Source organism: Falsiroseomonas sp. CW058 (assembly GCF_050563535.1).
Taxonomy (GTDB): domain Bacteria; phylum Pseudomonadota; class Alphaproteobacteria; order Acetobacterales; family Acetobacteraceae; genus Falsiroseomonas.
This window is the reverse complement of record NZ_JBNXUO010000034.1, coordinates 1-48,620: the sequence shown is the minus strand read 5'-3', so window position 1 is coordinate 48,620 and position 48,620 is coordinate 1. Positions and strand designations below refer to the sequence as shown.

44 protein-coding genes and 1 pseudogene are annotated in these 48,620 nt (G+C 75.0%); 18 read left to right on the top strand and 27 right to left on the bottom strand.

The window, feature by feature from the left end:
• Positions 1 to 187 precede the first annotated feature (187 nt).
• From ACK8OX_RS21280 to ACK8OX_RS21270, 3 genes and pseudogenes are all read right to left on the bottom strand, one after another.
• A pseudogene (locus ACK8OX_RS21280) lies at positions 188 to 1,126 on the bottom strand (AAA family ATPase); the annotation flags it as partial.
• A 108-nt stretch (positions 1,127 to 1,234) separates the two neighbouring features.
• Complete coding sequence (locus tag ACK8OX_RS21275; RefSeq protein WP_430666259.1) at positions 1,235 to 1,849, bottom strand: DsbA family protein; 615 nt, start codon at positions 1,847 to 1,849, stop codon at positions 1,235 to 1,237.
• 48 nt (positions 1,850 to 1,897) lie between these two features.
• A complete protein-coding gene (locus ACK8OX_RS21270) occupies positions 1,898 to 2,359 on the bottom strand; it encodes a DUF721 domain-containing protein (protein WP_430666258.1) in 462 nt (153 codons plus the stop codon).
• Positions 2,360 to 2,363: 4 nt separating this feature from the next.
• Here ACK8OX_RS21270 and ACK8OX_RS21265 point away from each other — a divergent pair, with 4 nt between their 5' ends.
• Positions 2,364 to 3,404 carry an A/G-specific adenine glycosylase gene (locus ACK8OX_RS21265; RefSeq protein ID WP_430666257.1) on the top strand — a complete coding sequence of 347 codons (1,041 nt, stop codon included), beginning with the start codon at positions 2,364 to 2,366 and terminating at the stop codon, positions 3,402 to 3,404.
• A gap of 69 nt (positions 3,405 to 3,473) precedes the next feature.
• Positions 3,474 to 4,292: a M48 family metallopeptidase gene (locus ACK8OX_RS21260; RefSeq protein ID WP_430666256.1), complete on the top strand. Its 819-nt coding sequence runs from the start codon at positions 3,474 to 3,476 to the stop codon at positions 4,290 to 4,292.
• A gap of 57 nt (positions 4,293 to 4,349) precedes the next feature.
• Here the strand turns inward: ACK8OX_RS21260 and ACK8OX_RS21255 are convergent, their stop codons facing one another.
• Together ACK8OX_RS21255 and ACK8OX_RS21250 are read right to left on the bottom strand one after the other, a co-directional pair.
• The gene (locus ACK8OX_RS21255) at positions 4,350 to 5,438 is read right to left on the bottom strand and encodes a site-specific DNA-methyltransferase (RefSeq protein WP_430666255.1); all 1,089 of its coding nucleotides are present in this window, start codon (positions 5,436 to 5,438) and stop codon (positions 4,350 to 4,352) included.
• 63 nt (positions 5,439 to 5,501) lie between these two features.
• Positions 5,502 to 6,125 (bottom strand): ribonuclease HII, encoded by a 624-nt coding sequence (locus ACK8OX_RS21250; protein ID WP_430666254.1) that lies wholly within the window; start codon positions 6,123 to 6,125, stop codon positions 5,502 to 5,504.
• 87 nt (positions 6,126 to 6,212) lie between these two features.
• Between ACK8OX_RS21250 and ACK8OX_RS21245 the strand changes: the two genes are divergently transcribed.
• Complete coding sequence (locus ACK8OX_RS21245; protein WP_430666253.1) at positions 6,213 to 6,740, top strand: cupin domain-containing protein; 528 nt, start codon at positions 6,213 to 6,215, stop codon at positions 6,738 to 6,740.
• Between the two features lie 99 nt (positions 6,741 to 6,839).
• On the opposite strand, the gene ACK8OX_RS21240 is transcribed toward ACK8OX_RS21245, so the two are convergent.
• From ACK8OX_RS21240 to ACK8OX_RS21225, 4 genes are read right to left on the bottom strand one after another with little or no spacing between them, the layout of a single operon-like run.
• Positions 6,840 to 7,202, bottom strand: a complete 363-nt coding sequence (locus ACK8OX_RS21240; RefSeq protein WP_430666252.1) for a hypothetical protein — start codon at positions 7,200 to 7,202, stop codon at positions 6,840 to 6,842.
• 45 nt (positions 7,203 to 7,247) lie between these two features.
• On the bottom strand, positions 7,248 to 8,033 hold the full coding sequence (locus ACK8OX_RS21235; RefSeq protein ID WP_430666251.1) for a class I SAM-dependent methyltransferase: 786 nt from the start codon (positions 8,031 to 8,033) through the stop codon (positions 7,248 to 7,250).
• Complete coding sequence (locus tag ACK8OX_RS21230) at positions 8,030 to 8,605, bottom strand: TIGR04282 family arsenosugar biosynthesis glycosyltransferase (protein WP_430666250.1); 576 nt, start codon at positions 8,603 to 8,605, stop codon at positions 8,030 to 8,032. Before ACK8OX_RS21230 ends, ACK8OX_RS21235 begins: the two co-directional genes overlap by 4 nt.
• Positions 8,602 to 9,285, bottom strand: a complete 684-nt coding sequence (locus ACK8OX_RS21225) for a TIGR04283 family arsenosugar biosynthesis glycosyltransferase (protein WP_430666249.1) — start codon at positions 9,283 to 9,285, stop codon at positions 8,602 to 8,604. Before ACK8OX_RS21225 ends, ACK8OX_RS21230 begins: the two co-directional genes overlap by 4 nt.
• A gap of 113 nt (positions 9,286 to 9,398) precedes the next feature.
• On the opposite strand from ACK8OX_RS21225, the gene ACK8OX_RS21220 reads away from it, so the two are divergent.
• Positions 9,399 to 10,484, top strand: coding sequence for a PA0069 family radical SAM protein (locus tag ACK8OX_RS21220; protein ID WP_430666248.1), 1,086 nt, complete (start codon positions 9,399 to 9,401; stop codon positions 10,482 to 10,484).
• A gap of 14 nt (positions 10,485 to 10,498) precedes the next feature.
• On the opposite strand, the gene ACK8OX_RS21215 is transcribed toward ACK8OX_RS21220, so the two are convergent.
• On the bottom strand, positions 10,499 to 11,698 hold the full coding sequence (locus ACK8OX_RS21215) for a phosphotransferase family protein (RefSeq protein ID WP_430666247.1): 1,200 nt from the start codon (positions 11,696 to 11,698) through the stop codon (positions 10,499 to 10,501).
• 245 nt (positions 11,699 to 11,943) lie between these two features.
• Here ACK8OX_RS21215 and ACK8OX_RS21210 point away from each other — a divergent pair, with 245 nt between their 5' ends.
• A complete protein-coding gene (locus ACK8OX_RS21210; protein ID WP_430666246.1) occupies positions 11,944 to 17,373 on the top strand; it encodes a glycosyltransferase family 2 protein in 5,430 nt (1,809 codons plus the stop codon).
• Between the two features lie 44 nt (positions 17,374 to 17,417).
• On the opposite strand, the gene ACK8OX_RS21205 is transcribed toward ACK8OX_RS21210, so the two are convergent.
• From ACK8OX_RS21205 to ACK8OX_RS21190, 4 genes are all read right to left on the bottom strand, one after another.
• Complete coding sequence (locus tag ACK8OX_RS21205; protein ID WP_430666245.1) at positions 17,418 to 19,922, bottom strand: glycosyltransferase; 2,505 nt, start codon at positions 19,920 to 19,922, stop codon at positions 17,418 to 17,420.
• Between the two features lie 24 nt (positions 19,923 to 19,946).
• The gene (locus ACK8OX_RS21200) at positions 19,947 to 21,896 is read right to left on the bottom strand and encodes a DUF6212 domain-containing protein (protein ID WP_430666244.1); all 1,950 of its coding nucleotides are present in this window, start codon (positions 21,894 to 21,896) and stop codon (positions 19,947 to 19,949) included.
• Between the two features lie 265 nt (positions 21,897 to 22,161).
• Complete coding sequence (gene aqpZ, locus ACK8OX_RS21195; RefSeq protein ID WP_430666243.1) at positions 22,162 to 22,944, bottom strand: aquaporin Z; 783 nt, start codon at positions 22,942 to 22,944, stop codon at positions 22,162 to 22,164.
• 150 nt (positions 22,945 to 23,094) lie between these two features.
• A complete protein-coding gene (locus ACK8OX_RS21190) occupies positions 23,095 to 23,280 on the bottom strand; it encodes a DUF4169 family protein (protein WP_430666242.1) in 186 nt (61 codons plus the stop codon).
• Positions 23,281 to 23,406: 126 nt separating this feature from the next.
• Here ACK8OX_RS21190 and ACK8OX_RS21185 point away from each other — a divergent pair, with 126 nt between their 5' ends.
• Both ACK8OX_RS21185 and ACK8OX_RS21180 read left to right on the top strand, forming a co-directional pair.
• On the top strand, positions 23,407 to 24,069 hold the full coding sequence (locus tag ACK8OX_RS21185; protein ID WP_430666241.1) for a dienelactone hydrolase family protein: 663 nt from the start codon (positions 23,407 to 23,409) through the stop codon (positions 24,067 to 24,069).
• Between the two features lie 27 nt (positions 24,070 to 24,096).
• Positions 24,097 to 24,339 carry a hypothetical protein gene (locus ACK8OX_RS21180; protein WP_430666240.1) on the top strand — a complete coding sequence of 81 codons (243 nt, stop codon included), beginning with the start codon at positions 24,097 to 24,099 and terminating at the stop codon, positions 24,337 to 24,339.
• A gap of 18 nt (positions 24,340 to 24,357) precedes the next feature.
• On the opposite strand, the gene ACK8OX_RS21175 is transcribed toward ACK8OX_RS21180, so the two are convergent.
• From ACK8OX_RS21175 to petA, 4 genes are all read right to left on the bottom strand, one after another.
• Complete coding sequence (locus ACK8OX_RS21175) at positions 24,358 to 25,242, bottom strand: S-methyl-5'-thioadenosine phosphorylase (RefSeq protein ID WP_430666239.1); 885 nt, start codon at positions 25,240 to 25,242, stop codon at positions 24,358 to 24,360.
• A 131-nt stretch (positions 25,243 to 25,373) separates the two neighbouring features.
• Positions 25,374 to 26,162, bottom strand: coding sequence for a cytochrome c1 (locus ACK8OX_RS21170; RefSeq protein ID WP_430666238.1), 789 nt, complete (start codon positions 26,160 to 26,162; stop codon positions 25,374 to 25,376).
• Positions 26,162 to 27,433 carry a cytochrome b gene (locus ACK8OX_RS21165; protein ID WP_430666237.1) on the bottom strand — a complete coding sequence of 424 codons (1,272 nt, stop codon included), beginning with the start codon at positions 27,431 to 27,433 and terminating at the stop codon, positions 26,162 to 26,164. Before ACK8OX_RS21165 ends, ACK8OX_RS21170 begins: the two co-directional genes overlap by 1 nt.
• A gap of 68 nt (positions 27,434 to 27,501) precedes the next feature.
• Positions 27,502 to 28,068: a ubiquinol-cytochrome c reductase iron-sulfur subunit gene (gene petA, locus ACK8OX_RS21160; RefSeq protein WP_430666236.1), complete on the bottom strand. Its 567-nt coding sequence runs from the start codon at positions 28,066 to 28,068 to the stop codon at positions 27,502 to 27,504.
• A gap of 295 nt (positions 28,069 to 28,363) precedes the next feature.
• Here petA and hemF point away from each other — a divergent pair, with 295 nt between their 5' ends.
• The 3 genes from hemF (at position 28,364) to ACK8OX_RS21145 (ending at position 32,061) form a co-directional block, all read left to right on the top strand.
• Entirely contained in the window at positions 28,364 to 29,254 is an 891-nt protein-coding gene (gene hemF, locus ACK8OX_RS21155) for an oxygen-dependent coproporphyrinogen oxidase (RefSeq protein ID WP_430666235.1), read from the top strand.
• Positions 29,255 to 29,350: 96 nt separating this feature from the next.
• Positions 29,351 to 29,803, top strand: coding sequence for a (2Fe-2S)-binding protein (locus ACK8OX_RS21150; protein WP_430666234.1), 453 nt, complete (start codon positions 29,351 to 29,353; stop codon positions 29,801 to 29,803).
• An 11-nt stretch (positions 29,804 to 29,814) separates the two neighbouring features.
• On the top strand, positions 29,815 to 32,061 hold the full coding sequence (locus ACK8OX_RS21145) for a molybdopterin cofactor-binding domain-containing protein (protein ID WP_430666233.1): 2,247 nt from the start codon (positions 29,815 to 29,817) through the stop codon (positions 32,059 to 32,061).
• A gap of 18 nt (positions 32,062 to 32,079) precedes the next feature.
• Here the strand turns inward: ACK8OX_RS21145 and ACK8OX_RS21140 are convergent, their stop codons facing one another.
• Complete coding sequence (locus ACK8OX_RS21140; RefSeq protein WP_430666232.1) at positions 32,080 to 33,015, bottom strand: hypothetical protein; 936 nt, start codon at positions 33,013 to 33,015, stop codon at positions 32,080 to 32,082.
• Positions 33,016 to 33,160: 145 nt separating this feature from the next.
• On the opposite strand from ACK8OX_RS21140, the gene ACK8OX_RS21135 reads away from it, so the two are divergent.
• On the top strand, positions 33,161 to 34,150 hold the full coding sequence (locus tag ACK8OX_RS21135; RefSeq protein ID WP_430666231.1) for a Bug family tripartite tricarboxylate transporter substrate binding protein: 990 nt from the start codon (positions 33,161 to 33,163) through the stop codon (positions 34,148 to 34,150).
• A gap of 40 nt (positions 34,151 to 34,190) precedes the next feature.
• On the opposite strand, the gene ACK8OX_RS21130 is transcribed toward ACK8OX_RS21135, so the two are convergent.
• Together ACK8OX_RS21130 and ACK8OX_RS21125 are read right to left on the bottom strand one after the other, a co-directional pair.
• The gene (locus tag ACK8OX_RS21130) at positions 34,191 to 34,427 is read right to left on the bottom strand and encodes a hypothetical protein (protein ID WP_430666230.1); all 237 of its coding nucleotides are present in this window, start codon (positions 34,425 to 34,427) and stop codon (positions 34,191 to 34,193) included.
• Positions 34,428 to 34,429: 2 nt separating this feature from the next.
• Positions 34,430 to 34,630: a hypothetical protein gene (locus tag ACK8OX_RS21125; protein ID WP_430666229.1), complete on the bottom strand. Its 201-nt coding sequence runs from the start codon at positions 34,628 to 34,630 to the stop codon at positions 34,430 to 34,432.
• A gap of 101 nt (positions 34,631 to 34,731) precedes the next feature.
• On the opposite strand from ACK8OX_RS21125, the gene ACK8OX_RS21120 reads away from it, so the two are divergent.
• A complete protein-coding gene (locus ACK8OX_RS21120; protein WP_430666228.1) occupies positions 34,732 to 35,382 on the top strand; it encodes a tyrosine-protein phosphatase in 651 nt (216 codons plus the stop codon).
• 47 nt (positions 35,383 to 35,429) lie between these two features.
• On the opposite strand, the gene ACK8OX_RS21115 is transcribed toward ACK8OX_RS21120, so the two are convergent.
• The 6 genes from ACK8OX_RS21115 to ACK8OX_RS21090 all read right to left on the bottom strand — a co-directional run bounded on the left by ACK8OX_RS21115 (position 35,430) and on the right by ACK8OX_RS21090 (position 40,725).
• Positions 35,430 to 36,110 carry a CatB-related O-acetyltransferase gene (locus ACK8OX_RS21115; RefSeq protein ID WP_430666227.1) on the bottom strand — a complete coding sequence of 227 codons (681 nt, stop codon included), beginning with the start codon at positions 36,108 to 36,110 and terminating at the stop codon, positions 35,430 to 35,432.
• Positions 36,107 to 37,861, bottom strand: coding sequence for an ABC transporter ATP-binding protein (locus ACK8OX_RS21110; protein WP_430666226.1), 1,755 nt, complete (start codon positions 37,859 to 37,861; stop codon positions 36,107 to 36,109). Before ACK8OX_RS21110 ends, ACK8OX_RS21115 begins: the two co-directional genes overlap by 4 nt.
• Positions 37,862 to 37,870: 9 nt before the next feature.
• On the bottom strand, positions 37,871 to 39,082 hold the full coding sequence (locus ACK8OX_RS21105; RefSeq protein WP_430666225.1) for a CCA tRNA nucleotidyltransferase: 1,212 nt from the start codon (positions 39,080 to 39,082) through the stop codon (positions 37,871 to 37,873).
• Positions 39,079 to 39,363: a hypothetical protein gene (locus ACK8OX_RS21100; RefSeq protein ID WP_430666224.1), complete on the bottom strand. Its 285-nt coding sequence runs from the start codon at positions 39,361 to 39,363 to the stop codon at positions 39,079 to 39,081. The genes ACK8OX_RS21105 and ACK8OX_RS21100 overlap by 4 nt, the downstream gene beginning before the upstream one ends.
• A 45-nt stretch (positions 39,364 to 39,408) precedes the next feature.
• Positions 39,409 to 40,026: a CoA pyrophosphatase gene (locus ACK8OX_RS21095; protein ID WP_430666223.1), complete on the bottom strand. Its 618-nt coding sequence runs from the start codon at positions 40,024 to 40,026 to the stop codon at positions 39,409 to 39,411.
• Between the two features lie 63 nt (positions 40,027 to 40,089).
• Positions 40,090 to 40,725, bottom strand: a complete 636-nt coding sequence (locus ACK8OX_RS21090) for a DUF1285 domain-containing protein (protein WP_430666222.1) — start codon at positions 40,723 to 40,725, stop codon at positions 40,090 to 40,092.
• A 133-nt stretch (positions 40,726 to 40,858) separates the two neighbouring features.
• Between ACK8OX_RS21090 and ACK8OX_RS21085 the strand changes: the two genes are divergently transcribed.
• From ACK8OX_RS21085 to ACK8OX_RS21060, 6 genes are all read left to right on the top strand, one after another.
• Positions 40,859 to 41,863, top strand: coding sequence for an AAA family ATPase (locus tag ACK8OX_RS21085; RefSeq protein WP_430666221.1), 1,005 nt, complete (start codon positions 40,859 to 40,861; stop codon positions 41,861 to 41,863).
• The gene (locus ACK8OX_RS21080; RefSeq protein WP_430666220.1) at positions 41,856 to 42,716 is read left to right on the top strand and encodes a DUF58 domain-containing protein; all 861 of its coding nucleotides are present in this window, start codon (positions 41,856 to 41,858) and stop codon (positions 42,714 to 42,716) included. The genes ACK8OX_RS21085 and ACK8OX_RS21080 overlap by 8 nt, the downstream gene beginning before the upstream one ends.
• Positions 42,717 to 42,738: 22 nt before the next feature.
• Complete coding sequence (locus tag ACK8OX_RS21075) at positions 42,739 to 45,471, top strand: DUF4159 domain-containing protein (RefSeq protein WP_430666219.1); 2,733 nt, start codon at positions 42,739 to 42,741, stop codon at positions 45,469 to 45,471.
• Positions 45,471 to 47,609, top strand: coding sequence for a hypothetical protein (locus ACK8OX_RS21070; RefSeq protein WP_430666218.1), 2,139 nt, complete (start codon positions 45,471 to 45,473; stop codon positions 47,607 to 47,609). The genes ACK8OX_RS21075 and ACK8OX_RS21070 overlap by 1 nt, the downstream gene beginning before the upstream one ends.
• Before the next feature lie 2 nt (positions 47,610 to 47,611).
• The gene (locus tag ACK8OX_RS21065; protein WP_430666217.1) at positions 47,612 to 47,968 is read left to right on the top strand and encodes a hypothetical protein; all 357 of its coding nucleotides are present in this window, start codon (positions 47,612 to 47,614) and stop codon (positions 47,966 to 47,968) included.
• A 209-nt stretch (positions 47,969 to 48,177) separates the two neighbouring features.
• The coding region (locus tag ACK8OX_RS21060) for an ankyrin repeat domain-containing protein (protein ID WP_430666216.1) at positions 48,178 to 48,620 on the top strand (443 nt) is incomplete at its 3' end.

The window sequence follows — 48,620 nt, the reverse complement described above, 5'->3', positions numbered from 1 at the left end:
CCGACGCCTATTGCCGCGACGCCGCTGTCGCGGTGGAGACGGCGCGCCGCTTCCTCACGCAGGGCAGGGCGGCGTCGGCCTCCGCGAGCGCCGCGGCCTCGGCGGCGAGGCGCGCTTCCGCGGCCTCGGCATCCGCCGCCATCCGCCCGGCATGGTCGAGGTCCCGCACCAGCGCGGCGCGGCGCGCCTCGGCGGCGTCCAGCGCCTCCCGCGCGCGGCTTTCCTCGGCGCCGAGCGTCTCGGCCTCGACGCGGCGGCGTTCCAGCGCGGTGCGGGCCGAGGCCTCGGCCTCGCGCGGGGCGGGCAGGTCGTGCTCGGCCGCGAACAGGCGCTTCGCGGCGCCTTCCGCCTCGAACTCGGCATCGCCGGTGGCGCGGCGGGCCAGCGCGAAGGCGTCCTTCGCCGCCGCCAGCGCGGCCTGCGCACGGGCGCGGAGGATGGCCAGCCACTCCACCTCCGCGCCCCGCACCAGGCCGGAGATGTTGCGGTAGCGCGCGGCCTGGCGGGCCTGGCGCTGCAGGCCCTGCCGGCCCTCCTCCATCTGGCCGATCAGGTCCTCGGCGCGGGCCAGGTTGTTCTCGGCCTGGCGCAGCTTCAGCTCGGCTTCGTGCCGGCGGGCGCGCAGGCCCGCGATGCCGGCGGCCTCCTCCAGCACGGCGCGGCGGTCCTCGGGCCGTGCCTGGATCAGCGCCGCGACGCGCCCCTGGCTGACCATCGCCGAGGACCGCGCGCCGGAGCCGATATCGGCGAACATCGTCTGCACGTCGCGCGCCCGCAGTTCACGGCCGTTGACGCGGAAGGAACTGCCCTCGCCGCGCGCGATGCGGCGGATGATCTCGAGCTCCGGCGCATCGGCGTTGGGCGGGGGGGCGAGGCCGGCGGCCTCCTCCAGCACCAGCGTCACCTCGGCCAGGTTGCGGCCCGGGCGGGTCGCGGTGCCGGCGAAGATGACATCCTCCATCTCGCCGCCGCGCATCGTCCGCGCATTGCTCTCCCCCATCGCCCAGCGCAGCGCCTCGACCACGTTGGACTTGCCGCAGCCATTCGGGCCGACGATGCCGGTGAGGCCCGGCAGGACCTCGACCAGCGTCGGCTCGGCGAAGGACTTGAAGCCGGCGATGCGCAGCCGGGTGAGCTTCGCGGTCCGCGCGGCGGCGGCCTGCGCCTCGGTCCGGCCGGTCTCCTCCGGCGGGGCGGCGTCCTCGGGCGGCGCGGGGGGGACCGCCTCCATCCCTCAGCGCGTCTCGGCCACCAGGGCGGCGAAGCGGTCGAAGGGCAGGTTGCCGGGCACGCTGCGGCTGCCGAAGACGAAGGTGGGGGTGGAGTTCACGTTGTGCTGCTGCTGGCCCTGCACCCGCCGTTCTAGGATGGCGCGCTGCAGCGTGGCGTCGGCGATGGTCGCATCGAAGGTCGCGCGGTCCATCCCCGCCAGGGCGGCCAGGCGGAACAGCTCCTCCTGCGGGTTGGCGTTGCGCGCGAAGGCCCAGCGGTCCTGGGTGGCGAACAGCGTGGAGATGAAGGGCTCGTAGCGTTCCGCCGGCAGGCTGCGCGCCACGGCCGCGGCCAGCAGCGCCAGCTGGTCCAGCGGGAAGTCGCGCAGGACCATCCGCATCCGGCCGGTCTCCACCAGGTCGCGCTTCACGCGCGGCCAGGTGTCGCGGTGGAAGGCGGCGCAATGGCCGCAGGTCAGCGAGAAATACTCGATCACCTGCACCGGCGCCTCGGCCCGGCCGACCACGCGCTCGGCCATGCGGGGGTCCTCGGCGGGGGCCTGGGCGCGGGCGGCACCCGGCAGCAGCCCGGCGGGCGCCGCGGCGGCGAGGGCGAGGAACGAACGGCGGTCGGGCATCGGCAGGTGGCCTCCGGATGGGCCGGTGGGGCGGACCAGCCCCCGGCGTCAGCCCCTCCGATAGACGCCGCGGGCCAGCTTTTCCAGGGCGTCCCGCAATTCGCCCTCCGGCAGGGCGGCGATGCGGTCCTGCACGGGTGCGGGAACCGGCGCGGGCGGGGCCTGCGGCCGGGCGCGGGGCGCGCCGGGGGGCGTGGACTGGACGAATTTCAGCCGCTCCACCGCCACCCGGCCGAGATGGCCGTTGATGCGGGAGATCAGCTCCGGTGCCAGGTGCTGCAGTTCCATCGCCACCGGCCCCGCGCAGGCCAGCACCAGCGTACCCGCGGACAGCCGGACGGGGGAGGTGACGGCGCCGAGCGCCGGCCCGATCACCTGCGGCCAGTCCGCCATCAGCTGCGCGCCCGCCGGGTTGCGCCGGCGGAAGGCAGGCCGCGTCAGCGACGGCAGCAGGTTGCCGAGCGGCACGGGGGCTGTCGGGAACCGCCTGCGTTCCCCATCCTTCGCCACTGCGATGACCCCTCCCCCCGCCGCCGACCTGCTCGCCTGGTACGACCGCCACCGCCGGGACCTTCCGTGGCGCGGCGCATCCGCCACGCCGGACCCTTACCGCGTCTGGCTGTCCGAGGTCATGCTCCAGCAGACGACCGTTGCGGCGGTGGGGCCGCGATACGCGCGCTTCCTCGCCCGCTTCCCGGACCTGCGGGCGCTGGCCGATGCGCCCTGGGAGGAGGTGGCGGAGGAATGGGCGGGGCTCGGCTACTACGCCCGGGCGCGCAACCTGCATGCGGGGGCCAGGGCGCTGGCCGCGCGCGGCCGCTTCCCCGACACGGCCGAGACGCTGCGGGAGGTGCCGGGCATCGGCCCCTACACCGCCGCGGCCGTCGCCGCCATCGCCTTCGGCCGCCCGGTGGTGCCGACCGACGGCAATGTGGAACGCGTGACGGCGCGCATCCATGCGGAGGCGGCGCCGCTGCCCGGCGCGAAGCGGCGGCTGGATGCGCTGGCGCAGGGTTGGATGGAGCAGGACGCCGCCCGCGCCCGCCCGGGCGACTTCGCGCAGGCGCTGTTCGACCTCGGCGCCACCATCTGCACGCCGAAGCGCCCGGCCTGTGCCCTGTGTCCCTGGCGGGAGGGCTGCGCGGCGCGGCGGCAGGGAATGCAGGAGGACCTGCCCCGCAAGGCCCCGAAGAAGGCGCGCCCCATCCGCTTCGGCGTGCATTTCCTGGCGGTGGACGGGGAAGGCCGCTGGCTGCTGGGCCGCCGCCCCGACAGCGGCCTGCTCGGCGGGATGCTGGAGATCCCCGGCACGCCCTGGCGGGACGAGGGGTGGGAGGCGGCCGAGGCCTTGCCCCATGCCCCGCTGCCCGGCCTCGGCTGGCAGGCCCTTCCCGGGGAGGCGCGGCACGGCTTCACCCATTTCGAGCTGCGGATGCGCCTGCTGACCGCCCGGGCCGCCGGCCCGGCACCGCAGGGCATGGGCTGGATGGAGCGCGACGCGGCCCTGGCCGCCCTGCCGACCGCGATGCGCCGGCTGGCCGCGCTGGCGGCCTGAGAGCGGAACCCGATTCACCTTCGTGACGAGACGCAGCATCCTGGCGGCTCCACCGCAGGGCTGCCCCGCATGACGACACGTCGCTTCCTCTGCCTCAGCCTCGGCGCACTCGCGCTCTGCGGCTGCCGGGGCACAGCGACGCCGGTGCCGGTGGTGGCCGGCGACACCATCGCCCATGCCCGCGCCGAGATCGGCGACGCCCCGCCCCCGCTGCGCCGCCAGCTTGCCGAGGGGGAGGTCACGGCCACGCTGCGCCGCATCTCCCGCCGGCTGGAACCGCCGGCCTGGGAGCTGTGCCGCGATCTCGGCGTGGGGGCCTGCGACTGGTACGTCGCCGCTTCCCGCTCCCGCCAGCTCAACGCGAGCGCGGGGCTGGACGGGCGGGTGGCGATCAACCGGGGGATCCTCGAATACGCAAGGTCGGATGACGAGGTGGCCTTCGTCATGGCGCATGAACTGGCGCACCATGCCGCCAACCACGTCGAATCGGCGCGCGACGACACCTCGGCCGGCGCCGCCGTTGGCGGGCTGCTGGCCGCCGTGGCGGTGGCCGCCGCCGCCGCCTCCGGCGCGCGCACGGGGGCGGCGGAGAACCGGCGGATGATCGAGAACGCCGCCGGCACCGGCGCGCGCATCGGCCGGCTCGCCTTCAGCCAGGCGCAGGAGAGGGAGGCCGACCGGCTCGGCCTGCTGGTCCTGCACCGCGCGGGCTACGACCCGGCGCTGGCGCGCCACTTCGTCGTCACCATGGCCCGCGCGTCCCGCCGGGGCGAGGGGCAGCGCCTGTTCGAGACGCATCCGTCGGGCCCCGAACGCCTGGCCGCCTTCGACGCGACGCTGGCGGAGCTGCGCGCGCGCGGCGGGACGCTGCCGCTCAGGGCGGGGTAGGGCGCGCGTCCCGCAGGGGCGGCGGAAGCTCCGCCGCCCGCCGCGGGTCCCGGCCGCTCAGCCGCCCTGCGCCGCGATCTCCTGGCGCAGCTCGTCGATCAGCCGCAGCCGCCCGTCCCGCGTCTCCAGGAACCAGAAGGTCCAGCCGTTGCAGGACGGCGCCGCCTGCAATTCCGCGCCGACCTTGTGGATGGACCCCGTGGCGGCGCCGCAGCGCAGCGTGCCGTCGGCGCCGACGGTGGCCTTCCAGCGGCGGTGCCGGTCGGTCAGCGTGGCGCCGGGCGGCACCAGCCCGCGTTCCACCAGCACGCCGAAGGCGATGCGCGGCTGCTCGCGCTTCGACGGCAGGGACAGCGCCGCGCCTTCCGGCAGCGGCTCCACCATGTCGAGCCTGCGGCGCGCGGCGGCGGCGTAGCCCGCATCGCGCTCGATCCCGATGAAGCGCCGGCCGAGCCGCTTGGCGACTGCGGCGGTGGTGCCGGTGCCGAGGAAGGGGTCCAGCACCACCTCCCCCGGCTGGGTGCAGGACAGGATGACGCGGTGCAGCAGGGCTTCCGGCTTCTGCGTCGGGTGCAGCTTCGCGCCGTCCTCGCCCCGCAGGCGTTCACCGCCCGTGCAGAGCGGGAAATACCAGTCGCTCCGCATCTGCACGTCGTCGTTCATCGCCTTCATGGCGGCGTAGTTGAAGCGGTAGCGGGATTCCGGGCCGCGCGCCGCCCAGATCATCGTCTCATGCGCGTTGGTGAAGCGGCGGCCGCGGAAGTTCGGCATCGGGTTCGCCTTGCGCCAGATGACGTCGTTCAGGATCCAGAAGCCGAGATCCTGGATCGCGGTGCCGAGGCGGAAGACGTTGTGGTAGCTGCCGATGACCCAGATCGTGCCGTCCTTGCGCAGCACGCGCCGGCATTCGGCCAGCCATTCCCGGGTGAAGGCGTCGTAGGCGGCGAGGTCGTCGAAGCGGTCCCACGCATCGTCCACGCCGTCGACGAGGGAATCGTCGGGCCGCCGCAGCTCGCCCTTCAGCTGCAGGTTGTACGGCGGGTCGGCGAAGACGGCGTGCACGGATGCCGGCGGCAGGCGCCGCAGCGTCTCGATGCAGTCGCCGACCAGCACCTCGTCGAGCGGCAGGTCGAGCCCCGTCCCCATCGTTCCGCCAGCTGCGCCTTTCCGCGAATCGGGGGCCAAGATGCGGCGCGGCGAGTCGCGGCGTCAACTGAACGCAGGCAGCGCGCGGTCCACCGGCCCGAAACCCCGCCGGTGATGCGGACAGGGACCGAGCCGCGCCAGCGCCGCCCGGTGGGCCGCGGTGGGGTAGCCCTGGTGGCCCGCGAAGCCGTAGCCCGGCCAGCGCCGGTCGATGCGCGCCATCGCCCGGTCCCGCGTGACCTTCGCCAGGATCGACGCCGCGGCGATCGACAGGCTGGCCCCGTCGCCGCCCACCACGCAGCGTACCGGGCAGGGCAGCGGCGGTGCCTGGTTGCCGTCCACCAGGGCCAGCGCCGGCACCGCGCCCAGACGCGCCAGCGCGCGCGCCATCGCCAGTTGCGTGGCGCGCAGGATGTTCAGCTGCCCGATCTCCGCCGCGCTGGCCGCGGCGATGCCGAAATCCAGCAGCCCCTGCCCGCGCGCCGCGACCAGCGCCGCGAAGGCCGCATCCCGCCGCGCGGCCGAGAGCTTCTTGGAATCGTCGAGCAGCGCCGCCAGCGCGGGCGGCGGCGGGGCGGCGAAGACCACGGCGGCGGCGAGCACCGGTCCGGCGAGCGGCCCGCGCCCGGCCTCGTCCAGCCCGGCGACGCGGCCGCCATGCGCCTGCTCCATGCGGAAATCCGGCATGGCGGCGGCATAGCGGACCGGCCGCGCCGCGTCAGCAACCCCCTTGCGCCCGCCCGCGTTCGCGCCGGGACACAGGACGAGGCGAGCATGGACGCGCAGAAACTGGCCCTGGCCGCGGACGGGATCCCGGCCACCCCCTTCGAGATCCCGGGCGCCACCGGCGGCGCCTTCCGCATCCAGCTGCTGAACGAGGATCAGGGCCGCGGCGTGGTGACCTCGATCGTCCACATCCCCCCCGGCGGCCGCATCCCCGCCCATCGCCACCGCGCGGGGTCGGAGATGCATTACGTCCTCGACGGAGACCTGGTGGAGGCCGGCAAGGCGCTGCCCCCCGGTGCCTTCCTCACCCACGCCGCGGGCGTGGTGCACGGCCCGCATGAAAGCCGGGGCGGCGCCCGCGTGCTGACGGTGCAGTCCTGGCAATCCAGGGACGGCGGCTTCGACTTCGAGCCTGCCGAGGGCGACGAGGCGGCATCCGCCGAGGCCCGCATGCCCGCCGAGGCCGGTGCCGCCGGCGGCCAGCGCAGCGAGGGGAAGATGCAGAAGGTGGATCAGGCCGCGCAGGAGGAAGCGCGCCGCGACGAGAGCGCGCCCGAGGCGCGGGGCTATTCCTAGCCCATGATCCGCGCTGATCGAAGCGCGGATCATGGGCCAGGCTTTTGTTTTGCCGCGTGATTCACGCCTCCGGCCGTTCCAGCCTGCGGCGACCACGCTCTAGCCCGCGCGCCGCTCCGCCGCCTTCAGCGCGACGCAGAGGCGGGAGAAGGCGTACCAGAAGCGGCCATGCGCCTCCGCGCCCTCCGGCCCGCGGGGCTCGCTGCGGCGGATCAGGGGCAAGCGCGCTTCGAAGCGGCCGCGCATGTTCTCCATGAAGGCGCCGGTGGCGGTGGCATAGGATTCCAGCAGCTCCGCCGCCAGCTCCACCTCCGCCTGCGCGTTGCCCTCCGCGGTCAGCGCCTTCAGCGCCCGCGCATCGGCGGCCAGCGCAAGATGCGCGCGGTGCAGGTCCTCGATGTGCCGCGCGATGGAACGGCGGGCGGCGAGGACGGGATCGGCTTCGGGGCCGCTGTCGGGCATGGGGCGCCTCCGCGACCAGCCTGCGCGCGCCGCATTGCCGCGGCGTTAAGCGCCGCCCTCCCCGCGCCGCGCCCAGATCGCGAAGACCCGGTGCGGCACCACCAGCGGCTCCGCCGGGAAGCGCGCATCGAGCATCGCGGCCAGTTCCGCGTCGAACCGCCCGACGGCCCCGGGGTCGAGCGCGCCGCCCACGCCGGCCGAGGCGCGGATGCGCCCGCGCCAGTCGGTGCGGGAATAGGCCGCGTCATGGTCGAAGCCGCCGAAGCCGAGGCCGCTGAAGCCCGCGACCGCCATGTCCGTCGCCCAGGCCGGGTAGAAGCCGGTGCCGCGGCCCATGCGCCAGCGCGGGTTGTGCGCCTCGATCAGGAACTCGGTGGCATGGGCCACGCTGCCCGGCAGCGGCAGCCAGTCATGGTGGCAGATCAGCAGGACCCCGCCGGGGCGCAGCACGCGCCGTGCCTCGGCCGCCGCCAGGGCGCGGTCGAACCAGTGCCAGCACTGCGCCGCCACCACCAGGTCGAAGGCGGCGTCGGGTTGGCCGGTGCGCTCGGCCAGCCCCTCCTCGAAGCGGACGCGGGCGGACAGGCCTTCCGCTTCCGCCAGGCGGCGCGCCGCCTCGATCTGCCCCCGGGCGGGGTCGAGGCCCAGCACCTCCGCCCCCCGCGCCGCCAGCCCGCGCGCCACCGTGCCGGTGCCGGTGCCGAGGTCGAGCACCCGCATCCCGGGCGCGAAGACGCCTTCCCGCGCGATCAGGTCGTAGAAGCGCGGGGGGAAGCCCTGGCGGTGGCGCGCGTAGTCGGCGCTGGTCTGGCTCCAGTCCGGTCCCGTCATCGCATGTCCCCGATCGCATGCAGGTCGGCGGCGGTGTCCACGTCCCGCAGGGTGCGCAGCAGCGCCACCCGCCGGCCCTGGAAATTGGCGAGCGTGTCGCCGAGCGCATGCTCGCTCGACCAGCGCACCGCGCGGAAGGGATGCGCGGGCCGGCGCGGGCCGAGGCCGACCAGCCAGTAGCCGCCATCCTCGGCCGGGCCGAAGACGGCGTCGGCGCGGCCGAGCGCGCGGAACGCCGCCGCGATGTCCCCGCGCGAGAGGCCGGGGATGTCGCTGCCCACCAGCACCGCGCGGCGATGCCGGCCGAGCGCGCGGGCCATGCGCGCCCCGAGGTCGCCCCCCCCCTGCGGCAGCACCGGCAGCCGCCGCGGCCAGCGCGCGCGGGCGCGGTCCGGCGTCGCCGCCAGCACGGCGCGCCAGCGGCCGTCCCGCGCCGCCTCCCGCAGCGTCGCGGCAAGCTGCCGGCGGTAGAAGCGCAGCGCCGCCATCGCGCCGATGCCGCGCGCCAGCCGCCGCTTCACCGCGCCGAGGCGCGGCGCGCGCGCGAAGACGATCACCCTGTCGCCCCTCATCCCCGCTTCCCGGCATAGAGCCGCAGGATGATGCGCGGCGGGACGCCCGCGAACCAGAGCCCGAGGCAGGCGAGGTTGCGCGCGGACCGGCGCAGGTAGCCGTCCCGCCGCCAGCGCGCGGCACTGGTCACCGCGGCGACCGGCAGCGCGCCCAGCCGGACGCGGCCCAGCCGGCGGACCAGGTCCACATCCTCCATCAGCGGCAGCGGGCGCATCCCGCCCACGGCGTCGAGCAGGTCGCGCCGGACCAGCAGCCCCTGGTCGCCATAGGGCAGGCCGAGCACGCGCGACCGCCAGGCGACGGCGCGTTCCAGCCGCCGCGCCGCCGGGGCGGGGTCGTCCAGCGCGAAGCGGAAATGCCAGGCGCGGCCGGCGCCGGCGGGGTCCGCCATCACGCGCCGCACCGCCTCCTCCCACCCCGGCGCCGGCCGCGTGTCGGCATGGAGCAGCAGCAGCCAGGGGCCGCGCGCGGCGGCGATGCCGGCGGCCAGCTGCCCGCCCCGCCCGCGCGGCGCCGCGAGGACGCGCGCCCCGGCGCGGGCGGCGAGCCCCGGTGTCCCATCCGTGCTGCCGCCATCCACCACCAGAACCTCCGCCGCGCCGCGCAGCGCGGCGAGCGTTCCGCCCAGGTCGGCGGCCGCGTCCAGCGCGGGGATGACGACCGTCAGCCCGTCGATCACGGGCGGCTCTATTCGCATTTTGTTCTTGACGTCCGGTGGTGGGGTGACCACTGTGGCATGGAACAAACCGGGAAACCGCAGGAGGGACCATGCCCGACGGAGGAGCTTCCGCCATGCCCTCCCTGGCCCGCAAGGGCCGGGGCGCCGTCAGCAACCCGGCGGTCCGCTACGAGTCCACCCGCACCGAGGCCTGGGACGATGGCTGGGGCACGCTGGCGGCCGAATTCGGCGAATTGCCGCCCCTGCCGACCGAGCTGACGGCAGAGAAGGCGCGGTCGGCCCTGTCCTGGAACGACAGCCCCGACATCGGCTTCGACCGGTCCATCAACCCGTATCGCGGCTGCGAGCACGGTTGCATCTACTGCTATGCGCGCCCAGCCCATGCCTATGTCGGCCTGTCGCCCGGCCTCGATTTCGAGACGCGGCTGATGTTCAAGCCGAACCTGCCGGAGCTGCTGGAGAAGGAGCTTTCGAAGCCGGGCTACGAGGCGAAGCCCGTGGCGCTCGGCGCCAACACCGACCCCTACCAGCCGGTGGAGCGCACGCTCGGCATCACGCGCCGCGTGCTGGAGGTGCTGGAACGCTTCGGCCATCCGGTGACGATCGTGACCAAGGGTGCGGGGGTGCTGCGCGACCTCGACATCCTGAAGCGCCTGGCGGAGCGCAACCTGGTGCATGTCTGCCTGTCCGTCACCACGCTCGACATGAAGCTGGCGCGGGCGATGGAGCCGCGCGCTGCCACGCCGCTCAAGCGCCTCGCGGCGGTGACGGAACTGGCGCGCGCCGGCATCCCGACGGGCGTGCTGGTGGCGCCGGTGATCCCGGGCATCAACGACATGGAGGTGGAGCGCATCCTCGAAGCCTCGGCGCGGGCGGGCGCGACGAAGGCGGGCTATGTCCTGCTGCGCCTGCCGCTGGAGCTGCGCCGCATCTTCGAGGAATGGCTGCACCGCCACCACCCCGAACGCGCGCAGCGCGTCCTCGCCCTGGTGCGGGAGACGCGGGCAGGCCAGCTCTACGACACCCGCTTCGGCGCGCGGCAGACCGGCACCGGCCCCTATGCCGAGCTGATCGGACAGCGGTTCCGGCTGGCGCTGCGGCGCTACGGGCTCGACGGCCGCGGCGGCATGGGCGGCCGGCTGGACTGCACGCAGTTCCGCCCGCCGGTGGCGGAGCCGCGCCAGCTCGAACTGCTGTAGCGCCGCGCCGGCCGTCAGCCGAAGCGCAGGATCTTCTCCAGCCAGCGCGCGGCGAGTTCGTGCTTGCCGTCGCGCAGCGCCTTGTGGTGGCCCCAGAGCGCCGCCATCAGCAGGATGTCGCGCGGCATGACGCCCGGCGGCAGCGGACGCGCGGCGTGCAGCCGCGCCAGGTCCGGCGCCGGCACCTCGTCCTCCGTCGTGTGGAACCGCCAGCCGGAGCCGAGCGGCGCGAGCGCCCAGTTGTCCCAGTCGATCACCGACATCCCGCCCTGGCCGTCCACCAGGATGTTCCCGCAATGCAGGTCGTCGTGCAGCACGAACAGGGGCATCGCGTCGATCGTGTCGCTGATCGCGGTGAAGCGCCGCGCGAGGGCGATGGAGGCGTCCTCCGCCGTCACCCCGCGCAGCCGGTCCGTGACCTCCCGCGGCAACTGCCGGGCGATGACGTCGCGCAGCCGGGCGCGGTAGTTCTCCGCCACGTTCGGCCCGCGCAGCAGCGCCCCCTCGGGCGCGATGGCCCAGTAGTGGTGCAGCAGTTCCCCATGCGTCGCCACCCACCGATCGAGCGGCAGCGGGTCGCCCTCGGCGAAGCCGGACAGGACGGAGACGAAGGGCCCGTCCGCGACGGTGCCGAAATAGGCCGGCGCCAGCAGCCGGGCGGGCGGGACGTTGGTGAACAGCAGGTGTTCGTGGTCGATCCGGCGCCGGTCGCGCCTCTCGTCGCTCATCACCTTCTCGATCAGCACCAGCGGCGCGCCGCCATCGGCGAAGGCGACCTCGTGGCGGAACAGCGCGACCCCGATATAGCCCGGGCGCAGCCGCGTGCTGGCGACCGAGGTGACGGGACGGCCCAGCCGCGCGGCCAGCACCGTGCCGAGGCGCGCCAGGGCCGGCTGCGCCTCGAAGGTCGCGCGGAAGCGGGGCAGGTGGCGCACCCGCCAGTCCAGGCGCGTGCGGAGCCATTCGTGCGCGGTGCGGCCCAGCGCGTGCAGGATCTCGTGCAGCGCATGGGCCGCCGGCCAGTCGGAGGCGAACAGCCGTTCCTCCGCCAGCGCGAGGAGGCGGGATTCGCTGTGCAGGAGCGCCGCGCCGTCCTCCACGTCGAAGGCCCGGCCGAGCGCCTCCGCCGCGGCCTCCGGCCTGTCCGAGCGGACCGCCTCCAGTGCGTCCCGCAGCAGGGGCAGGTCCATCCGGCCAGGGTCGTTGTCGGTCATGTCCCACGCACCGCCTTGCACACGCCCCCTCCTGCGCCGTTCGCGCGGCGGAACCGCCCCATATGGTCGGACCGCGGCAGCACGCGCAAGCGACCGCGCCCCCGGCCGGCATGGCAGCATCCGGCTTCGCCTCGCGCCCCCGTGATCACGCCTTTACGGCACCCGCCGCCGGACATAGAACCGCCCCGGCCGGGTTCCCGCGGAGGCTGGCACGTTCGCGGCGGCTTACCAAAAGGCATTCCGGCATGGCGACGATCTACCGCGCCGTCCACTATCCCCGGCGCGACGAGTGGGACAACTTCAACCTCGACCGCGATGACCGGAACATCCTGTTCCACCTCTCCATCCGGCCGGCGCTCCGCAGCATCGTCGTCAACGACATGGCCGACGGCGCCTGGGGCGCGGAACGCCACATCCCCTTCGTCCCGCCGAGCGAACAGCCCGTCATCCTGAAGACCGTGCTGTCCCGGCACGAGGCGCAGCTCCTCGTCGCCGGGCGGATCCTCATCACCCTGCCGCTAGCGACCGAGGCGGGCCCGGAGGTCCGCGTCCGTTCCTCGATGGCGTGGTCGGCCTCCGCCGCGCTCGGGCCGCTGCGGCCCGGCCGCGCCGGCAGCGCCTGGCTGCCCCCGGACGGCGTCGGGGCGGAGGAGCTGCGCGGCTTCCTCGTCGCGCCCGGCTGGGGCGGCGGGCCGGCGGTGCTCGAACTCGGCGGCCAGGTCTTCGCGCTGCGGGCGGAGCCGGTGCCGGGCGAGGTGGTCGGGGCGCTCGGCGGCGAACCGCCGGTGCAGGGGTTCCGCGTGGCGCTCGACGCCGCGGCGCGGCAGGCCATCGTCATCGCCCGCGCGGACCGGCGCCGCGCCCTGCGGATCGCGCTGCGGATCGACGGCTGCGACGAGGCCGAGGCCTGGATCAACCCGCCGGGGCTGGTGGACGAGGTGGCGGACGGCACCGTCTCGGGCTGGGTCGCCACGCGCGGCGCGCAGCCGCGGATCGAGCTGCTGGCCGGCGGGCGCCCCCTGCCGGTGCGCGTCCCGCTCGGCGATGCCCCGGTGCTGCCGGCCGATGCCCGGCTCGCCGCGCTGGACCAGGAGGAGGGCGATGGCCCGGCGGAGCGGCGGATGCGCTTCCGCCTGGTGCTGCCCGCCGCCGCCTGGCGGGCCGCCGATGCCGACGGCCTGCTCGACCTGAGGCTGCTGGCGGAAGGGGCGGAACTGCTGGCCGGGCGCTTCGCCCTGCCCCGCCCCGCCGCGGCGGCCCGCCCGGGCGCGGTCCCGGCGGAACCGGCGGCCCCCGCCATCCCGCTCGCCCCGTCCGCCACGGGCGACGTGGTGGAGGTGCTGCGCCTCGACATCCCGCCCGGTGCGGCGGAGGACGTCTTCATCGACCTCCTGGCCCCGGATGGCGGCATCCCGCTGCACCTGCGCTACCGCGCGCGGGAGAACTGGCTGGTCGCCAACAGCTTCGCCGACGGCCGATGGGGGCGGGAAAGGGTGCTCGCCCGGCTGCCTTCCCAGTGGGAGCGGCTGCCGGTGGATGTGGAGATCGGCGCCGGGCGCTGCGTCATCGCCGTGGACCACCACCCCGTCGCCGAGGTCGAGGCGGCGCGCCTCGGCCTCGCCGCGCTCGACATCCGCGGGCGGCACCAGCGTTTCGCCCGCCGCGTCCCGCGCGGCCCGGCGCCGGCGCCCGGCGCGGTGCCGCTCGGCGCCGTGGACCGGATCGAGGCGGAACGCATCCTGGGCTGGGTGGCGCGGCCGCAGCATGGCCAGCCGGTGCTGCTGGAGGCCGGGGGCGAGCCGGTGGACCTCGCACCCGTCTGGAGCGAACTGCCGGACCTGGCGGCCCGCATCGGCGCGCCCGATCCGCGCATCGGCTTCGAGCTGCCGCTGCCGCCCACCCTGCGGGGCCGGCTGGGGGCGGAGCCGCTTCGCCTGACCCATGCGGGCTTCCCGCTGAGCCACCAGCCCGCCTGCGACGCGGCGGTGACGGAGGTGGCGGGCTTCGCGCTGCGCGGCGTGGTGCCCGCCCGCGCGGACGGCACGGCGCCCGCCCTGGAGGTCCTGGTGGACGGGCGGCCGATGGAACTGGCGCCCGCCATCTGGCCCGAGGCGGCCGGGGACGCCGCGCCCCGCCGCTTCGGCTTCGAGGTGGAGCTGCCCGGCACGATCTGGGCCCGGGTGCCGGACGGCGCGGATGTGCCGGTCGACATCGCGGCCGACGGCGCCGTGGTCGAGCCCTCGGCACTGGTCTTCACCCGCGCCATGGCGCGCCGCGCGCTCGGCCGCGCCGCGCGGCGCGGCTTCGAGGGGGCGGAGGCGCAGGCGGCCGGTCTGCTGGCGGTGGAGCATCTGGCCTTCGGCCGCTTCCTGCCCGACCTTCCCGCCGAGGCGGCGGCGGCGCTGCGCGACTTCGCCCGCCGCATGAAGCTCGAACCCTTCGTCCTGCGGGAGGGCGGGCCGGAGGAGGCCGCCGCCCCGCCACGGCCCGCGCCGGTGGACCGCGACTCGCTCGACCGCATCGCGGTCTGGCGCGCGCTGCGGGACCTCAACCGCCGCATCGCGCGCGACGGCGAGCCGGTCTTCGACCTTGCCCGCGGCGTCGCGCGGGACTGGGCGCTGGCCGGCGACCGCACGGCGCATTTCTGGTTCGCCATCGTCCCCAACCTCTGCGCGACGGATGAGCTGGCGAAGCTGCGGGACGTGATGCCGCTGTCCACCTGGTTCCGCCACGAGGGCGCGAACGAGGCCTGGGCGCTCAGCTCCGCGGTGGCGCTGCTGGCCGCCGAGGGCGAGGTGAAGCGCGCGACCGATGCGCTCTACCGCCTCGCGGCCAGCCCGCAGGGCTGGATCAACACCGCCTGCATCGGCTTCGCCGCGCGGCAGGTGGAACGCATGGCGGCGCAGCGGCAACTGCCGGACAACGAGGCGGAACGCTTCCGCTACGCCGTGCTCGCGCTGCTCGACGCCTTCAAGGGCGAATGGTTCTCCCGCCTGCACGACCGGCACCTGATGGAGGCGATGGTGCTGCTGCTGGGCCGGCGGAAGCTGGTGGCGGACTACCTGGCGGCGGACCTGGTGAAGGCGGCGGTGCGCCATTACGGCCTGTCGCCCGCCTTCTGGGCCGAATGGTCCCGCCACGCGCCGGCCGACGCCGAGCCGGAGCCGCTTCTGGAACTGTCGCAGCGGCACTTCGCGCTGCTCTCCGCCGCGACGGCGGAGCCCGCCCGCGCGGATGCCGAACTCGCGCGCATCCACGCCGCGCTCGACTTCTTCCGCGCGCACCGCAACCCGGAAGCGGTTATGTGGATGCGGGAACTGGCGGCGCATGCGCTTCGCGTCGGCGGCACGGCGCAGGCGGCCGACGTGTTCCGCCTGCTGGCGATGCTGGTCGCGCGTGAGCCGCGGGACGCCGTGCGGATCGCCGCCTTCCCCGGACGCGTGCCGCCGGGCGGGCTCGCCGCGCTCGGCCTGCCGCCCGCCTCCATCACGAGCCTGCTGCGGGAGATGCGGCCCCAGCCGCGCAGCGCCACCCATGGCGCGCAGGGCGAGGCCTGCCGCCTGCTGGCCGCCGCCGCGCCGGCCGACGACGCGCGGCAGGACATGCTGATGCAGCTTGCCGACGTGCTGGGGGACGGGCGGTCGAACCACCTCGGCGCCGACCTGCGGGCGATGCTGGCGGCCCGGCGGGCGGGGCGGCTGGCCGATGCGGTGGTCAGCCGCTTCGAAGCCGACCTCGCCGCCCTTCTCGCCGAGGAGGGGCACCCCCACCTGCCCGCGCCGGTGCTGGCCGGGCTCGCGCGGCTGGAACGGCTGAACCGCCGGCGCGACGACCCGTGGCTGGCCGCCAGCCTGCGCGGGCTGCTCGGCGCGGTGCGCGCGCGCTTCGGCACCCTGCACGACGGCGCGCTGGCCGCGCCGCCCGCGCCCGTCGTCGCGGGGGAGGACGGGGCGCTGGCGGGCGACGTGCTGGTCTGCGTCTATTCCTGCAACAAATACCTCGACAGCCGCGTCGCCGCGATCCGCGCGACCTGGATGCGCGACCTCGCCGCGGTCGGCGCACGCTGCATCGTGGTGGTGGGCGACGGCGACGACCGGCTGGACGGCGACGTGCTGCGGCTCGACGTCTCCGACGCCTACGAGGACCTGCCGCGCAAGACGCTGCGGATGGTGGACTGGGTGTTCCGCCACACGACGGCGCAGTACCTCGTGAAGATCGACGACGACTGCCAGCTCAGCGTGCCCAACTACTTCGGCACGCTGGAATACCGCGCGCACCACTACCACGGCCGGGTGCTGGAACGCGCGGTCGGCGGGATGGACCGGGTGTGGCACCACGCCAAGTCCACCTCGGAACGGGCGCGCGGGATCGACCGCTCGCCGGAGCCGTCGCGCTACTGCGACGGCGGCGGCGCCTACAGCCTGTCGCGCTTCGCGATGGACCGCCTGGTGCAGGCGGCGGCGAGCCGCGCGGGCCAGCGGCTCGTCGCCTGTTCCTTCATGGAGGACAAGCTGGTCGGGGACCTGCTGGCCATGCAGGGCATCGCCCCCGACAACACCGACTACGAGAGCTACCAGCGCCGCCGCACCTTCGGCAACGCGCATCCCGTGGGCATCTACGAGAACACCTTCTTCCCGTCGCGCATCGGGCCGGCGAAGGTCGTGCATCTCGACCTCGCCGAGGACCAGCCCCGCGCGCTGGCGCTGCGCGACCGGCAGGAGCTGAGCCCGAAGAAGCTCTGGCCCGGCTTCGCCACCGTGGGCACCGACTGGGCCGCGCACCAGCTGGAGCTGCTGAGCGCCCCGGGGGTGCTGGCGGCGGCGCAGGCGGAACGCGTCGGCGTCGTGCTGGCGGCGCGGAACGAGATGGCGATGCTGCCGCATTTCCTCGACCACTACCGCCGCATCGGGGTGCGCGGCTTCTTCGTGGTGGACAACGCGTCGGACGACGGGTCGCGCGAGTACCTGCTCGCGCAGCCCGATGTCGTGGTCTACTCCGCGACGACGGAGTACCGCACCTCGCACTACGGCGTGACCTGGCAGCAGACCGTGCTCGGCCACCACTTCCTCGGCCGCTGGGCGGTGGTGGCGGATGCGGACGAGTTCCTGATCTATCCGGGCTGGCGGGAGAAGCCGATCGGCAGCCTGGTCGCCGCGGTGGAAGCCGAGGGGGCCGAGGCGGTGCCGCTGGCGATGGTGGACATGTATCCCTTCGGCAGCCTCGACGAGGCCGACTTCGCCGAGCGCGACCCCTTCGAGGCGGCCCCCTGGATGGACCGCGAACCGGCCCCCGCCTACCGGCTGGCAGGCTGCTACTACAGCAACCGCAGCCAGCGCGTCAGCGCGCTGCGCCACCGCCTGCTGCCCGACAGCGAACCGAACGGCTTCGTGGCGGAGAAGGTGGCGATGTTCCACTACCGCCCCTGGCTGCGCGTGTCGGAAGGCATCCACAGCGCGGCGAATCTCCGCGTGTCGCAGCAGCGCGCCTGCTTCGCCCATTTCAAGTACCACAAGGGCTTCCGGCGGAAGATCCTGGACGAGATCGCCCGCGGCCAGCACTACAACGGCGCGATCGAGTACCGCCGCTACGCCGCGATGGTGGCCGAGAGCTTCGGCGCCTTCGGGCGCGAGGGGCTGTCCGTGCAACTCGGACCCGACGGCTACCCGCCGGGCTGACACCGCCCCGCAGGGCGGATGCGGCGATGGTCGCCGGGCGGGCGCTATGCCCCGTCCGGCGCCACGACGCCGGCGAACCAGGCGGCGACCTCGGCGATGAAGGGCTGCGCCGCCGCGTTCCAGTCGAGCCCCGCCGCCGCCGCCATCGCGCCTTCCGACAACCGCGCGAGACGGGGCGCGTCCTGGCCGAGGCCGCGCAGCGCCTCCACCACGGCGCGCGCGCCGTCCTCCACCAGCACCCCGTCGACGCCGTCCGCCACCAGCGCCGCCGCGGGGTCGGCATGCGGCAGGACGGGCACGCAGCCGGCGCGCTGCGCGTCGCGCAGGTCGATCCCCGTCGCCTCGCCGCCCGCCGGCAGCACCAGCAGGTCCGCTTGCGCGAAGGCCGCGGCCCTCGCGCCGGGATCGGCGCGGGCGACGCCCAGCGCGGCCAGCGCCGGCGGCAGGTCGCCCAGCGCGCGCCACGCCACCGGCAGCCCGGCCATGCAGGCGGCCATCACCGCCTGCGCGGCGCGGTCGCGCGCGGCGCGGTCCCCGGCATCCTCCAGGACCAGCAGCGCGCGCAGCGGGCCCGGCCCGCGCGGCCCCCGCACGGCCGCGTCCCCCGCCAGGGACGGCGCCGCGGGCAGGACGCGCAGCTTCGCCGCCGGCACGCCTTCGCCATGCAGCCAGTCCGCCACCTCCCCGCTCGCCGCCAGCAGCAGGTCGAGCGCGTGTTCGAAGGCGAGCGCCTGGTAGGGGTCGCCGGTGCCGCGGCCAGTGCGGCTGCGGCCGGCGCCGTGGACATGGCCGACGGTCCGCAGGCCGAGCTTCCGCAGCTCCGCCAGCACGGGGAACAGCACCGGCGTGCCGCTCGCCACCAGCAGGTCGAGCCCGCCGAGCATCCCGACCAGCGTCCTGTCGACCCCGCCGAGGTCGCCCGCCAGGGCGATGCGCTGGCCGAGGAAGTCGTGCGGCGCCTCGGCCGCGGCCGCGGGGCCGAGGAAGGTGACGCTGTCGAAGGCGGCCGCCACCGCGGGGTCGGGCCGGAGGCGCGGGGCGCCGAGGATGTGCAGATGCGTCGCGGCCCCGGCCGCGCGCAGCGCGCCCGCCACGCCGCAGGCCACCCGCAGGCGCCCGCCCTCGCCCGCCGGCAGCGCGAAGCCGATCTGCAGGCGGCCGCCGGGATGGCGCGCGCGCGGCAGGACGTGGTCGGCGCCGACCGCCTGGGACAGGTGCCCCGCATGGTCGCGCCGCTGCGGCAGCGCCGCGCCGTCGCGCCAGTTCCAGCGCCGCGGCGCCGGGCCGCGCCGCAGCCGGGCGCGGGTCGCGACCGGGTCCGGCACGTCGGCCGGCGCGGGCGCCTCCGGGAAGCGGAGCGTGAGGTGGAGCAGGCGCGGCTGCGGCGCCTCCCCCAGCAGGCTGTCGAGCCAGCCGCCCTCCTCGCGCAGGGATTCGCGCAGCAGCGCCTGCCGCGCCGCCCAGCCGGACACTGCCGTCCCGGCGCCCTCCCCGACCTCCAGCGCCACCTCGTCCACGGCCGGCGCCAGGTGGATCGCCACCGCGTCATGCCCGGCCGAGAGCCGTTCGAGTTGCCACAGCAAGCCGGCCCAGAGTCCCGCGGACCGCAGCGCGCCCACCGCCGCGTCGGGCAGCCAGACCAGCTGGGGCGGCGTGCCGAAGCTCTCGGGCTCCGCCTCCTCGGCGGCGAAGGCCTCGGCATGGTCGGCAAGCGGCACCAGCCGCGGCGGCAGGTCGGGGTCGCTGAACAGCTCCACCTCGCCGTCGGGCGTGCGGAACAGGGCGAAGCGCGGCGCTTCCTCATGCTCCCAGCGCAGCAGGTTGCCGACGCGCCAGAGCCCGCGGTGCTTCTCACGCAAATAGGTCAGGATGCCGGCGCGGACGCGGCTCGACTCGCGCAGCATGCTCTCGGCGCGCTGGCGGTATTCCAGGCCGAATTGCGGGTGGCAGCGGCCGCGGAACCCGTGGGAGAGCGCCTGGAGCCAGAACTCCCAGTCCTCGTAGCCGGCCTTCATCGCCTCGTCGAAGCGGATGCCGGCATCGAGCACGCGGCGCGCGACGAGGCTGCCCGCCTCGCTGATGTTGTCGAAGGCGACATGGGCGAGGCGCGAATAGGGCGCGGCGTAGTTGCCCGACCACTCGATGCCGAACTTGTCGATGCTGGGATAGATCCAGTCGGCGCCGCTGGACCGCATCAGGTCGAGCGCGTTGCGCATGGCGGTCGGCGTCAGGCGGTTGTCGGCGTCGAGGAAGTAGACCGCCTCCAGCCCCGGCCAGGCGCGCAGCGCGAAGTCGATGCCGAAATTGCGCGCCGAGCTCAGCCCGCCATTGGCCTTCCGCAGGTAGGTCACGCGCGGGTCGGACAGCGCATAGGCCGAGGCGGTGGCGCGCGTCTCCTCGAAGGGGCAGCCGTCGTCGACCAGCACCACCGCGACGCCTTCCGCGAGGTCCTGCGCCAGCGCCGCCTCCACCGCCTCGGGCAGCAGGGCGGCGTGCTTGAAGATGGGGACGACGATGGCGACGGCGGGGGAAGCGGGGGCGGCGGTCATCCGGCCATGATAGCCGCGGTCCGGCTACCCGGCCGCAGCACGGATCCCGGTGCAGGCGACCGAGAGGGTGCGTCCATCGCCCGGCGGCTGGTGGCAGCGGCCGAAGGCGAGACCGAGCGTGACGGAGCGGTCGCCGCGCCGCGCCTCGGGCGGGATGGCGATGCGCGCCACCAGGCCGTCCTGCAGGCTGCCCGCCATGGTCACGGCGGCGGGCATGCCGTTCACCGTGGCGGCGATGGACCCGGCGGTGAGGCCGGGGGCGGTGGCGACGATCGACATCTCGATCGCCGCGGCGCTGCGGGGCACGCCCTGCATGGCAAGGCTCACCTGCCGGCCGAGCCAGCGCCAGCGGCGTTCCCCGGCGCCTTCCAGCCCATGGAAGCCGGTGCCGCGGAAATCGGGGGCCGTGACTTCGGGCAGGGCGGGCTCGGGGGCCGGCGCCGCCTCGGGCGGGGCGGCGGGACGGCCCTGGCCGAAGGCGTCGGCCAGCACGACGGTCGCGGCGATCCCGCCGATCCGGGCGGGGGTGGCGCGGCCATCCGCGCCGCGGGTCAGGATGTGCAGGTCTGCGGCGCCGCGCCCTGGCTCGCAGGACAGGCGAAGCTCCGCCAGGCCGGCGGCGTCGGCGGCGATCCAGCCGGACCAGCCCGGCGCGGCGGGCGCGCCGGCCTCGGCGCGGGCGCGCACCTCCTGGAGGTCGCCGGCGCCGAGCGCGAATTCCGCGCCCCGCCCGCGGCCGGTGGCGCGCAGCAGCATCGCGCCGCGCGGCAGCCCGCCGCGCAGCCGGGCGAAGGCCGTCCCGCCTTCCGGCGCGTCGCAGGGAAGGGTGTCGTCGGCGAGCGCGCCGAGCGTCACCACCTCCCGCCCGCGGGTCACGTCGATGCGGTCGGCGGCGACGGGCACCTCCTCGAAGCCCTGCGCCTCGCCGGCCTCGCCCTCGATGTGGTCGAGCTGCGGCAGCGGCGGCATCACGCCGGGCAGGCCGGCCCAGACCTTGAAGGCGAGGCTGCGCGAGGCGACGGCGACGCCGTCCGGCCCGAGGATGCGGAAGGCCGGCAGCGGCTGCTCGGCGCCGAGGGAGAGGGCGATGGTGCCCGAGGAGACCTCCACCGACAGGCGCAGCGTGCGCGACAGGCCGGTGATGGCGGCATCGAGCCCGAAGACCTGCCAGCCCGGGCGCAGATCGGCGGCCGGCACGCGCCAGGCCGCGCGCTCGCGCCCGTCCTCGAGGCTGTGGAGCCGGATGGCGACCAACGCATCCGGGGTCAGCGGCGTCTCGGCCAGGTGCAGGCCGATGGCGCTGACGCCGCGGCTGGCAACGGGAAGGAGCTGGGCGAGGCTGCGCACATTCGCATCCTCGCCGAGGCGGAGCGCGAGCTCGCCGTCCTCGGCCGGGGGCTCGGCGAAGACGCAGTCGAAGTCCTGGCGGTTGTCGCGCGCAACGAAGGCCTCCAGCGCGGCAAGGCGCCGCTGCTGGTCGTCATGCTGCGCGCGGAGCTGGGCGAGGCTGCGGAGGGTGGAGGTGAGCTGCCCGGCCTGCCGACGCAGCATCCCGCTGCTGGCGCCGAGGACGGTGCAGGCCAGCGCCATGACGTCGCCGGGCTCGATCCGCGCGACGGCGGGCGCGGCATCGCCGCCCGGCATGGTGTCGAGCGCGTCCTGCATCGCGGCCTCGCCCTCGTCGGTGAAGGCGACGGCGGCGAGGCACATGGGCGGGCAGGCGGGCAGCGGGACGCGCTGGCCGTCGAGATGGACGAGCACGCCGCCCTCCGGGTCACATTCCACGGCGAGGGCGGGGACGGGGACCGAGAGCAGGTCGCGGGCGAGCTGGTATTCGGCGGCGGGGAACAGGATCACCGGCTCCCGCAGGGCATCGAGGAGGGTGGGGGGCAGCGCGCCATGCGCGTCCGCCGCCGCGGAAGGGCGGGAGAGGAAGGGGGTGCCGTGCCGGGGCGGGATAGGGGTGAGGAGCATGGGGGCGCTGCGTGGAGCCATGTCCTATCACATGCCTTTTTGTGCGGAAAGTCTTATTATTGATACTTTGCGATCCTCATCTTCCCATCCTGGGATGCCGCGATCCTCTGCCATGATCGACAGGCCTGGAACACGGGGGAGAACCCTGCGGTCCGGCCCATGCCGAGATTGACGACCAGCCTGTTAACGACGTGTTGTCCGTGCGGGTGGGAGGCAACTGCCGCCAGGCCGGCCCTGCCACGCGCCCGTGGCAGGGCCGGCGGGGTCAGCGCGGCTCCCGCGCCGTCGCCGGGGCCAGGGCCTCCAGCGGGCTCGCCGCGGCGGCGCGCTGCGCGGCGAGGCGGTCCGCCTCGTCCGCGACCTCCTCCGTGGACATCCAGCGATGCAGGACGCCCGCCGCCGCCGCGCCCAGGATGGGTGCCACCCAGAACAGCCACAGTTGCTGCAGCGCCACCCCGCCCAGCACCATCGCCGGCCCCGTGCTGCGCGCCGGATTCACGCTGGTGTTGGTGACGGGGATGGAGATCAGGTGGATCAGCGTCAGGCCGAGCCCGATCGCGATCGGCGCGAACCCTGCCGGCGCGCGGGCCGAGGTGGCGCCGAGGATGATGAGGAGGAAGAAGAAGGTCATCGCGACCTCCGTCACCAGGCCGGCAGCCAGCGTGTACCGCCCGGGAGAGGCATCCCCGAAGCCGTTCGCCGCCAGCCCGCCCGCCAGGTCGAAGCCCGGAGCGCCCGAGGCGATGGACCACAGCAGGAAGGCGCCGGTCGTCGCCCCCACCACCTGCGCTCCGATATAGGGCAGCGCCTCGCCCGCGCTGAACCGCCCGGCGGTGACCAGGCCGATGGTGACCGCCGGGTTGAGGTGGCAGCCGGAGACATGGCCGATCGCATAGGCCATGGTCAGCACCGTCAGCCCGAAGGCGAGGCTGACGCCGACGAGGCCGATGCCGACCTCGGGGAACTTGGCCGCAAGCACGGCGGCGCCGCAACCGCCGAGAACGAGCCAGAGCGTGCCAAGGAATTCGGCGACGAGCTTTCGTGACATGTCGGAAGGTACCTCCTTGCCGGATGCCGTCCTCAACCTCGCGATTGCATCGTATACGGATCGGCTGGGGGCCGACCCGGATTGGTGCTTGCTCGCGCAGAGTTGCTCCCCGTGGCCATGGCACGCGGCTCCGAGGGCCCTGCAGGCCGCTCAGCCCGGCGTCTCCTCCTTCCGGGCGCCGTCGAGCAGCGCGCGGCGCCGCTCCTCCTCGCGCCGGTCATTCGCCTTTTCGGCCTTGCTGCGCCCGTGCTTCGCGCGGTTCGCGGCGGCCTCGGCCTCCCGCATTGCGCGATCGCGCGCCTTGCGCGCCTTGTTCAGGTTGACGGGATCGCCCATGGCGGGAGAGTAGAGCAGGGCCGCCGCGAGCGGAATTGCCGCCCCGCCGCATGGGCGCGGACGGCCCCGACACTTCCATGGCACCCGGTGGACCGCCGGGCGCCGCCACCGGGACGGACACGCGCGATGCACATCCAGCTCACCGCCAGCGACGGCCACCGCCTTTCCGCCTACACCGCCGGGCCCGCGGACGCGAAGCGCGGGCTCGTGGTGGTGCAGGAGATCTTCGGCGTGAACCACCACATGCGCACCGTCTGCGACCGGCTCGCTGCCGAGGGCTATGCGGTGGTCTGCCCCGCCCTGTTCGACCGCGTGGAGCGCGAGGTCGAGCTCGGCTACCAGCCGGCCGACGTGCAGCGCGGCCGCGACCTGCGCGCGAAGGTCCCGGAAGCCGGGACGCTGGCGGATGTCGAGGCGGCGGCGGCCGCCCTGCCCGCCGGCGCCGCGCGCGGCATCATCGGCTACTGCTGGGGCGGCAGCGTCGCCTGGTGGGGCGCCACGCGGTCCCACAGCTTCCGCGCGGCGGTGGGCTGGTATGGCGGCGGCATCGCCGGCACCCGGACCGAAGTGCCGAACTGCCCCGTCCAGCTGCATTTCGGGGACAAGGACGCCTCCATCCCGATGGCCGATGTCGAGCTGATCCGAGCCGCGCAGCCGGGGGTGGAGGTCTTCGTCTATCCCGGCGCGCAGCACGGCTTCGGCTGCGACGAGCGCGGCACCTACAGCGCGCCGGACGCCGCGCTGGCGCAGCGGCGCAGCCTCGGCTTCCTCGCCACGCATCTCGGCTGACGCGGGCTTCCCGCAGGAGACACGGCCATGGGCTACTACATCACCTCGGGCATCTGCCTGTTCTTCCTGGCGATGATCCCGATCTGGTCGAACCGCGCCGACCAGCCGCAATACCCCTTCGCGGTGCTGATCCTGCTCGCGGTCATCGTCTTCCTCGTGCCGGTGATGCTCCGCCGCCGCCGGCGCGAGGGCGCGGCCGCGCCGGGCGCGCTGGCGGTGACGGTGGAGAACCTCGCCGAGGTGGACGCGGCGAACCAGCAGCGGCGCTGAGGCGCGCGGCCGGGGCCGCTATGCGCGCAGCACCCGCCCGGCCACCGCGTCCAGCTTCGCCAGCACCGCGGGATCCCGCTTCTCCGGCGCGGTGATCAGCGCGTGGTCCAGCGCCCGGTCGCAGCCCGCCGGGCAGGCGCCGCGGGGCGCGCCGAGGCCGGGGATCAGCGCCGCGACCAGCGCGCGCGCCTTGTCGGCGTTGGAGAACAGGACCTTCACCACCTGCTCCACCGTCACCGCGTCATGGTCGGGGTGCCAGCAGTCGAAATCCGTCACCATGGCGACCGTGGCGTAGCAGAGCTCCGCCTCCCGCGCGAGCTTCGCCTCCGGCATGTTGGTCATGCCGATCACGCTGCAGCCCCAGGACCGGTAGAGCAGGCTTTCCGCCTTGGTGGAGAACTGCGGCCCCTCCATCACGAGATAGGTCCCCCCCCGCGTCACCGGCAGGCCGAGCCCGCGGGCCGAGGCCTCGATCGCGTCGCCGAGGCGCGGGCAGACCGGATGCGCCATCGAGACATGGGCGACGCAGCCGCTGTCGAAGAAGGTCTTGTGGCGGGCGAAGGTGCGGTCGATGAACTGGTCGACGATCACGAAATGGCCCGGCGGCAGGTCCTCCCGCAGCGACCCCACGGCGGAGAGCGAGACGATTTCGGTGCAGCCAGCGCGCTTCATGGCGTCGATGTTGGCGCGGTAGTTCAGCTCCGACGGCGGGGTCGGGTGGCCGCGGCCGTGGCGCGGCAGGAAGCGGATGGGCACGCCGCCGAGGCGGCCAAACAGGATCTCGTCCGACGCCGCGCCGAAGGGGGAATCGACGCGGCGCCATTCCCGCTCCTCCAGCCCCGGGAAGTCGTAGAGGCCGGAGCCGCCGATCAGGCCGATGACGGGGTTGATGGTGGCGGTCATGCGGCGCGGCTCTCCCTGCGGGTCGGCGCGCTTCTACAGCAGGGCGGGCGCCGCATGAAGGCGCTGCGGCCCGCAACGAAGAAGGGCCGCCCCCTGCGGGGCGGCCCTGGTCCTGGGGAATGCCGGTGCGGTCAGTGCTTCACGTCGGCCCAGACCTTGCGCTTCACCGCATAGGTCAGCCCGCCGAGCACGATCAGGAACAGGATGATGCGCACGCCCATGGCGCGGCGCTGCTCCAGCTCCGGCTCGGCGGCCCAGGCGAGGAAGGTGGTCACGTCGCGCGCCATCTGGTCCACCGTCGCCTCGGTGCGGTCGGCGAATTCGACCTGGCCGGGGTTCAGCACGTTCGGCATCGCGATCTGATGGCCGGGGAAGTACTTGTTGTAGTTCATCCCGTCCATCAGCGTGAAGCCGGCGGGCGGGTCGGCGTAGCCGGTCAGCAGCGCGTGCAGGTAGTCCGCGCCGTTCGGGCGGGCCTTCACCATCACCGACAGGTCGGGCGGATAGGCGCCGTTGTTCGCCGCGCGCGCCGCCTGCTCGTTCGCGAAGGGCCGGCGGAAGCGGTCGGACAGGCGGCCGGGGCGCTCGAACATCTCGCCCTGGTCGTTCGGGCCGTCGGTCACCTGGAAGCTGGCGGCCACGGCGCGCGCCTGCTCCTCGGACAGGCCGATCTCGAGCAGGTTGCGGTAGGACAGCATCCGCATGGCGTGGCAGGCGGAGCAGACCTCCTTGTAGACCTGGAAGCCGCGCTGGAGCGACCCGCGGTCGAAGGTGCCGAACATGTTCTCGAAGGAGAAGCTGACCGGCGGCAGGGCGATCGCCTCGCCCGCCGCGCGGGCGGGCAGCGGGTTGAGGGCGACCGTCGCGCCGAGCGCCAGGGCGCCGAGCAGGGTGCGGGCGTGCCGCATCAGGGGGCGCATCAGGGCTTCTCCATCGGCTTGGCCGCCGCGCCGGCGGGAATCGGCCCGCCTCCGCGCAGCACCGGCCTGGCGATGCTCTCCGGCAGCGTCAGCGGCCGCTCGAGCCGGCCCAGCAGCGGGAGGATCACCAGGAAATAGGCGAAGTAGTAGGCGGTCGCGACGCGGGCGATGGCGACGTAGACGCCCTCGGCCGGCTTGGCGCCCGCCCACATCAGCACGAAGAAGCTGACGCCCCAGAGCAGCAGCGCCCAGCGCGCCACCGGCCGGAACCGCATGGACCGCACCGGGGAGGTGTCGAGCCAGGGCAGCACGAACAGGATGGCGATGGAGGCGAACATCAGCACCACGCCGCCCAGCTTGTCCGGCACCGCGCGCAGGATGGCGTAGAAGGGCAGGAAGTACCATTCCGGCACGATGTGCGCCGGCGTCACCAGCGGGTTCGCGGGGATGTAGTTGTCCGGGTGGCCCAGGTAGTTGGGCATGAAAAACACCAGGAAGGCGAAGACGATGAAGTACACCACCAGGCCGACGCTGTCCTTCACCGTGTAGTACGGGTGGAAGGGCAGCGTGTCCTGCGGCCCCTTCGGGTCGATGCCGAGCGGGTTGTTCGACCCCGTGATGTGCAGCGCCGCGACATGCAGGAAGACCACGCCCACGATCACGAAGGGCAGCAGGTAGTGCAGGCTGAAGAAGCGGTTGAGCGTCGGGTTGTCGACGCTGAAGCCGCCCCACAGCCAGGTCACGATGCTCTCGCCCACCAGCGGGATGGCGCTGAACAGGTTGGTGATGACGGTGGCGCCCCAGAAGGACATCTGGCCCCAGGGCAGCACGTAGCCCATGAAGGCGGTGGCCATCATCAGCAGGAAGATGACGACGCCGAGCATCCACAGCAGCTCGCGCGGGGCCTTGTAGGACCCGTACCAGAGGCCGCGCCAGATGTGGATGTAGACGACGATGAAGAACATGCTGGCGCCGTTCATGTGGACGTAGCGCAGCAGCCAGCCGAAATTCACGTCGCGCATGATGCGCTCCACGCTGTCGAAGGCGTAGGAGGTGTGCGCGGTGTAGTGCATCGACAGGAAGATGCCGGTCGCGATCATGATCACGAGGTTGACCATGGCGAGCGCGCCGAAGTTCCAGAAGTAGTTGAAGTTCCGGGGCGTCGGGAACGTCCCGTATTCCTTCTGGATCATGGTGAACACCGGCATCCGGCTGTCGATCCAGCGGATGACGGGGTTCTTGAAGGGACTGTCGTGAAGGCCGATGGCCATGGGGACCTTGGCTCCTCGGGTTGTCGGGCCGCGGGGCGGGCGCGGGGGATGCCGCGCCCTTCGCGCCGTCAGCCGATGCGGATCTGCGTGGGAGAGGTGAAGGTGTATTCGGGAACCGCAAGGTTCGTCGGCGCGGGGCCGAGCCGGATGCGCCCCGACGTGTCGTAGTGGCTGCCGTGGCAGGGGCAGAACCAGCCGCCGTAGTTGCCGCGCGCGTCGGTCGGCTTCTGGCCGAGCGGCACGCAGCCGAGATGCGTGCAGACGCCGAGCACGATCAGCCACTGGTCGCGCTGCACGCGGCGCTGGTCGGGCACCGGGTCCTTCAGTTCGGACAGCGGCGTGGCGCGGGCCTGCTGGATCTCCTCCGCCGTGCGGTGGCGCACGAAGACCGGCTTGCCGCGCCACACCACCGTCACCGCCTGGCCGGCCTGGATCGGGCCGAGGTCCACCTCGGTGCTGGCAAGCGCAAGAACGTCGCGCGCCGGGTTCATGGAGTGGACGAAGGGCCAGGCCACCACGCCGACGCCGACGGCGGCGAAGGCACCCGTCGTCAGCTTCAGGAAGTCCCGACGGGTCTCGCCCGGCGCCTCCCCGGCGCCGTGCGGCGCACTATTGGAGGCCATCGTCTCGGCCATGTCCTCGTCCCTTTCCGCGCCCCGCCGGGGCGGCACGCATCAGCCAGCAGATCAGACGCACCCCGATGCAGCCGCGGCCGCCGTCACGCCCATCGGGCGCGCGCATGCCGGTGCTGCCCGCCGCGGGGCGCTGCGGCGCATATAAGGGGTGGTTCCCGAACCTGTCCATCCGGCCCCCGGGCCGAAATCGCCGCGCCGCGTCCCCCGCGCCGTGCCCCGCAGGGGTCGCCTTCGGCCGGGCGGCCTGCCAATCTCGCCCCCGCGCGGCGCGCAGGGGCGCCGCGGCGGAGGACCCATGCCCGACAGCCCGGCCCCGGCCGACCACCCCTTCGTCCCGCAGGCACGGGCCTGGTTCGAGACGCTCCGCGACCGGCTCTGCGCCGCCTTCGAGTCCTGCGAGGACGAGCTTGCCTCCGGCCCGCACGCCGCCCTGCCGCCCGGCCGCTTCGCCCGCACCGCCTGGGACCGGCCGGAAGGGGGCGGCGGCGTGATGTCGGTGATGAAGGGACGGGTGTTCGAGAAGGTGGGGGTCAACGTCTCCACCGTCTTCGGCGAATTCTCCCCCGAGTTCCGCAAGCAGATCCCGGGGGCGGAGGCCGATCCCCGCTTCCTCGCCACCGGCGTCAGCCTCGTCGCGCACATGCGCAGCCCGCGCGTGCCGGCCGCGCACATGAACACGCGCTTCATCGTCACCAGCCGGTCCTGGTTCGGCGGCGGCGGCGACATCACGCCCATGGACCACGCCGCCCCCCACAGCCTGGAGGACGCAGCCACCTTCCACGCCGCCTTCCGCGCCGCCTGCGAGCGCCACGATCCTGGCTATTACCCGCGCTTCAGGCAGTGGTGCGACGAGTACTTCTTCCTGCCCCACCGCAACGAGCCGCGCGGCCTCGGCGGCATCTTCTACGACTGGCTCGGCGACCGGACCCCCGGCAAGGGCATCGAGGCGGACTTCGCCTTCACGAAGGATGTCGGCCTCGCCTTCCTCGACTCCTACCCCGCCATCGTCCGCCGCCGCATGCACGAGCCCTGGACCGAGGCGGAGCGCGCCCACCAGCTGATGCGGCGCGGCCGCTACGTGGAGTTCAACCTGCTCTACGACCGCGGCACCATCTTCGGCCTGAAGACCGGCGGCAATGTCGAGGCCATCCTGATGTCGCTCCCGCCCGAGACCGGCTGGCCGTAACCTTCGGCAACGCAGACGGGAATCGACACGGGGGCGCCCGGGGCGGCAATCTCCGCGCCCAGCGGCCGGCCAACGGCCCCGTCCAGGAGACCCCCGATGGTCGAGATCACCGTCAACGGCGAGCTTCGCCGCGCCGATGTCGAGGCCGACACCCCCCTGCTCTGGGTGCTGCGCGACACGCTGGGCCTGACCGGCACCAAATACGGCTGCGGCGTCGCGCAATGCGGCGCCTGCACGGTGCTGGTGGACGGCGTCGCCACGCGGTCCTGCCAGCTTCCGGTGGAGGGCGTGGCGGGCAGGGCCGTCACCACCATCGAGGCGATCGAGGCCGATCCCGTCGGCCGCCGGCTGGTGGAGGCCTGGGTCGCGCTCGACGTGCCGCAATGCGGCTACTGCCAGTCCGGCCAGCTCATGGCCGCGACGGCCCTGCTGAAGGAGACCCCGCGCCCGGACGAGGAGCGGATCCGCCAGGCCATGACCAACCTGTGCCGCTGCGGCACCTACAACGCGATCGCCGCCGGCATCCGCCAGGCGGCGGACGCGGCGTGAGGGAGGCGGCGATGACCCGGCTCGACGTGACGCTGCTCGCCGCCTTCGAGGGCGGCGCGGCCGTCAACCTCTCCCGCCGCGCGGCGATGGCCGCGGGCTTCGGCGGCGGGCTGCTGCTCGCGCTCGGCATCCCTCCGCGCCCGGCCCGCGCCCAGGCGATGGGCGGGCTCGCCCATGCCCGCAAGGTCGCGGCCTACCTGACCATCCGCCCCGATGGCCGCATCCTGCTGCAGAACCCCTTCGCCGAGGGCGGGCAGGGCATCCACACCGCGGTGGCGCAGATCGTGGCCGAGGAACTCGACGCCGACCTGGCCAGCTTCGACGTCGAGGTCGCGCCGGCCGGTGCCGACTACCAGGTGCTGTTCAACGGCACCCGCCGCGTCACCGGCGGCAGCTTCTCCGTCCGCAACAGCTTCCAGCATTTCCGCGTCCTCGGCGCGACGGCTCGGGCGATGCTGGTGCAGGCGGGGGCGGCGCGACTCGGCGTCGCCGCGGCGGAATGCGGGACGGAGCCGGGCTTCGTCACCCACGCCGCCTCCGCCCGCCGCATCCCCTATGGCGACCTCGCCGAGGCCGCGGCGGCGCTTCCCGTGCCGGCCGATGCGGAGCCGAAGGCGGGCGGCGCCTTCCGCCTGATCGGCCAGCCCGCGAAGCGGCTCGACAGCCGCGCGAAGAGCACGGGGCGGGCGTCCTACGGCATCGACCAGCGCGTGGACGGCATGCTGCAGGCCGCCGTGGTCCACGCCCCGCGCGCCGGCGCCGAGCCGGGCGAGGTGCTGAACGAGCCCGCGCTGCGCGCCATGCCCGGCGTGCATTCGGTGCACCGCCTGCCCGGCGCGGTCGCGGTGGTCGCGGACAGCTTCTGGCGCGCGAGGAAGGCGGCCGCGGCCGCCGAGGTCGCCTGGACCGCGCTGTCCGGCCAGGTGGTGGTGGCGGAGGACTTCTCCTCCGCCGGGCATCTCGCGCTGCTGCGGGCGCAGGCGGACATGCCGGGCAACCCCGCGCGCGACCTGCGCGGCGATGCGCCGGCGGCGCTGCGCGCGGCGTCGCGGGTGGTGACGGCCGACTACGACGCCCCCTACCTCGCCCATGCCCAGCTCGAGCCGCCATCGGCCCTGGCGCGCCTCAACGCGGACGGCACGCTCGATGTATGGACGCCGAACCAGGCGCCGGAGCAGTTCCAGGCCATCGCAGCGCGGGAAGCGGGGGTGGAGCCCGCGAAGGTCCGCATCCACACCCCGCTGCTCGGCGGCTTCTTCGGGCGGCACTTCACCTATGGCCAGCACCACCCGATGAACCAGGCCATCCGCCTGGCGCGCGCGGTGCAGAAGCCGGTGAAGGTGACCTGGACGCGGGAGGAGGAGTTCGCCCGCGACGCCTACCGCCCGCTGGCCTTCGCGCGGCTGCGCGCCGGGCTCGACGCGCAGGGCCGCATCGCCGCCTTCCACGCGACGGTGCCGGGCGAAGGGCCGGTGGCGAAGCATTTCGGCACGGCGCGGCTGGGCAACCCGCCGGTCGACACCAGCGCGACCGAGGGCATCGCCGACAAGCCCTACGACATCCCGCACCGCCGCGTGGACTGGGTGCATGTGCCGCATCCGGTCAATGTCGGCTTCTGGCGCTCGGTCGGCCATTCGATGAACGACTGGATGTACGAGTGCTTCCTGGACGAGGTGGCGGAGGCCGCGGGGCAGGACCCGCTGGCCTTCCGGCGCGCGCACCTCGCCGGCAACGCCCGGCTGCTGGCGCTGCTCGACGCGGTGGAGGAGCTGTCGGGCGGCTGGCGGCGCGGGCCCTTCACGGCGGCCGATGGCGGGCGCCGCGCGCGGGGCATCGCCATGGCGTCGCCCTTCGGGTCCGAGGTCGCGACCATCGCCGAGGTCTCGGTCCGCGAGGGCGAGGTGGTGGTGCACGATGTCTGGGTGGCGATCGACCCGGGCAGCATCGTCAACCCCGCCATCATCGCGGCGCAGGTGGAAAGCGCGGTGGCCATCGGCCTGTCCTCCGCCGCCTATGAGGAGGTGGCCTTCGACGATGGCCGCCCGGTGCCGCGCAACTTCGACGCCTATCGCATCCTTGCGCGGGCCGAGATGCCGCGCGTGCATGTGCGGATCGTCGAGAGCGGCGCGCCGATGGGCGGCGTGGGGGAGCCCGGCACGCCGGGCGTGCCGCCCGCCGTCACCAACGCGGTCGCCGCCCTGACCGGCCGGCGCATCCGCAGCCTGCCCTTCGCGAAGCAGCGCCTGGGCGGGGCCTGAAGGCACCGGGCGGGCGCCTCAGCCCAGCGCGCGCAGCTCCGCCTCCAGCACGCCCAGCTCCGCGCGGAGCTGGGCGACGTGGCGGTCGCGCTGCTCGAACTCCGCGGGGGTCTTCAGCTTCCATTCCTGCGTCCGCTCGATCTCGGCGCGCTTGCGGCGGATGGCGTCCTGCAGCCCGGCTCGCTGCCGCACCCGCTCCGGCGGGTCGGCCTGCGGCGCCGGGGCGGGATCGGACGGCGGCGCGGCGGGCGGCGAGGCCGGCGCGGGCCAGAGCGCATCGCCGGCCGCGATCTCCTCGAACAGGGTGATGAGGAGGGACCAGCGCAGCGGCGGCTCCACCAACGGTGCCCGGCCAGGACCATGCGCCGCGAGTGCGCGCCGGAAGGCCGCCGCCGCCTGCGGCCCGTAGCCGGCCTCGAGGAAGGCCTCCACATCCGCCACGCGGGCGCGGCGGCGCAGCCCCGCGCGCCAGCCCCGCCAGCCGCGCATCACCTCCCGCGCGTCGAGCAGGCGTTGCAGCCTTTCGAAGGCGGTCTCGCTGAAGGCCTCGGCCAGCCACAGCCAGGTCCAGCGCGCGGCGTAGCGCAGGCGGAACGCGGCTTCGGCCAGCAGGCGCGGCGCGCCGCCCCAGCGCAGCAGCAACCAGCCGAGGGCGGCCGCCAGCACCGCGACGGCATGGCCCGGCGGCGCCACGAGCCCGGCCGCCATCACCAGGCCCGCCCCTGCCGCCAGCAGGTCCAGCCCCAGCAGCCCGAGGCCGCGCAGCTTCGCCGCGGGACGGGCGCGGGCGCGCCGCGGCGGCTGCCGGCGCGGCGCGGGCTCCGCGGGGCCGAGCAGCGCCTTCGACCGGTCGAGCAGGGCGGCCACGTCGGCGCGGCGCGCGGCCAGCCCGGATTGCTCCAGGCGGCTGACCAGGCGCTGCAACTCGGCCAGGGCTGCCGGTTCGGCGTGCATCGGGACCTCCCGCCGCAGCCTCGCGCCGAGGGGTGAGCGCCGGGTTAACAGGGGATGCGGTGCCGCGTCCGCTGCCCACCGCGCCGCCCTTCGCGCCACGCCGGGACCGGACTATCCTGGGCGCAGAAACACGGGAGAACGTCGCATGGAATTCCGTCGCCGCACGCTGCTCGGCACCGCGCTGGCCGCGCCGCTCGCCGCGCCCGCCATCGCCCAGGGGGTCGCGGGCTCGACCTGGCCGAACCGGACCGTGCGCGTCATCGTGCCCTGGCCGCCGGGCGGGTCCACCGACGTGCTGTGCCGCCTGTTGTGCGAGCAGCTGCAGCAGCGGCTCGGCCAGTCCTTCGTGCTGGAGAACCGGCCCGGCGCGGGCGGCAACATCGGCGCCGACGCGCTGGCGAAGAGCGCGCCCGACGGCTACACGATGGCGCCGCTGACGCTGGGCGCCTGGCACATCAACCAGTTCCTCTACACGCGCCTGCCCTTCGACCCGCAGCGCGACTTCCAGCCGATCTCGATGCACTGGGAACTGCCCAACGTCCTGGTCGTCTCGGCCCAGCACAACCCGGCGAACAACTTCCAGGAATTCCTGGCCTGGGCGAAGGCGCAGCGCAACGGCGTGTCCTTCGGCTCGCCGGGGGTGGGCACGACGGCGCATCTCAGCGGCGCGATGTTCACCAGCCGGCTCGGCATCGACGGCACGCATGTGCCCTTCCGCGGCGCGGCGCAGATCATCCCCGCGATGCTGGCGGGCGACCTGAACTTCGCGCTCGACAACCTCGCGAGCTACGTGCCGGTGATCCAGGAAGGGCGCATGAAGGCCTTCGTGGTGACGGGGGGCGAACGCTGGGCGACGCTGCCGAACATCCCGATCATGGCCGAGGTCGGCGTGCCCGACTTCGTGGTGACGAGCTGGTGCGCCATGGCCTTCCCCGCCGGCGTGCCGCGCCCGATCGTGGAGCGGGCGAGCGCGGCGGTGCGCGAGATCTCGTCCGACCCCGCGATGCAGGACCGCTTCCTGCGCGCCGGCGCCAAGGCGGTGTCCAGCACGCCCGAGGCGGTGACGGAACGCGTCGCGCGCGAACGCCCGATGTGGCAGGAGGTCGTCCGCGTCTCCGGCGCGCGGCTGGACTAGCAGGCGGGGGGGCCGCGCCGGCGGCGGGCCCCCTTCCCGCTCAGTAGCCCTTGCGGTCGCCCTTACTCTCCGGGTCGTGGGTGTGGTGGCTGTCGCGTTCGCCGCCGCCGCCCGAGGTACGGCTCTTGGCCGTGTTGGTCGGCTCGTCCGGGTCCGGGCCGTGGCCGTCGCGGGCGCGGGTCGTGTTGCCGTGGCTGCCGCCCTGGTGGCTGCTGCCGGGGCCACCGCCGTGGCGGTCCGTCTCGGGCTTGTGGTCGGTCTGGCGGGGGCTGCTCATGCTCAGCGGTCCTGCTGGTAGCCCTGGTGGTGGGTGTTCTGCCAGGTGTTCCCCTGGCGGCCCTGCTGTTCGAGCTTGCGGTCGGTGGAATCCTCCACGCCCTCGGCCTTGCCGGCGGCGATGTCGGCCTTCTGCTTCGCGTCGTTGCCGCCCTGGGGGGCGCGGTTGGCGGGCGGGACGGGGGGAAGATGCGCCTTGGACATGCTGGTGGCCCCTTGGTGTGGAACGGCCTGAACGCCCCGCGCGGGGCCGCGTTCGTTGCAGCGTCTGGCCTTGGCCGCGTTCTGCCGCCATATCCCGGCGCGTGGACCTCTCCTCATCCGCCGGGCGCCGCCGCGCCTGGCTCAACAGCCTGCTGGTGGACCATGCGGCGCTGCGCATCCCCTGGCGCAACTGGGGGGTGGTGGAGCCGGGGCGGCTCTACCGCTCCAACCACCCGCTGCCCTGGCAGCTGGCGGCGGCGCAGCGCCGCTTCGGGCTGCGTTCCGTCATCAACCTGCGCGGCCACCGGCGCCATTGCGGGTCGGATGCGCTGGGCCGCGCGCGGGCGGGCGCGCTCGGCCTTGTCCATGTGGACGCGCCCTTCGAAAGCCGAGGCGCCCCCCACAAGGACCGCATCCTGCGGCTGGTGGAGATCCTGAAGGACCTGCCGGAGCCGATCCTGATCCACTGCAAGTCCGGCGCCGACCGCACCGGGCTGATCGCGGGGGTGTGGCTGCTGCTGCAGGGCCGCCCGGTCGCGGAGGCGCTGGACCAGCTGCACTGGCGCTTCGGCCATGTCTCGGCCAGCCGCACCGGCATCCTCGACGCCTTCTTCCGCGCCCATGCTGCGGCAGGCCCGAAACCCTTCCTCGACTGGCTGCGCGAGGACTATGACGAGGCGGCGCTGCGCGCGACCTTCCAGAGCCGCCCCTGGGCCGACCGGCTGGTGGATGGCGTGCTGCGGCGCGAATAGGGTCCGTGCCGGCCGATGACGCGGCGCGGCGCGTCATCGGCCCCGGATCACCCCCGCGCGAAGGCTTCCAGTTCGGCGACCGGCCCCTTCACCAGCAGCGGCACCGCCTTCGCGATGCGCGCCGCCGGCCAGTCCCACCAGGCCAGCGCGACCAGCCGCGCCGCCTCCTCCTCCGTCCGGCGCCGGCGCACCACGCGCGCCGGGTTGCCGGCGGCCACGGCATAGTCCGGCACGTCGCGGGTGACGACGGCGCGCGTGCCGATCACCGCGCCATGGCCGATGGTGACGCCGGGCAGCACCAGCGCCTCCGCCCCGATCCAGACATCGTGCCCCACCACGATGTCGCCGCCGCCACGCCAGGGATAATCCGACAGCGGCAGCGCGCCGGCGAAGGCGCCGCCGAGGATGCCGAAGGGATAGGTGCTGGGGCCCGCCATCGCATGCATCGCATCCGGCATCATGAAGCGCGCCGCGGTGGCGATGGCGCAGAACTTCCCGATCGTCAGGCGCGCGCCGCTGGCCTGGAAGTTGTAGCCGATGTTGCGGCGGAAGAAGTCCTGCCCGTGCAGCGGGTCGTCGTAATAGGTGAAGTCGCCCACCTCGACATTGCCGAAGCCGGTCAGCGTGGCCAACAGCGGCTTCAGGAAGACGATGCGCGGCTTGTTCGGCACCGGCAGGATGGCGCCGGGGTCGGGCAGCCGCGCCGCTTCCGCCGCCGAGCGCGTCATGCGGCGAAGGCCTGGGTGCGGACCAGCCGGGCATAGAGCCCGTCGCGCGCCATCAGTTCGGCATGGGTGCCCTGTTCCACCGCGCGCCCGGCCTCCATCACCACGATCAGGTCGGCATCCCGCACGGTGGACAGCCGGTGCGCGATGACCAGCGTGGTGCGCCCCGCGCGCAGCCGCGCCAGCGCGCCCTGCACCAGCGCCTCGTTCTCCGCGTCCAGCGCGCTCGTCGCCTCGTCCAGCAGCAGCACGCGCGGGTCGCGCAGCAGCGCGCGGGCGAGGCTGACGCGCTGGCGCTGCCCGCCCGACAGGCGCGACCCGCCGGGGCCGAGCGGCGTGGCGTAGCCGGCCGGCAGGGCGGCGAGGAAGTCGTGCGCCGCCGCGGCGCGGGCGGCCGCCTCCACCTCCGCGGGCGTCGCGCCGGGGCGGCCGCAGGCGATGTTGGCAAGCGCGGTGTCGTCGAACAGCACGGCGTCCTGCCCGACATAGGCGATGGCGTCGCGCAGGCTCGCCATCGTCACCGCGCGCAGGTCGGCGCCGTCCAGCGTGATGCGCCCCGCCGTCACCTCGTAGAGCCGCGGCACCAGCGCCAGCGCGGTGGACTTCCCCGCACCGGAGGGACCGACCAGCGCCACCGTGCGCCCCGGCTCCGCCACGAAGGACAGGCCGGACAGCGCGGCGTCGGGCACGCCGTCATAGGTGAAGCCCACCTCCTCGAACACCACGCGGCCGCGGCCCTCGGGCAGGGGGCGGGCATCGGGGGCGTCGAGGATGCGCGGCGTCTCGTCCACCACGGAGAACACGCGCGACAGGCCGGCGAGCCCTTCCTGCAGCGCCGCGTTCAGGCTGCCGAGCGCGCGCACCGGCCGCGCCGCGATCAGCAGCGCGGCGACGAAGCCCGTGAAGTCGCCGATGGTGCCGAGCCCGTTCGCCACCCGCCAGCCGACGAACCCCAGCACGCCGGCCACGGCAAGGCCGCCCAGCGCCTCCAGCACGGGGTCGAGCCGCGCGCGGTTGCGCTGGATGGCGAAGGTGCTCTCCCGCAAGCGGGCGAAGGCGCCCTCGGCGCGCGCCTGCTCGGCCGCTTCCAGGCGATAGGCGCGGACCACGCGGGCGGCGCCGAAGCTCTCGTTCAGCAGGGCCGCCGTCTCCCCCACGCGGTCCTGCATGCCGGCCGAGGCACGGCGGATGCGCTTGCCGATGGTGAGGATCGGCCAGGCCGCGACGGGGTAGAGCAGCGCGGCCAGCAGCGCCATCTTCCAGTCCATCCACAGCATCGATCCGACCAGGCCGATCACCGTCAGGATGTCGGCGAAGCCGGAGATGCCCTTGGTCAGCGCCTCCCGGATCAGGCCGGCATCGGTGGTGAAGCGCGCGGCGTGCCGCGCCGGGGCGTCCTTCGCGACGGTGGCGAGGTCGGCGCGGGTCAGGGCCGCGAACAGGCGCCGCTGCAGCCCCTCGACCACGCGCAGCACGACGGATTGCGTGGCCACCGCCTGGCCGTATTGCGTGACCGCCTTGGCCGAGGTGACGGCGATGATGACCGGCGGCAGCAGCCAGACGACATTCGCATCGCCCTCGGCGAAGCGGTTGAAGGCCTGCTGGATGATGACGGGATAGAGCGCGGTGGTGCCCGCGACGCCGAGCGTGCAGAGCGCGGCGAGCGCGAGCAGGCGCGGGTGGTGGCGGATATGCTCGCGCCAGAGCCGGCGGACCAGCGGGAGGGAGGCGGCATCGAAGGCGGGGCGGGCCATGGCAGGGGTCTAGCGGGCCCGGGCGAGGCGGGCCAGTTCGGCGAGGCATTCCTCCCGCGTCGCGGTGCAGCCGCCGGCGATCCACCAGGCGCGAAGCTCCGCCAGGCACTGCCCGAGCGCCGGCCCCGGCGGGATGCCGCGCGCCAGCAGGTCGCGCCCCTGCACCGGGAAGACCGGGACCTCCAGCGACAGCAGCCGCGCGCGCCAGCCCGGCCAGTCGCCGGCCTGCCCGCGGGACTGCGCCACCCAGGTGCGGTCCAGCAGGCGGTCGCGCGGGTGGCAGGCCAGCAGGCGGCGCAGCGCGGCGGCATCGGTGCCCGCATCCAGCGGCGTCAGGTCCCGCGCGGCGGCGAAGCGCGCGGCTTCGTCCTTCGACCAGCGCAGGCGGCCGGACGGGGCACCCGGCGCCACGGCGCCCGGCACCAGCACGGCGAGGCGCAGCACCGGGTCGGCCGGCAGGCCGAGCGCGAGGCCGGCGCGCAGCGCGGCGGGGTCGGCGCCTTCCGGCAGCACCGCACCGCGGATGCCGGTCGTCTCCATCGCCTCCAGCGCCGCCACCGGGTCGGGGGTCTCCAGCAGGCGCTTCAGCTCCATCCAGATCCGCTCGGGCGCGATGCGCGCGCGCAGCCCTTCGGCCGCGTCGCGGATGGCGGCAAGCGCCGCGGCATCGGGCGCGCCGCGGCCGTAGCGGGCCCAGAAGCGGAAGAAGCGCAGCGCGCGGAGGTAATCCTCCGCCAGCCGCGTCGCGGGGTCGCCGACGAAGCGCACCCGCCCCGCCGCCAGGTCCGCGCGGCCGCCGAAATAGTCCCACAGCCGCCCCGCCGCGTCGCAGGACATGGCGTTGATGGTGAAGTCCCGCCGTTCGGCATCCTCGCGCCAGTCGGTGGTCCAGGCGACCTCGGCGTGGCGGCCATCGGTCGCGACATCGCGCCGCAGCGCCGTGACCTCGACCGGCTGGTGGTCCAGCACGGCGGTGACGGTGCCGTGGGCGAGCCCGGTCTCGAACACCTTCAGCCCGGCGGCGGAGAGGCGGCGGGCGATCTCCTCCGGCGGCAGGGGGGCGGCGATGTCGATGTCATGCACCGCCCGCCCCGCCAGCGCGTCCCGCACGCAGCCGCCGACGGCACGCGCGCCGGGCAGCGCGCCGAGCACCGCGGCCGGCGCGCCGGTGGCGAGGAAGCCGGGCGGGGCGATGCGGTCCTGCGGCGGGTTGGCGCTCAACGCCCCGGCCCGGCGGGGGGGCGCGCGGCGGGCGGGGCGCCGGCATGGCCCTGCTGCACCGTACCATCGGGGCCGAGCACGGCGGGCACATAGGCCTCGCCACGGTCGAAGCTGCGCGACAGGCCGAACCAGACCGCGCCCCCCAGCATCAGCCCGACGCCAAGCAGCAGCGCCATCACGGCGCCGGAGGATGGCTCCCCCGTGCCGGGCCCGACCCGGCGCCACAGCAGGTAGAGCCCGAAGGGCGTGAGGACGAGGAGGACGGCGACGATGGCGGCCATGGCGGAACATATAGTCCCTTCGTCCCGCGCCGGCAGCCCGGCCGGTCAGCCGCGCAGCACGCGCGACAGGTTCATCAGGATCGCCGCCGTCGCGCCCCAGACCAGGTGTTCGTCATGCGGCCAGACCCAGTATTCGCGCCGCCGCCCCCGCCATTCCCCCTGCCGGCGGATCGCGGCGGCGGGGTCGAGCACGGTGGCCAGCGGCAGTTCGAAGATCGCCTGCACCTCCCCCGGGTCGGGCGTGAGGTCCAGCGGCGGGTCGAGGAAGGCGACCACCGGCGTCACGCGGTAGCCGGTGCCGGTGCGGTGGTCCGGCAGCGTGCCGACGAGGGTGGGCAGGCGCGGGTCGAGCCCCACCTCCTCCGCCGCCTCGCGCAGGGCCGCGACCTCCGCCGTCTCGCCGGGTTCCAGCCGGCCGCCGGGGAAGGCCACCTGCCCGGCATGGGAGGAGAGCCGGGCGGAGCGCACCGTCAGCAGGATGCCCGGCCCGGCCTCGTGCCAGACGATCGGCACCAGCACGGCGGCGGGCTTCAGCTGCGGGGTCTCGCCGCGGTCGAAGTCGTCGACGCGCATCGCCTCGGCCCGCGCCAGCGCCGCGGGGTCGGCGAGCCGCGCCTCGACCTCGGTCCGGGAGGGCAGGACCGGCGGAACAGTCAGGCTCATGCGGTCAGGATCCCGCCGCCACCCGTGCCGGGCGCCGGCGCAGGACGATACGGGCCGTCCGGATCACTCGGCGGCCCGGTCCATCGCCGTGCCGTGCGGGGCATCGAGGCCGGGCGGCGCCTCGTCGATCGGGAAGAAGACGTGCTCGGACCAGACGCCGAGCACCTGGCGGCCATCCACCGTCTCGGGCTGGGCGAGGGCGACGAGTTCGTAGAACACCGCGCGGTTGATCCGCGCCTCCAGCCCCGGGCGGACCATCACATAGGGGCGCGGCTCGCGCGTCCTCGGGTCGATCTCGACGCGGATCGGATGGTCGGCATCGGCCGTCACCATCTCGTCGAGGTTGGTGCGGAAGGTCAGGCATTGGCGGGGCTTGGGGTCGGGGGCGAAGGGGTCGGCGCAGCTGCGCCAGAACATCTCCACCGCCACGAAGGGGGCGTCGTCCACGTCGATGCGCCCGCGCTCTACCGGCGTCTCGAGCCAGTAGCTGCCATCGGGCTCGCGCTTGAGGACCGAGGCGAAGAGGCACACCAGTTCCTTCCGCCCGATCGGGCTGCCCCGGTAGAACCAGGTGCCGTCCCGCGCGATGCGCATGGAGAAGTCGCCGCAATCCCGCTTCCCCCGCGGGAGGGGCAGTCCCGGCGGCGCGCGATGCGGTGCCTGGCCGGTCAGCCCTTTCTCCGGATGCCGTTCGCTCATTACCCTTCCCACATCCGTGCCGTCCGGCCCGCCGCCCCGGGGTCCCGTCCCTTCGGCGCTGTGGCGCGCGGGATAGGCAGGGTGGATACTCGGACCATATTGGACGTCGCCGCATATAGGGAGCCTGACCCGCATGGTTGAAGTGGCCGATCCCGCCGAGGCGCAATCTCTTGTCGCGGAGGCCGAGGCCCTCGCCACGAAGCTCGCCCGGGTCCGCGAATCCGTCGGCCGCGTCATCTTCGGGCAGGAGACGGTGGTGGAGCGCACGCTCATCACCCTGCTCTCGGGCGGGCATGTGCTGCTCGTCGGCGTGCCCGGCCTCGGCAAGACGAAGCTGGTCGAGACGCTCGGCACCGTGCTCGGGCTCGACGCCAAGCGGGTGCAGTTCACGCCGGACCTCATGCCCTCCGACATCCTGGGCTCGGAGGTGCTGGAGGAGGACCAGCACGGGCGGCGCGCCTTCCGCTTCATCAAGGGCCCGGTCTTCTGCCAACTGCTGATGGCCGACGAGATCAACCGCGCGAGCCCGCGCACCCAGTCCGCGCTGCTGCAGGCGATGCAGGAGCACAAGGTCGCGATCGCGGGGGAGATCCACCCCCTGCCCGGCCCCTTCCACGTGCTCGCCACCCAGAACCCGATCGAGCAGGAAGGCACCTACCCCCTGCCCGAGGCGCAGCTCGACCGCTTCCTGCTGGAGATCGATGTCGGCTACCCCGACCTCGATGCCGAACGGGCCATGCTGCTCGCCACCACCGGCGCGCGGGAGGCGCGGGCGATGCCCGCCATGACCGGGGCGGAGCTGATCGCCGCCCAGGCGCTGATCCGCCGCCTGCCGGTGGGCGAAGGCGTGCTGGACGCCATCCTGCGCCTGGTGCGCGGCGCCAGGCCGGAGACGACGGGGCTCGATTCCGTCCGCCGCAACCTGGCCTATGGTCCGGGGCCGCGCGCCGCGCAGGCGCTGATGCTGGCGACCCGCGCCCGCGCCGTGCTGGACGGCCGCCTGTCCCCCAGCATCGAGGACGTGCTGGCGCTGGCCGAGCCGGTGCTGCGCCACCGCATGGCGCTGAACTTCTCGGCCCGCGCGGATGGCGTCCACCTGTCCGAGGTGCTCGACAGCCTGAAGGCGCAACTTGGCTAGGGACGCCGCCCTCACCATCCCCTGGGCCGAGCAGCTCGGCGCGGCGCTGCCGCCGCTGCTGGTGGAGGCGGAGCGCGTCGCGGCCACGGTGATGCCCGGCGTGCATGGCCGCCGCCGTTCCGGCCCGGGCGAGGCCTTCTGGCAGTTCCGCCCCTATGTCGCCGGCGACCAGGCCAGCCGCATCGACTGGCGGCAGAGCGCCAAGGCCGACCGCGTCTTCGTGCGCGAGACGGAGTGGGAGGCAGCGCAGACCGTCGCGCTGTGGTGCGCGCGCGGCCCGGCGATGGAATGGCGCAGCGGGCGGGAGGTGCCGGCCAAGGGCCTGCGCGCGCAGCTCCTGCTGCTGGCGCTGGCGTCGCTGCTGCTGCGCGGCGGCGAACGCGTGCGCCTGTTCGGCCTGCCGCGCCCCTTCGCCGGCCGCGGCGCGCTGCCGGGCATCGCCGATGCGCTGGCACGGATGGCGCCCGCGCCGGAGGACCACCGCCTGGCCCGCCACGCGCGCGCCGTGCTGTTCGGCGACTTCTGGGAACCGCTGGAGCAGACGCGCGGGCGCATCGCGGCGCTGGCGACGCAGGGGGTGCGCGGGCACCTTCTGCAGGTGCTCGACCCCGCCGAGGAGACGCTGCCCTATGCCGGGCGCGTCCGCTTCGAGGGCGTGGGCGCCGCCATGGCCCCGGCGCTCGTGCCGCGGGTGGAGGCGGTGCGGGAGGTCTATGCCGAGCGGCTCGCGCGCCACCGCGCGGGCCTCGCCGCGCTGGCCTCCGGCGCGGGCTGGAGCTTCGCCACCCACCGCACCGACCAGCCGCCCGAATCGGCGCTGCTGGCGCTGCACCAGGCCCTGGCGCCGACGTGACGCGGCGCGGAGGACGGGTTCCATGCTGACGCTCGGCCCCATCGCCTTCGCCGCGCCCTGGCTGCTGGTCGCGCTCGCCGCGCTGCCGGTGCTGTGGTGGCTGCTGCGCGTCACGCCGCCCGCGCCGAAGCGGCAGGACTTCCCGGCCATCGCGCTGCTGCGCGACATGCCCGCGCCGGAGGAGACGCCGGCGCGCACGCCCTGGTGGCTGCTGGCGCTGCGCCTGCTGGCGGCGGCGCTGGTCATCCTCGGCCTCGCGCGGCCGGTCTGGGGACCATCGGAAGGCGGCGGCGGGTCCGGCCCGCTGCTCGTCGCGATCGACGATGGCTGGGCCGCCGCGGCCGACTGGCCCGACCGCGTCGCCGCCGCCGAGGCCGCGCTGGAAGGCGCGGCGCGGGAGGGCCGGCGCACCGCCCTGCTGCTGACCGCGCCGCCCGCCCTGCCGGAGGCGCCGCGCATCACCGGGCTGATGCCGCCCGAGGAACTGCGCGGGCGGCTCGCCGCGCTGCGCCCGAAGCCCTGGGCGCCGGACCGGGACGGCGCGCTGGCCGCACTGGCCGCCTGGCGGGCGCAGCATCCGGGCGGCTTCGCCACGCTCTACGTCGCCGACGGGGTCGAGCACGGCGCCGACGCCTTCCCCCCGCTCGCCGAGGCGCTGGCCGCGGCCGGCCCGCTGACCGTCGCCCGCGCCGAGGGCCGCCCGACGCGCCTGCTGCCGCCGCCGCGCGCCGAGGCCGACCGGCTCGTCGTCTCGGTCCGCACCACGCCGCTGCCGGTGCCGACCGAGGCGGTGGTGCTGGCCCGCACCGGCGATGGCCGCACCCTGGACCGCGCCGTCATCCCCATCCCCGCCGGCGCGACGGAGGCCGAGGCCGCGATGCCGCTGCCCATCGAGATCCGCAACCAGGTGGTCCGCCTCGACCTCGACGGCGTCGTCGGCGCCAATGCGACCGTGCTGCTCGACGAGCGTTTCCGCCGCAGGCCGGTCGGGCTGATCTCGGGCGGCGAGGAGGCGGCGGCGGACGTGCCGCTGATCGGGGAGCTGTTCTACCTCGAACGCGCGCTGTCGCCATATGCCGAGCTGCGCCGCGGCAGCGTGGAGCAGTTGCTGGCGCGCCGGCTGTCGGTGCTGGTGATGGCCGACCGCCCGGTGGCCGAAGGGCGCGAACGCGAACAGCTGACGCGCTGGATCGAGGCGGGCGGCACGCTCCTGCGCTTCGCCGGCGCGCGCCTGGCCGAAGCCCCCGACGGGCTGCTGCCGGTGCCGCTGCGCGCGGGGGAGAGGCAGATCGGCGGCGCGCTGTCCTGGGAACGGCCGCAGTCGCTGGCGCCCTTCCCCGAGGGATCGCCCTTCGCCGGGCTGGCGCCGCCGCCGGAAGTGACGGTGGAGCGGCAGGTGCTGGCCGAGCCCTCGGCGCGGCTGACGGGGCGCACCTGGGCGCGGCTGGCGGACGGCACGCCGCTGGTGACGCAGGAGGGCCGCGGCGCCGGGCGCATCGTGCTGTTCCACGTCACCGCCAATGCGGAATGGTCGAACCTGCCGCTGTCCGGCCTGTTCGTGGAGATGCTGCGCCGGCTGGTCGCGCAATCCGCCGGCGTCGCGGGCGCGGAAGGCGAGGCGCCGCTGGCCCCGCAGGAGACGCTGGACGGCTTCGGCCGGCTCGGCGCCCCGCCGCCCGGCGCGCAGCCCATCGCGGCCGCGCGGGTCGAGGCGGAGGCCCCCTCGCCCCGCCATCCGCCGGGCTGGTACGGCAGCGGCGCGGCGGGCGGCGATGCCGCCTTCCGCCGTGCGCTGAACCTCGGCGCCGGCATCCCCGCGCCGCGCCCGGCCGCGGCGCCGCCCGCCGCCGCCCGCAGCGCCACCATCGGCGGCGTGCCGGCGGAACGCGACCTCGGGCCCTGGCTGCTGGCCGCGGCGATGATCCTGCTGGTGGCGGACCTGCTGGTTTCGCTGCTGCTGCGCGGCGTGCTGGGGCGCGGGGCTGCGGTGGCGCGCGGCGCGGCGGTGGCGCTGCTGCTGGCGACGCCGGCGGCGGCGCAGGCGCCGCAGGACGGCAGCCCGGCGCTGGCCACGCGGCTGGCCTATGTGCTGACCGGCAATGCGGAGGTGGACGACATCTCCCGCGCGGGGCTCGTGGGACTTTCGGACTTCGTCAACCGCCGCACGGCCGCGGCGCTGGCGGAGCCGCATGGCGTGGCGCCGGGGCGCGACGACCTGTCCTTCTACCCCCTGCTCTACTGGCCCGTGCTGGGCGAGGGGTCGGCGCCGGACGCCGCGGCGGCGGCCGCGCTGAACGGCTTCATGCGCAATGGCGGCATCATCCTGTTCGACACGCGCGACGAGGGATCGGGCGAGGGATTCTCCCCCGGCTCCCGCGCCGCGCTGCGGCGGGTGACGCGCGACCTCTCCGTCCCGCCGCTCGCGCCCGTGCCGGAGGACCATGTGCTGAAGCGCGCCTTCTACCTGCTGCAGGACCTGCCCGGCCGCTTCGCCGGCGGCACGGTCTGGGTGGCGCGCGAACAGGACCGCGCGAATGACAGCGTGAGCCCGGTGATCATCGGCGGGCATGACTGGGCGGCGGCCTGGGCGATCGATGCGCGGGGCAACAACCCCTATGCCGCGATCCCGGGCGGCGCGCGGCAGCGCACGCTGGCCTACCGCTTCGGCGTCAACCTCGTGATGTACGCCCTGACCGGCAACTACAAGGGCGACCAGGTGCATGTGCCGGCCATCCTCGAAAGGTTGGGCAACTGATGCGACAGGCGCTCGCAGGGGTGGATTTCGCGCCGGTCATCCCGCCCTGGCTGCTGGCGGGCCTGGCCGCGCTGGCCCTGCTGGCGCTGGCGCCGGCGCTGCTGCGCGTGGTGCGGGACGCGGCCGGGGCGCGGCGGCTGGCCCCCGCGCGGGGCGCGCTGTTCCGCCTGCTCGCCTTCGCCGCGCTGCTGCTGGCGCTGGCCAACCCCCGGCTGGTGGAGGAGACGCGGGAGACGCGGCCCGACATCGCGCTGCTGGTCGTGGACCGCAGCGACAGCGCGGCGCTCGGCCCCCGCGCCGCCCAGGTCGAGGCGGCGCGCGAGGCGCTGGAGGCCCGCGCGCGGCGCCTGCCGGAACTGGAACTCCGCACGGTGGAGGCGCCGGAGGCGGGCAACCAGGGCACGCGGCTGTGGACCGCGATGGAACGCGCCCTGGCCGACATCCCGCGCGCGCGGCTGGCCGGCGTGATCGCGCTGAGCGACGGGCAGGTGCACGACCTGCCGGCGGCCCCCGCGCTCGATGCGCCCTTCCACCTGCTGCTGCCCGGCCAGCCCGGCGAGGTTGACCGCCGCATCCGCGTGGTGGAGGCGCCGGGCTTCGGCATCGTCGGCCGCCCGGTCGAACTGCGCGTGGTGGTGGAGGACCTGGGTGTCGCGCCCTCGCAGGGCGGCGCCGCGCGGCTGTCCATCCGCCGCGACGGCGCCCCGCCGCGGGTGGAGAGCGTGCCGGTCGGGCGCGAGCACCGCATCACGCTCAACATCGAGCGCGGCGGCCCGACCGTGGTTGAGCTGACGGCGGAGACGCGGCCCGGCGAGGTGTCGGACCTCAACAACCGCGCGGTGGTCGCCATCAACGGCGTGCGCGACCGGCTGCGCGTGCTGCTGGTCAGCGGGGAGCCGCATGCGGGGGAACGCACCTGGCGGCGGCTGCTGAAGGCCGACCCGAATGTGGACCTGGTGCATTTCACCATCCTCCGCCCGCCCGAGAAGGACGACCTGACGCCGCTGCACGAACTCGCGCTGATCGCCTTCCCGGTGCGGGAGCTGTTCCAGGTGAAGCTGCGCGACTTCGACCTGATCGTCTTCGACCGCTTCGCCAATCGCGGGCTGCTGCCGCCGGTCTACCTGCGCAACATCGCCGACTACGTGCGCGGCGGGGGCGCGCTGCTGCTGTCGGTCGGGCCGGAATTCCTGGGCCCCACCAGCCTCGCCGCCACGCCGCTCGGCCAAGTCATCCCGGCGCGCCCGCCCTCCGGCCCCGGGGCGGCGCAGGCGGCGCTGCTGGAAGGCGCCTTCCGCCCGCGCGTGACGGAGACCGGCGGCCGCCACCCGGTGACGGAGAACCTGCCCGGCGCCAACCCCGCCGGCGCGCCCGGCGAGGCCACATGGGGCCGTTGGTACCGCGCGCTGCGCGCCGAGCCGCGTTCGGGCAGCGTGGTGATGGAAGGGCCGGGCGGCGCGCCGCTGATGCTGCTGGACCGCGTGGGCGAGGGGCGGGTGGCGCTGATGCTGTCGGACCACATCTGGCTGTGGTCGCGCGGGCATGACGGCGGCGGCCCGCAGGGCGAGCTGCTGCGCCGCATCGCGCACTGGACGATGAAGGAGCCGGAGCTGGAGGAGGAGGACCTGACGGCGCGCATCGACCACGGCCAGATGACCGTGCTGCGCCGCAGCCTGGAAGCCGGCCCGCCGCCCGAGATCGCCATCACCGCCCCCGACGGCAGCGTCACCCGCCACCGCCCTGAGGCCCGCGGCGGCCGCGCGACGGTGGAGATGGCGGCGACCCAGCCCGGCGTCTGGTCCGCCGCCGACGGCCGGCGCACCGCCTATGCCGCGGCCGAGGCGCGCAACCCGATGGAGGTCGCCGACCTGCGCGCGACCGAGGCGGTGCTGCGCCCGCTGGCGGAGGCGACCGGCGGCGCCGTGCGCTGGATGGGCGCGGGCGCCGCGCCCGCCCTGCCGGAGCTGCGCCGCGTCGCCGCCGGGCGGGACGGGCAGGGCGCGGGCTGGATCGGGCTGCGGCGGAACGCCGACCACACGGTGACCGGCATCACCGCGCTGCCGCTGCTGCCGCCCTGGCTGGCGCTGCCGCTGGTGCTGGGCCTGGTTCTGCTCGCCTGGAGACGCGAAGGGAGGTGACCATGCGCCCCGCATTCCTCGCCCTGCCGCTGCTGCTGGCCGCCTGCGCGCAGGGGCCGACGCTCGGCGAACGGCTCTCCACGCTCGTTGGACGCAGCGAGGGCGACCTCGTCGCCGCGCTCGGCGTGCCGGTGCGCACGCATGAGGCGGATGGCCGGCGCTTCCTGCAATTCGAGCAGCGGCGCGCCGTCGCCGTCTCCCAGCCCGGCTTCGACCGGCCCTTCTTCACGCCCTATGGGCCGCGCTGGGGCTATGTGCCGGCGCCGCCCGCCTATGCCGTGGTGGGCTGCGACATCACCTTCGCCCTGCGGGAGGGGCGGGTGGAAAGCTTCACCTTCCGCGGCGAGGGCTGCGGCTGATGCCGGGCTCATGACGTGCTGACGCATGTCATGCTCCAGACGCCAGCGCGCCTCCGGCGCTCGGCTTCGCCGCATCCGCGGAGGCGCCCGTTCGGGCGCTCGGCCTGCGGCGCAGGCCGCAGGTCGGGACTTGGCGAGCCGGGCATGAGAGACCCTTCGGGATTGCCGGCGGCCTTCCGTACGGCGGCGCTTTCGCCTAGCTTCCGCACATGCGCCGCGCCCTCACCCTGCTTCCCGCCGTCCTGCTGCTGGCCACCCCCCCGGGCGAGGCCGCGGCCCAGGCCTCGGGCGCGACGCCCGGCATGATCCCGCAGCGCGGCGAGGCCGCGCCCCAGCAGGCGCCCGCCCCGGCCCTGCCGGGCCTGTCTGGCCGCCGCACCCCCGCCCCGATCGAGGCCGACCCGGCCGCCAACCTGTCGCCCAACGCCGCCCTGTTCGACGCCATCAACCGCGGCGACCTCGCCGCCGTGCGGGACGCGGTGGGCCGGGGCGCCAGCCTCGACGCGCGCAACCGTCTGGGGCTGACGCCGATCGATGCGGCGGTGGACCAGGGGCGGACGGAGATCTCCTTCTACCTGCTCTCGGCGCGCGACACCTCCCGCAGCCCCGCGCCGCCGCCGCCCGGCACCGCGCTCGATGCGCCGCCCGCCAC

Coding starts and splice junctions, on each gene's coding strand:
- ACK8OX_RS21275 (WP_430666259.1), bottom strand. CDS start 1,849: ATGCCCGACCGCCGTTCGTTCCTCGCCCTCGCCGCCGCGGCGCCCGCC.
- ACK8OX_RS21265 (WP_430666257.1), top strand. CDS start 2,364: ATGACCCCTCCCCCCGCCGCCGACCTGCTCGCCTGGTACGACCGCCAC.
- ACK8OX_RS21260 (WP_430666256.1), top strand. CDS start 3,474: ATGACGACACGTCGCTTCCTCTGCCTCAGCCTCGGCGCACTCGCGCTC.
- ACK8OX_RS21255 (WP_430666255.1), bottom strand. CDS start 5,438: ATGGGGACGGGGCTCGACCTGCCGCTCGACGAGGTGCTGGTCGGCGAC.
- ACK8OX_RS21250 (WP_430666254.1), bottom strand. CDS start 6,125: ATGCCGGATTTCCGCATGGAGCAGGCGCATGGCGGCCGCGTCGCCGGG.
- ACK8OX_RS21245 (WP_430666253.1), top strand. CDS start 6,213: ATGGACGCGCAGAAACTGGCCCTGGCCGCGGACGGGATCCCGGCCACC.
- ACK8OX_RS21240 (WP_430666252.1), bottom strand. CDS start 7,202: ATGCCCGACAGCGGCCCCGAAGCCGATCCCGTCCTCGCCGCCCGCCGT.
- ACK8OX_RS21235 (WP_430666251.1), bottom strand. CDS start 8,033: ATGACGGGACCGGACTGGAGCCAGACCAGCGCCGACTACGCGCGCCAC.
- ACK8OX_RS21230 (WP_430666250.1), bottom strand. CDS start 8,605: ATGAGGGGCGACAGGGTGATCGTCTTCGCGCGCGCGCCGCGCCTCGGC.
- ACK8OX_RS21220 (WP_430666248.1), top strand. CDS start 9,399: ATGCCCTCCCTGGCCCGCAAGGGCCGGGGCGCCGTCAGCAACCCGGCG.
- ACK8OX_RS21215 (WP_430666247.1), bottom strand. CDS start 11,698: ATGACCGACAACGACCCTGGCCGGATGGACCTGCCCCTGCTGCGGGAC.
- ACK8OX_RS21210 (WP_430666246.1), top strand. CDS start 11,944: ATGGCGACGATCTACCGCGCCGTCCACTATCCCCGGCGCGACGAGTGG.
- ACK8OX_RS21205 (WP_430666245.1), bottom strand. CDS start 19,922: ATGACCGCCGCCCCCGCTTCCCCCGCCGTCGCCATCGTCGTCCCCATC.
- ACK8OX_RS21200 (WP_430666244.1), bottom strand. CDS start 21,896: ATGCTCCTCACCCCTATCCCGCCCCGGCACGGCACCCCCTTCCTCTCC.
- aqpZ (WP_430666243.1), bottom strand. CDS start 22,944: ATGTCACGAAAGCTCGTCGCCGAATTCCTTGGCACGCTCTGGCTCGTT.
- ACK8OX_RS21190 (WP_430666242.1), bottom strand. CDS start 23,280: ATGGGCGATCCCGTCAACCTGAACAAGGCGCGCAAGGCGCGCGATCGC.
- ACK8OX_RS21185 (WP_430666241.1), top strand. CDS start 23,407: ATGCACATCCAGCTCACCGCCAGCGACGGCCACCGCCTTTCCGCCTAC.
- ACK8OX_RS21180 (WP_430666240.1), top strand. CDS start 24,097: ATGGGCTACTACATCACCTCGGGCATCTGCCTGTTCTTCCTGGCGATG.
- ACK8OX_RS21175 (WP_430666239.1), bottom strand. CDS start 25,242: ATGACCGCCACCATCAACCCCGTCATCGGCCTGATCGGCGGCTCCGGC.
- ACK8OX_RS21170 (WP_430666238.1), bottom strand. CDS start 26,162: ATGCGCCCCCTGATGCGGCACGCCCGCACCCTGCTCGGCGCCCTGGCG.
- ACK8OX_RS21165 (WP_430666237.1), bottom strand. CDS start 27,433: ATGGCCATCGGCCTTCACGACAGTCCCTTCAAGAACCCCGTCATCCGC.
- petA (WP_430666236.1), bottom strand. CDS start 28,068: ATGGCCGAGACGATGGCCTCCAATAGTGCGCCGCACGGCGCCGGGGAG.
- hemF (WP_430666235.1), top strand. CDS start 28,364: ATGCCCGACAGCCCGGCCCCGGCCGACCACCCCTTCGTCCCGCAGGCA.
- ACK8OX_RS21150 (WP_430666234.1), top strand. CDS start 29,351: ATGGTCGAGATCACCGTCAACGGCGAGCTTCGCCGCGCCGATGTCGAG.
- ACK8OX_RS21145 (WP_430666233.1), top strand. CDS start 29,815: ATGACCCGGCTCGACGTGACGCTGCTCGCCGCCTTCGAGGGCGGCGCG.
- ACK8OX_RS21140 (WP_430666232.1), bottom strand. CDS start 33,015: ATGCACGCCGAACCGGCAGCCCTGGCCGAGTTGCAGCGCCTGGTCAGC.
- ACK8OX_RS21135 (WP_430666231.1), top strand. CDS start 33,161: ATGGAATTCCGTCGCCGCACGCTGCTCGGCACCGCGCTGGCCGCGCCG.
- ACK8OX_RS21130 (WP_430666230.1), bottom strand. CDS start 34,427: ATGAGCAGCCCCCGCCAGACCGACCACAAGCCCGAGACGGACCGCCAC.
- ACK8OX_RS21125 (WP_430666229.1), bottom strand. CDS start 34,630: ATGTCCAAGGCGCATCTTCCCCCCGTCCCGCCCGCCAACCGCGCCCCC.
- ACK8OX_RS21115 (WP_430666227.1), bottom strand. CDS start 36,110: ATGACGCGCTCGGCGGCGGAAGCGGCGCGGCTGCCCGACCCCGGCGCC.
- ACK8OX_RS21110 (WP_430666226.1), bottom strand. CDS start 37,861: ATGGCCCGCCCCGCCTTCGATGCCGCCTCCCTCCCGCTGGTCCGCCGG.
- ACK8OX_RS21100 (WP_430666224.1), bottom strand. CDS start 39,363: ATGGCCGCCATCGTCGCCGTCCTCCTCGTCCTCACGCCCTTCGGGCTC.
- ACK8OX_RS21095 (WP_430666223.1), bottom strand. CDS start 40,026: ATGAGCCTGACTGTTCCGCCGGTCCTGCCCTCCCGGACCGAGGTCGAG.
- ACK8OX_RS21090 (WP_430666222.1), bottom strand. CDS start 40,725: ATGAGCGAACGGCATCCGGAGAAAGGGCTGACCGGCCAGGCACCGCAT.
- ACK8OX_RS21085 (WP_430666221.1), top strand. CDS start 40,859: ATGGTTGAAGTGGCCGATCCCGCCGAGGCGCAATCTCTTGTCGCGGAG.
- ACK8OX_RS21075 (WP_430666219.1), top strand. CDS start 42,739: ATGCTGACGCTCGGCCCCATCGCCTTCGCCGCGCCCTGGCTGCTGGTC.
- ACK8OX_RS21070 (WP_430666218.1), top strand. CDS start 45,471: ATGCGACAGGCGCTCGCAGGGGTGGATTTCGCGCCGGTCATCCCGCCC.
- ACK8OX_RS21065 (WP_430666217.1), top strand. CDS start 47,612: ATGCGCCCCGCATTCCTCGCCCTGCCGCTGCTGCTGGCCGCCTGCGCG.